This is a genomic window from Paenibacillus sp. FJAT-26967 (assembly GCF_001541095.1).
Taxonomy (GTDB): Bacteria; Bacillota; Bacilli; order Paenibacillales; family NBRC-103111; genus Paenibacillus_F.
Genome location: NZ_LMXH01000008.1, coordinates 57,672 through 115,342, shown reverse-complemented (window position 1 = coordinate 115,342; position 57,671 = coordinate 57,672). Strand labels below are relative to the sequence as shown.

Sequence of the window (57,671 nt, the reverse complement as noted above, 5' to 3'; positions counted from 1 at the left end):
CCTTCAAGGGGAGACGCTGGATAGTGACGGCATCGTAGTAACGGCCATTGCCAAATGCCACCGTTTTGAATCGAAGAACCACAGTGACTTTGGCCGTCTGCTCGATTTCTCCATGCGGGAAATTATTTTCGTAGGCAAGCCGGATTTCGTTAAAGAAAACCGTCTGAAATCGATTGAATATCTAAAAGAACTCGCCGTTGAATGGGAAGTCGACAGCTTGCTTGAGATCGCTAACGATCCGTTCTTCACGAATGACTTCCAAGTTAAAGCTTCGTTCCAGCGCAACCAGGAGATGAAGTACGAACTGCGCCTGACGATTCCTTACCTGGATAAGTCCATTGCGTGCAGCTCCGTTAACTTCCACAGCAACACATTCGGCAACGCCTTCGACATTAAAGTCGGCAAGCGTGCGGCCGTTACAGGGTGTGTGGGCTTCGGCATTGAACGGTGGGCCTTTGCGTTCCTCGCCCAGTACGGAATGGATCAGGCTAACTGGCCGGCATCGTTCCGTGAGCAGTATACAGCTTGGCAAGAAAAATCCATATAAAGAGTGATAGCGCGTGAACATACCCGCTTTTCTTAAGAAGAACAGCTTCGTCCTGGGGCTGCTTCTTATTTTTGTACTCGCCGAGATCGGACTGATGTTCTGGAATCCGATGGAGACGAGCCGCCGTTTTGCCAAAGACGATTTTACCAAAACGCTGTACCACCACAACTGGTCGCGTACAGGGGCTGTTTTCTATGGAAACTCCGCTGTAACGGGTGCTTACATGGAAGACAAATCTTCTGTTAAGCTCGTCGAAATGGGAATGTCCCTCGGGAAATTAACCGATCTGAAGGAAATTCTTCAGCGGGAACTTTATAATGTGCAGGGCGAGCTTGTCATAGGGATCGATGTGCATACGATGCTGGACAAGATGGATACCGACTACCGGTTTCCGTGGCACAAGCCCTGGTACAAGCCTTATGTATATGCGTACCGGGCAGATTTTTTAGATACAGGCACGGAATTCGTACGTAATCTTGCTTTGAAGGGGAGCCTCGATTATCAGCCGCGCTGGATCGACAAAGAGCTTTACTACGGCCGGGAAAGCTCCGAGCAGCTTGTGAAGGACTGGGCTCGCTATAACGAGAAGTATAACTGGATGACGCTCGCAGATATGAAAGACAATGTGGAGGCCCTCCAGTGGGTCATTACCTACAGCAAACAGCGGAACCTGCCCCTGCGCGTGGTCTGGATGCCTTTCATTCAAGGACATGAGAAGCCCCCTTATACCGAAGCTATGAAACAGGAAGTGAACAGCCGTCTGCAAGCATCCGATGTGCCTGTACTCGACCTTATGGACCGGTACGAACCCGGACTGTTCCATGACCTGGTCCACCTTAACCGTGAAGAAGGCGCTCCGGTGTTTACGAAGGAGGTTGACGCATGGCTGCTTTCTTTAAGAAAACCGCAGAAATCTTAATCTATCTCCTCATGCTCTACCTGGTACTGGTTTATTTCACCGGACAGGGATTGTTTATTTATGAAGGGTTCTAAGAAGGCTGTGACAAGACCTCAATCAAGTTAGGACGCTGCCGGCCAAGTTCCGTGTCTGCTTATACGCTGACTTGTTTGTCTGCTTGCCTGCCTGTCTGTAGACCCTACCGATTCTCCGTTTATTAAGGAGTCCTGCTATGTTTTATTTGAACATGAATGCGCTGCTAGCCATGTGCGGCATGGTGTTCGTGCTGATGGCAACAAGAAAATGGCCCCAGAACAAGCGCATTCTGATGCTGCTGTTCAATGTCGGCTTCCTGTTTCTGTGGAGCGGCAAGCTGTTCACCTTTTATCTCATCTACTCCGCTGTCAATTATGTAATGTTCGTCTACTTATGCCGGACACCCGTCTGGCGGAAGTTCTCGTTCGCCTTATTCATTCTTGCTAATATTGGCGCGGTCGTCTTGTTTCACATGCTTGGCAAAAACACCGAAGGATCCTTCCTGGCGGACGGCTTGATGACGCTCGGACTGCTCTTTAATGTGCTGAAAATTATCGATGCGCTGTATTTCGCTTATTTTTTCGGTAAAGAAGGGCAGGTCAAACTGCTCGATTATGTGAATTACATCTTATTCGTACCGACATTCACTTCGGGTCCGATCCTGAAATTCCGCGACTTTATGGCTGATCTGAAAAAACCTTACCGCGTCGATTCCGCTGAATTTCAATTTGGAGTCAAACGGATCATTCTGGGTTTGTTTAAGAAAGTCGTGGTTGTCGTCTGGATGACCGATATTTTCAACATCGTGATGAAGCAGGAGCTACATACCCACCAGAGTATATTCTTAATGATTTGGTTCTACCTGCTCATTTACGTGGATTTCTCAGGTTACTCGGACATTGCGGTCGGCTTCGGACGGCTCATGGGCTTTACGATTCCGGAGAATTTCAAGAAGCCGTTCACGTCCCCTACACTCACACAGTTCTGGCGTAATTGGCATGCAACCCTCGGAGACTGGTTCCGGGACCACATTTTCATCTTCTTTTCACGCAAAACACCATCCAAGCTGATGACCGCCGGACTTTCGATCCTGATTATGACGCTGATGGGACTGTGGCATGGATTCTCGTGGCTCTTCCTGATCTACGGGGTGTATCATGGTGTGATTATTGCGATTGAGAACCTGCTTGGCAAAACGACGGTGATCCGCCGGAAGGTATCCAAACCTTATTTCTACTTCCGCTGCCTGCTTACCCAGGTGCTCGTTGTAGCCGCGATTATTATCAACATGAACGATTACGATAGAGTGATGCGTATTTACAAAGGGCTTTTCCATTTGCCGTTCTAAGAACGGTCGAGTGGAAAGCTTTTTTATTAGGGGCCGCCTTTAAAGTCCTTACCTGCCGTTACTTGCAAGCGCTAGACGATATTTCATTCCAATCTGGTCTGAAGATGACTAGTTCCTTAGGAATGATTTGTCCGCTGCTGTGAAATACTTGGTCTATCTGTCATTTTTTATTGACCATTGTTTAATTAATGTTTGTATCTCTTAGCCACATCTGATATTCAACAGGAACTGACGCTTCATTTCCTTGGAAAGCGGTGCTATAATAACAAGTGTACGCGCGTTCTTTTTAAAATTCGTGGAGGTGTAACCATATGAAGTTAGGCGTATTTGCTGTCCTGTTCGGACAAAAGCCTCTAGAAGAAACACTCGATTATATCGCAGAAAAAGGCGTTGAAGCCGTTGAAATCGGTACCGGCGGTTATCCAGGTAATGCCCACTGCAAGCCTGAAGAACTACTCGCTGACGAAAGCAAGCTGAAAGCATTCAAACAAGCATTTGATTCCCGCGGACTTACCATCTCGGCGCTGAGCTGCCACGGCAATCCGCTTCACCCTCAAAAAGCTATCGCCAAGCAATATCACGATGAATTCTACCGGACGGTGGAATTGGCTGAGAAGCTTGAGGTTCCTGTCGTTGTCGGATTCTCCGGCTGCCCGGGAGACCATGAAGATGCCAAATATCCGAATTGGCCGGTAGCACCATGGCCGAACGATTTTCAAGAGATTCTAGACTGGCAGTGGTCTGAGAAAGTGATTCCGTATTGGACGGAAACCGGTAAATTCGCATCGGACCGCGGCATCAAGCTCGCGCTGGAGCTGCATGGCGGATTCTCCGTCCACACACCGGCTACCTTGCTGCGTCTGCGCGAAGCGGCTGGCGATGTCATTGGCGCTAACCTGGATCCCAGCCACATGTGGTGGCAGGGCATCGATCCGGTGCAGGCGGTTCAAATCCTTGGCCGTGCTAATGCAATCCATCACTTCCATGCCAAAGATACATCGATTGATCCGATCAATGTGAACAAACACGGCGTCACCGACATGCAGTCCTACGCCCTTATGCTGGACCGCGCTTGGCAGTTCCGTACAGTCGGCTACGGTCACGACATGAAGACATGGGCGGACATTATCAGCGCGCTGCGTCTGGTCGGTTACGACTATGTCGTCAGCATTGAGCACGAGGACGGCCTCATGTCCATTGACGAGGGCTTTACCAAAGCTGTTCAGAATCTCCAGCAGATTCTTATAAAAGAACCTCTCGGCGATATGTGGTGGGTCTAGGTCGTCATACTGTCCGGAGGTGCTGATGAATAGAGCCGATGCGAATTGCTCTATCGTCTTGCTGTAGTCCACCGCTCCCATTGCCATATGCCGTTTCACAAAAACCCAAAAGCCCCTTGTCCATTTACTAAGGACAAGGGGCTTCTTTGATTACGCATATTTGTAGTCGGCTGCTTGCTTACCAGCCCTTGATCATAATGACATCTATGAACAAGAATACGGCTAGGCTTACAATGGCAAAGCCGATCGCGAATACATTCTTCTGGGGTGCTTTAAACAAGCGGAACAGACCGATTGCAATCAGAATGGTAAAGATGATCACAAACGGATCAAAACCGGAAAATGTAGATGCCTGTTCTGCCTCTTCTGCAATATACAACATTGAGAGACCTCCTTCATTTATCTCCAACCAAATTAAACCAAACGATTTAGCCTTTTACTTTCTATGTTATCCGTATCAACCGCAAGATGCAAGGCCTTAGCTATCATGTTAACAAGTTTGTCACCTTTTTAGCCAAATAACGCCTTTCTTTTTAGTTTATAAGCAATCTATGTCCTTTCTATAATAATTGTTTATATACGCTTTTGCCACCTTTCGATTTACGCCCTTTACGAAATATGGTAGGATCAGACTATGATATTCACACTAATCAACTCGGAATTATAATATAAGGGGGTTCACGCATGGCTTCTTCACCTATTTGGGCACAAGATACATCGAAGTTGAACAAAATGGAGCTGGTTAAGCTTCAAAAAGACGGACTTGATGTCATTCGGACCATTATAGAAAAGTATGCTCTAGAAGGCTATGATTCCATTCCTGAAGATGATATGAATTTATTCAAATGGGCGGGCGTCTATCAGCAGAAACCTAAAGACGGGCATTTTATGATGCGGGTCCGTATCAATTCCGGCGTTCTGACAAGTGACCAGGCACGGGCTATGGCCGGTATTGCGGAAGACTACGGGAAGAACCTAGTCGATGTTACGACTCGTCAGGCTATCCAGTTCCACTGGCTTCGTGTTGAGAATTTGCCTGACATCTTCCAGCGCTTAGAACAAGTCGGACTCTATTCCTATGAAGCTTGCGGCGACTGCCCTCGTACAATTGTAGGCAATCCGCTGGCCGGTATCGACCCAGATGAACTATTTGACACGACTGAACTGGTCAATCAAGTCAATGATTTCTTCCTGATGAACAGAGACTTCTCCAATCTCCCTCGTAAATACAAAATGTCGATTTCAACCAATATATATAATTCCGCACACGCGGAAATTAACTGCCTGGGATTCACACCAGCTACTAAAATCATCGACGGCAAAGAAGTGCTCGGCTTCCATGCTTGGGTAGGCGGCGGCCTATCGGCTAAGCCTCACCTTGCTCAGCAGTTGGATCTATTCGTCCGCCCCGAGGAAGTATTAAAAGTCGCTACAGGAGTTACTGTAATTTTCCGTGATTACGGATACCGCCAGAAACGTACACATGCACGTCTGAAATTCCTTGTAGCGGACTGGGGTCCGGAGAAGTTCCTCGACAAACTTATCGAGCTGATCGGACCTATGCCTACCGGTGGTGAAGACAAGGTAGTAGGATGGACTGCCGCTTACTTCGACGGCGTACATCCTCAGAAACAGGACGGCTATAGCTACGTCGGCCTGAACGTTCCGGTTGGTCGTCTTAACTCGGAGGAGCTGCGTGAACTTGCCCGGATTGCAGATCAATACGGCAAGGGTACCATCCGTACCACGATGTCCCAGAATATCATTCTGTCGGATATTCCTAATGATCAAGTAGAGAACGTTCTACAAGAGTCCGTCCTGCAGCGTCTGACGCCGTTCCCCAAACGTTTCATGAGCCGTACTGTCTCTTGCACAGGCAATGAGTTCTGCAACCTGGCTCTGGTTGAAACCAAGGAATTTGCACGCCGTGTAGCCGAGTATTTGGATGAGCATGTTGAACTGGATGAGGAAGTACGCATTCACTTCATTGGATGCCCTAATGCTTGCGGACAGAAGCAAATTGCCGATATCGGTCTGCAGGGTACCCTTGTCAGAACGCCTGAAGGGATGACCAGCGCGTATGATATCGCAGTCGGCGGTATTCTCGGACCCGGCGCACAGTTCAACCAAGCGCTTAAAGGCCGCGTGAAGAGCGATGACGTAGGCCACGTTCTTGCCGAGCTGATCCGTTTCTATAAGGATACCCGCAATGACGGTGAGAGCTTCCATCAATTTTATTTACGGGTAGGGACGGCCCCTTTCCAGGAAAAACTCACTCAGCTTCTTACGGTAGCTTCTTAATAAAATCACTAATAGCAGGTTGGAGATTCATTCTTCTGCCTGCTATTGTTCGTTACGGGGCCCTTAGATCAGCAGGTACGTAAGGCTAGGAGCAATCTTTGTGGTCTCGAAAAGCAGGATTGCTTAACACTCTCGGTACTGATATTCCGACAATCAGGAATCATAATTCCATGATCACGCTGTATAGAAGAAAAGGGCATGCGCGTCAACGACGCACATGCCCTTTTTTATTGCTCCGCCGTTAGCCCGCGGCATCCTGCAGTCTTTCTTTGGCACGCTCAGAATGATTATCTGAACGTTTGCGGTCGCGTTCGAGAACAGGCTTCAAGTACTGTCCCGTGTACGAACCTTCAACCTTAACGACCGCCTCTGGCGTACCGCTTGCCACAATCTCGCCGCCCCTGCTTCCACCCTCAGGACCTAAATCTATCAGGTGATCGGCCGTCTTGATTACATCCAGATTATGCTCGATTACCAGAACAGAATCTCCGTTTTCTACAAGACGGTGAAGTACCTTCAGCAGACGGTCTATATCATGGATGTGCAGCCCCGTAGTAGGCTCATCCAGAATATAGATGGTCTTGCCCGTACTCCGGCGGTACAGTTCAGCCGCCAGCTTAACGCGCTGGGCTTCACCGCCTGACAAAGTAGTACCGGATTGTCCAAGCTTCATGTAGCCTAAACCGACATCAAGTAAGGTATAGAGCTTCCGATGAATACGCGGGATATTCTCAAAAAACTCACAAGAATCTTCAATTGTCATATCCAAAATATCCGATATCGTTTTGTTCTTATAACGAACCTCGAGCGTTTCACGGTTGTAACGTTTGCCTTTGCATATCTCACAAGGCACATAGACATCCGGAAGGAAATGCATCTCGATTTTGATAATGCCGTCCCCTCTGCAAGCTTCACAGCGGCCGCCTTTCACATTGAAGCTGAATCGACCCTTCTTATATCCCCGAACCTTGGCTTCGTTCGTAGATGCAAACAAGTCCCGGATATCATCGAAAACACCCGTATAAGTAGCCGGGTTGGAACGCGGCGTACGCCCGATTGGAGACTGGTCAATATCGATAACTTTATCTACATGCTCCAAGCCCTTTATTTCCCGAAAATTACCCGGTCGGACTTTCGCCTTGTTAAGGTCACGAGCCAGCGTTTTATATAAAATTTCGTTAATTAACGTGCTTTTACCCGAGCCGGATACTCCGGTTACGCAGGTAAATACGCCGAGCGGCACCTTCACGTTAACATTGCGGAGATTATTTTCTTTGGCTCCTTTAATTTCGAGCCATTTGCCGTTGGGCTTGCGGCGTTCGGCGGGTACCGGGATAAATTTCTTACCGCTCAGGTACTGGCCTGTCAGCGACTTCTCGTTCTTCATAACTTCTTCAGGCGTTCCCTGAGCGATAATTTGACCGCCGTGAATACCGGCACCCGGACCTATATCAATGATATAGTCGGAAGCCATCATAGTATCTTCGTCATGCTCCACTACAATCAGTGTATTTCCCAGATTCCGCATATGCTCCAGAGTCTGGATAAGGCGTGTATTGTCGCGCTGGTGCAGACCGATACTAGGCTCATCCAAGATATATAGAACGCCCATAAGGGAAGAACCGATCTGAGTTGCCAAACGGATCCGCTGAGCCTCGCCGCCCGAGAGCGTTCCGGCTGCACGGTGCAACGTGAGATAGTCCAAGCCCACGTTAACCAGGAAACCGAGGCGCGCTTTGATCTCTTTGAGAATCAAATGAGCAATCGTCCGTTCCTTTTCGCTGAGTCCCGGCTCCAGTTCTTCAAACCAGCTCTGAGCGTCGCCGATCGACAGCTCCGTAGCATAGGCGATGTTATTGCCACCGACAGTGACAGCCAGTGTCTCGGGTTTTAGGCGGTGTCCTTTACATTTCGGGCACGGCTTAGAGCTCATATATCCCTCGATATGCTCACGAATTCCGTCCGAGAAAGTATCGCGGTAGCGGCGCTCCAGATTGCGTACAATTCCTTCAAATGGGACGTACGCATCCTTAACGGTTCCAAACTCATTCTTGTAGTGGAAACGTACACGCTGATTCTCTGTGCCGTATAGAATAATCTTCATTTGCTCTGCACTAAGCTCAGAAACGGGAACATCCCTCGGGATTTTAAAGTGTGTGCATACAGCCGCCAGAAACTGCGGGTAGTAAGTGGAAGTGCTTCCCGCCCAAGCTTCAAACGCCCCTTGCTCGATCGTTTTGTCCGGGTTGCTCACAAGAAGGTCCGGATCGACAATCATCTGGCTCCCCAGCCCGTCGCATTCGCTGCAGGCCCCGAAGGGGCTGTTGAATGAGAACATACGCGGAGACAATTCATCGATGCTGAAGCCGCATTCCGGACAAGCCAGGTTCTGGCTGAACAGCAGTTCTTCCTGTCCGATAATATCCACGATGATGCGTCCCTCAGACAGCTTAAGTGCAGTCTCAAGTGAATCGGCCAGGCGAGTTTGAACGTCTTCTTTAATTACAATGCGGTCTACGACGACCTCAATGCTGTGCTTTTTATTCTTCTCCAGTGTAATCTTATCGGAGAGGTCCATCGTTTCGCCGTTTACACGCACCCGAACGAAACCCTGCTTCTGAATATCTGCGAGAAGCTTGGTGTGCTCCCCTTTTCTCCCTGAAACCAGAGGGGCGAGGATTTGCAGCTTCGTGCGCTCGGGGTATTCCATTACACGGTCTACCATTTGCTCTACGGTCTGCGAGGTAATCTCAATGCCGTGAACCGGGCAGTGCGGCTTGCCGATACGCGCAAATAAAAGCCTCAAATAATCGTAAATCTCCGTGACTGTCCCGACTGTTGAGCGCGGATTGCGGCTTGTGGTCTTCTGATCGATAGAGATTGCCGGAGATAATCCTTCAATCGAATCCAGATCGGGTTTATCCATCTGCCCTAGAAATTGCCGGGCATACGCGGAAAGTGACTCGACATAGCGCCGCTGCCCCTCAGCATAAATCGTATCAAAGGCCAAAGATGACTTGCCTGATCCGCTTAATCCCGTTAGAACGACGAATTTATCCCGCGGGATAGTCACATCAATATTTTTCAGATTGTGGGCACGTGCCCCTTTAATGATGATATTTTCTTTGGCCACAGTAATGTACCACCCTCTCTATCATTGACCGGCTTGTCCCCAAAGACATCGAATCCGATACTATCCTTTACATGCCGATCATTGTCCTTGCCCTTATCCTAGCTTATATGTCTTGAATCTATTGTTTATATTTTCATGCTTATATTCTATATGAAGCCCATAGAGCAGCCTATATTTCTATTAAAGTCACCAGACATCCATACTCGGATAGCACAATTAAATATATACGAAAGTATATACTCACTGCAACTACTAAGTCTATCAAATTACAGTCAATCTTTCAAACCCTGCTTCTACCAGTTATGTCCTTACTCGAGTCATTCTAAGCATACAGACAGGCAGGAAAACCATATTCCGTGTCCTCCGTCTGCCGCCGCTCTAACCGAGGATAGACCGAAAAAAGCAAACCCAGTCTCAAACTGCCTATCGTTTGCTTTCCTCAGTCTAATCACCTGTCTTCAGCCTTCCGCCTTCAGTTCCAGAAGTGCATCACGTAGCTCGGCCGCTCTTTCAAACTGCAGATTCTTCGCGGCGTCCTTCATCTCGGCTTCAAGACGCTGGATCAGGGAAGTGCGGTCTTTCTTGGACATTTTGCCGGTCTTAACGCCCGCCAGGTACTCCGTCTTCTCTTCCGCCACTTTAGTGGCCTCGATAACTTCGCGAATCTTCTTCGCAATGGTCTGCGGAGTAATGCCGTGCTTCGCATTATAAGCCTCTTGAATGGAACGGCGACGCTCTGTCTCCTGGATCGCTTTGGCCATCGAATCCGTTACTTTATCACCGTACATGATAACACGGCCTTCCGAGTTCCGGGCGGCACGGCCCATAGTCTGGATCAGAGAACGTTCGGATCTAAGGAACCCTTCTTTATCTGCATCCAGAATAGCTACCAGCGACACTTCCGGTAAATCCAATCCTTCCCGGAGGAGATTGATTCCGACTAATACATGGAACGTCCCCAGGCGGAGATCTCTAAGAATCTGCATCCGCTCCAGTGTCTTAATATCGGAATGCAAATAACGGACCTTGATCCCGATTTCTTTGAAATAGTCGGTTAAGTCCTCTGACATCTTCTTCGTCAATGTCGTAACGAGCACCCGTTCATCCCGAGCTATACGCTCCTGGATTTCTCCGATAAGATCATCAATTTGACCTTTGGTCGGTCTAACCTCAATCAAAGGATCAAGCAAACCTGTAGGACGGATGATCTGCTGGACCATCTCCGGACAATGCTCAAGCTCATAAGGCCCCGGCGTCGCCGAAATATAGACAATCTGATTAACCTTCTGCTCGAATTCTTCGAATTTAAGCGGACGGTTATCAAGTGCGGACGGAAGGCGGAAACCGTGATCCACCAGAACTTCCTTCCGTGCGCGGTCTCCGTTATACATGGCGCGGATCTGCGGCAGCGTCACGTGAGACTCATCCACCATGACCAGCATGTCGTCCGGGAAGTAATCCATCAGCGTGTACGGCGTTGCTCCCGGCTCACGGAAGGTCAGCGGGCCTGAATAGTTCTCAATGCCCGAACAGAAACCCATCTCCGCCATCATCTCGATGTCGTAGCGGGTTCTCTGCTCCAGGCGCTGCGCTTCCAGCAGCTTCCCTTGACCCTTGAGCACTTCAAGGCGTTCTTCAAGTTCTCGCTCAATGTTTACCAGCGCACGCTTCATCGTATCTTCATGGGTAACGAAGTGAGACGCCGGGAAAATCGCGATATGGTCGCGTTCGCCGAGGATCTCGCCCGTCAAAACGTCGATCTCTGTGATCCGCTCGATCTCGTCCCCAAAAAGCTCGACGCGGACTGCCTGTTCACTGCGTGAAGCAGGGAAGATCTCGATCACGTCGCCGCGGACCCGGAACGTGCCCCGGACGAAATTCATATCGTTCCGCTGATACTGAATGTCGACGAGGCGGTGGAGGATTTCGCTCCGCGACCTCTCCATCCCTGTCCTCAGCGAGAGCAGCAAAGAGCCGTATTCGGACGGCGATCCCAAGCCATAAATACAGGAGACACTCGCTACGATGATGACATCTCTGCGTTCAAACAGCGAGCTGGTCGCGGAATGCCGCAGTTTATCAATCTCTTCATTAATGCTGGAGTCTTTCTCTATATAGGTGTCCGAAGACGCAATATACGCCTCTGGCTGATAGTAATCATAGTAACTGACGAAGTAAGACACCGCATTGTTCGGGAAAAATTCCTGGAACTCACTGCAGAGCTGTGCAGCAAGTGTTTTGTTATGCGCGATGATAAGCGTGGGGCGGTTCAATTGCGCAATAACCTGGGCAGCCGTAAAGGTTTTACCCGTACCGGTTGCTCCCAGCAGAGTCTGGTGCCTGCTCCCTGCCTGTATCCCTTTCACAAGTTCCTGTATCGCACGAGGCTGATCTCCTTGCGGAGAAAAATCCGAGACAAGTTCGAATTTATTTTGACTTTTGACTATTTGATCCAAAATTCATCACCCACCGTCAGGTAGTCTTATTGATCGATCTATGCAAATCCGTCCAATTTAATCACTATAAACTTTTATCCCGGTAAATCCGATATAGAACTTATACAAAACGCCACATCGGATAAACGCAAGCAACCGGAAATAAGAATATGTGTTCCCTTTCCAGTATACTCTTTTTAGATCCCGGTTGCAAATATTTAGACGTTTCGGCAGTCTTCCGGACGCATCGGGCAGCATCATGAACTTATTTAAATTTAGAGGTGGTCAATCGTGGATTTAGCAACACTGTTAGGACTCATTATCGGCTTGGGTTCACTTATCGGTGGGTACATGTGGGACGGCGGGCACTTACTAGCCCTATTCATACCTAGTGCCATACTAATCGTTGTCGGCGGGACAATCGGCGCAGTAGTCGTCAGTTTCCCTACCAGTACACTGAAGAAAGCCCCGAAAGCACTTGCTGTCGCTTTTAAACAAACAGAGCGTGACTCCTCTGCAACTATCGACGAGATTGTCGACATGGCTTCTATCGCACGTCGTGAAGGTGTTCTGGCACTTGAGCAGAGAGCACTCGAGCATCCTAATCCTTTTCTGAGAGACGGCCTGATGATGGTTGTCGACGGAACGGATCCGGAGCTGACCCGGCAAATTCTTGAGTTAGAGATGGATTCCATCGAGCACAAGAACGACAGCATGTCCAAAATGTTCGAATCCGCGGGCGGCTATTCCCCCACCATGGGGATTATCGGTACCGTTCTCGGACTGATTCACGTACTCGGCAACCTGACCGATCCGGAAGCTCTGGCACCGGCCATTGCAGTAGCTTTTGCCGCAACGCTGTACGGGGTTATGCTTGCCAACGTTGTTTACCTTCCGATCGCCAATAAAATTAAACTGCGCGGCAAAGAACAAATTTCCGAAATGGAGCTCATGCTGGAAGGCATTCTTGCTCTGCAGGCGGGTGAAAATCCTCAATTGATCCGTAAAAAGCTCGCTTCTTTCATTCACGAGAAGAAAGCCGACAGTAAAAACAGCGGAGAGGTGGGTGCTGTTCTTGCGGAAGAGGGGTAGAAGAGGCGGTCATGAGGAAGGGCATGGAGCTGGTGAACGTTGGCTGATTACTTATTCCGACCTCATTACACTGCTGCTTGCTTTTTTTATCATCATGTACGCTATGAGCAAAGTTGATACAAGCAAGTATGATGCGATGGCAAGAGCCCTTAATTCAGAGTTTATGAAGTCCGAATCGATCCTGCCTCACGGCAGCGGTATATCGGGTACGAATATGCCGACAGGCACCGATGGAACCAAGCCTAAGAAGAACGCAGCTGCTGAAGAGGCCGAGAAGAAAGAACAGCAGCTCAAGGATATGCTCAAAGCCATTCAAGCGTACATCGTCGAGAACAACCTTGAAGCCAAAGTTTCTGCGGCAGATACACCTAGAGGTATCGCTATCACGCTTAACGACTTGTTCCTGTTCGATCTGGGTAAAGCCGAGCTTAAGCCGGCTGCCTATCCTGTTCTGGAGAAGCTGGCCTCACTCGTTCCGACCATAAACAATAAAGTCAGCATCGAGGGTCACACGGATAACCTTCCGATGTCCGCAGGTTCTTTCTACAAAGACAACTGGGGATTATCTACCGCGAGATCTCTTTCCGTCCTTCGGTACTTCACCAATACAGCTAAGCTAGGCGACAGCAATTTAATGGCTACCGCTTATGCGGATACGATGCCGAGACTGCCCAATACAAGCGAAGAAAACCGGGCCAAGAACCGGCGCGTTGAAATTGTTGTTCTACGTGAGCTGCAAACCGATCCGGCCACAACCCCGAAGACTCAACCAACCGAACAAACACAGCCGGTGCAAGCAGCCCAGTAAATTCAACAGCTCAACAGACGGTTTTCAGCAAACGGGATTTATCCGGCATTTCATATGACTCCTCTCTGCGGAAGCACAAAGAAACCTCGGTCCTCACCAGTCGGTGAAGCCGAGGTTTTCGTCTGTATAGGGTGAGGAACCGGTTAGAAGGTTTCCTCTGAATCCTTTTTGAGCAGCCCGGTAAGCTTGCGTGTCAAATACGTCAATAAAGGCAACTGCCGCGTTTCTACGTAGAAGACCGCCTCCTGATCCGGACATATAATGATGCCCAGCTGGTAGTGGTCTCCGGCGAACACGGCACGCTTGTGAAACCGCAGCTCCCCTGCGTGATCGGCAATCTCCAGCTTGCAGTAAGCAGAGCTAAGCTGTATCGCTTGATGAAGCTCGGACTTGCTGTGAACGCGCAGGCCGTTCACCTTGTGGACCAGCTCGCCGGGCTTCAAGCCCAGCTCCTCTGCCGGGCTGCCCGGCACAACGGCCAGAATCTTCAGCCCGCGGGGCTGGTTAATGTAGTACGGGCTGCGCTGGGCTTCTTCCCAGCGTCCGTACCACATGACCGCTTCGTGCAGCGCGATGCCCAGCACGGCCGCTACGATCGTGAACGGGCTCCACAGCTGCGCGAGGAGCGCCGCCAGGAAGAGCACGAGCGCGTAGATGAGCAGCAGCCCGGAGCTGCGGTTCACCTTCTCGCGGGGCAGCCGCGTCATCGTCAGCTCGCTGAAGCCGATCATCGCCGGAAAGGCGAGGAACGTCCAGCCGGCCATGAGGCTGTCTCCGGCAAACAGCGGCGTCCAGGGCAGGGCTGCCGCCCCCGCTTGTACCGGCACCGCGAGGAACAGCGGCGCGAGCCAGAAGCCCTGCAGCTGGTAACCGCCCACAATCTTGCCGCGCTTGCCCTCGTAGAACATCGGGCTGGCCATCCGTGATCCCTGCGCCCGGATCAGGACCGCTTCAGCGGCATGCAGAATGGCTACCAGTGCAAGCAGCGACGGAACATCGGCGCCGCGTACCGCGGCCAGCACGCCGTTCCAGAAGCCTCCCTCTCCTTGCTGCGGCACCAGGCTCAGCAAGGGCTGCAGAATACCGAGCAGGCCAACCGAGTAAGCCAGACAGAGGAACCGGATCCGGATAAGGATCATCAGGATCGACAGGACCCACAGCAGCAGCACTGTTTCAAGCTGAATGCTCACGCCGATAAACAGCATCGCGACCGAGACTGCCAGTCCGGCCGCCCAGCCCCACAAATACGTCCGCCACGTTTCCCCTACCAGTGAATGAAGACTCGTGGCGAACAATTTGCGTTCAAACTGAATTTGTTTCCGGTATTGAAGAATAACAAGCAGAAGTCCGATATAAGTAAAAGGGTTCAGCCATAGGCGGCCGAACGCCATCAAGAATCGACCAGCAATATCCGCAATAATGTCCATAACACTCTCCTTGCAGGCTCGAATCTTACATGTCTATATGGGATAAAAACTCATTCTGACACTCCCTATACTATTCGACCCGCCTGTTCTTTTTCCTTCCGCACCTCTGCATTTGTCAAAAAGAAGAAGACGGTAAGGGCTGCGCTTATCCGTGCGCGATTCCCCTTACCGTCTTTTTGTTTACTTGGAAAGCTGGGTCTGCAGCTCTTTCACAGCCGCTTTCAACTGGTTATCATTCTTAGGCAGCTTGATGGCTTCAAGTACCGCAGTCTCCAGCTTCTTGGCTGTCGCAATGTCCACTTCCCCTGTTGCCGGAAGGCCCTTGCTCGTCTGAAAGGCTTTAACCGCCTGAGCGGTTTTGGCGCTGTAGTAGCCGTCCGTCCGATCAGGCGCATGCCCAATCCCGGTCAGCATCAGCTGAAGGTTCTTGACATCTTCATTGTTGCTGTCCGGCTTCAAAGTGTCCTTCTTAGATAGAATGGAAGCTTTGAAGAATGCGGGCTGCTCTACCTTAATATCCGGCTCGATTCCTTTTTTGTGAATCCAGTTGCCATCCGGTGTGAGCCACTTGTAGACGGTCATTTTGATGTTGCTGCCGTCTCCCATTTCTTTGACATACGTTTCCTGGACGGTACCTTTACCGAAGGTGGTCTCTCCGATCGTTTTGCTGCCGACCGCTTCTTTAAAAGCACCCGCCAAAATCTCGGAAGCACTTGCGCTTCCTTTATTCGTCAAGACGACAACCGGATAGTTCTTCGTACCGCCCTTGGAGGTGGTCGCTTCCTTCTTGCCGTCGCGGTTCTCGATCTGCACAATCGGTTTGCCTTTAGGCACGAACGGCTCCACCATATCAATCACGACATTTAGCAGACCGCCGGGATCATTGCGGACATCAATAATGAGACCTTTCATGCCCTGGGATTCAAGCTTCTCCAGTTCTTTCTTGAAATGATCTCCCGTATTGGCGGAGAACTGGCGGACTTCGATTTTGCCTATTCCGTCTTCCAGCATTTCGGCAAATACGGTTTCAATGTCGATTTCCGCACGGACGATGGTAACTTGAGTCGGGTCTGAAGAGCCCGGCCGCAAAATTTCCAGCTTCGCCTGCGTTCCTTTTTCACCGCGGATTTTGAGCACAGCCTGGTTAACTGTCAGCCCGTCCAGCTTTTCTCCGTTCACAGACACGACAATATCATTAGCCATAATGCCTGCTTTCTCAGCCGGAGATCCTTTGATGGGCGATACAACCTTGATTCTGCCGTCCTCTGCCGTCACCTCGGCTCCGATTCCCTGGAACGACGAGTTAATGTTCTCGGTAAATTGTTTGGCTTCTTCCTTGTCCATATAGACTGTATAAGGATCTTCCAGCGCTTCAAGCATCCCGTTGATAGCGCCATTCATGATTTTATCGTGATCCACATCACTCAAATACTTGTTCTCGATAAGCTCATAAGTCTTCGCAATTTTATTGACATCCTGACTGCTGAGGCTGGACGAAGCGGCAGGAGCGGCAACTCCTAAGGATTTGCTCACTCCTGGAAACAGATTCGATCTGACTGCCGTCAGTGTCAAAATGCTGCTTACGAACATACCTAGCAAGACGAATGCTATAACTGAACGTCCTTTAAATCGCACTGCCGTTTCACCACCCTTGTACTTGCACCCTTGTGAGCTGCTCTTACTAGTATATGACAAGCTCTACCAATTTATGAGTGCCAGTCCCTAAAACGTTGAAGCTTCTAGAAAAGATATCCGGACGGATTAACCGGTTTGGAATTAATACGGACTTCAAAGTGCAGATGGTTGCCTGTTGAGCGACCGGTCGATCCTACTTCAGCAATCTTCTGGCCTTTTTGCACCGATTGGCCCTTTTGTACTTTAATCCCGCCGTTGCGGATATGTCCGTAGAGCGTCCATACGCCGCCGCCGTGATCGACAATTACACAGTTGCCATAACCGCTCCATTCCGAAGCAACCAGCACGGTTCCTGACTCAGCCGCATAAATATCGGTACCCAGCGGAGCCGGGAAATCAATGCCGCTGTGATTGGCGCTAGATCCGTTAATCGGGTCATTACGTCCGCCATAGCCGGAAGATATATTCACTTTGAACGGCAGTGGATACCCCATTTTGCCGGCGCTTGAAGCCGGTCCTTTACTGCCACTGCCACCGCCGCCGCCAGAAGTTATAGCAGAATTAGAAGACTGGCTTGCTGCCTTCTTGGCCGCTGCAGCGGCAGCCGCAGCTGCGGCTGCTGCCGCTTCTGATTTCTTCCTTGCCTGAAGCTGAGACTCCTTCTGGGCATAAGCGATGATTGCTTGTTCCTGCTCGCTGTTAATTTCTTCGAGATTCTTCTGCTCTTCGCTCAGAGAAGCAACCTTCACCTCTTTGGCTTTTTCCTTAATGAGCAGATCCTGCTTAATATCCTCCGTCTGCGCAAACAATGTTTTGACATAAGCAAGCTGTTTCTCAATTTGCTGTTTCTTCTCTATAACTAGAGCCTGGTCTTTTTTATTCTCCTCCAGAATTTCCTTGTCCTGATCTACAATCGATTTCAGAGCAGACATCCGGTCAATGAAATCAGAGAAATTAGTCGAATTAAGTAGAACCTCTAAGTAGGAGACCGAGCCGTTCTCATACATGGTACGTACGCGGGATTTCAGCTGCTTGTCCCTTTTTTCCACACGCTGCTCAGCCGCATCCAGCTGGACCGCATTTTCTTCCAAATCAGTGGTTGTGTTCTCGATTTGTTCGTTCAACCCGGCCAGTTTAGCGGTTGTAGCATCCAATTGATCCATTAATGTCTTAATATCTTTAGCAGTTTCCTGCTTTTCTTTCTCTACCTGTGTAAGCTGATTTTGTACATCCTTCGCTTTCTGTTCGGCGGCGGATTTCATTTTCTTCATATTCGAAATTTCTTGATCGATCTTGGCCGTGTTGGAAGCCCCGATGGCTACCGAATACGGGAGCAATGTTGTCGAGATTCCGAGTGCAATCACTAAAGGCATAATTCTTTTCTTCAAGTGTTGATCCTCCTCTTACACATTGTGCACGCGTTTGATCCTGCTCACGTTTACACTTTGAGAAACTTACGCACGGAAATGATACTGCCCCAGATTCCAATCAGAAAACCGAGACTAAGCAGCAAACCGGCAATGACAAAACTGATTTCACCAAAAGGCTTCAATTGAATAAATACCATACTTAAATCACTCTTGCTTACATCTACCAATTTGGAATATCCATACAACAGGACTATTACCGGAACAGCAGATCCACCTATACCAAGCAAGGCACCTTCGATAAAGAAAGGCCAGCGGATAAATGAATTGGTAGCACCGACCAGCTTCATGATGGAAATCTCTCTGCGACGGGCAACAATAGTCAGCTTAATCGTGTTAGCAATCAAGAATATCGAGGTGAAGGCAAGCAGAGCAACCAGCACGAGTCCGACATTCCGGACAATTTCCGTGATTTTGAACATGTTCTCTACGGTTCCCTGGCCGTACTTGACACTATCGATCAGCTTGGTTTCTTTACCTTCGTTCATCTGGTTGATCTTGCCCGCAACTGTTGCCACCTGACGGGGATCTTTAACCTCTACTTTAAAAGCCGGCGGCAGAGGGTTCTCGTCTCCATCGAATCCGTCCAGGAATCCTTTGCCTTCCTCGCCAAGCCTTTCACGCAAATCAATCAGGCCCTGCTCCTTCGAAACGAAGGTGACATTCTTTACCTCAGACATAGCCATAAGCTCTTGCTTAAGCCGGTTGGTCTGATCATCTGGGATATTTATATCCATGTAAACGCGTATTTCGACTTGCTTTTCTATTTGATCTGCTACGTAATTCACATTCAGTGACAGCAGCAGGAACACGCCAAGGATAAAGAGCGATATGGTAATCGAGGAGATCGACGCGAACGTCATCCACCCGTTACGGATAATATTGCGAAAGCCTTCCCGCAAGTGACGGGTCAGTGTCCTACTCTTCATAGCCGTACTCACCTCGCAGCTCGTCACGGGCAATGAGACCGTTCTCGATAGCAATTACGCGTTTGCGCATTGTGTTTACAATTTCTTTGTTGTGTGTGGCCATCATGATCGTTGTACCCCGGAAATTAATTTCTTCCAAGAGCTTCATTATCCCCCACGAAGTATCCGGGTCTAGATTCCCTGTCGGTTCGTCTGCGACGATAACCGCAGGGTTATTTACTATTGCCCGAGCAATAGCTATACGTTGTTGTTCACCACCGGACAGCTGTCCTGGCAGGTTATTTGCTTTGTCCTTGAGGTGCACCAGATCGAGGACTTCCATCGTCCGCTTCTTGATGAGCTTCTTCGGAGCCTCAATGACCTCCATCGCGAAAGCAATATTCTCAAAAACGGTCAGTTTCGGCAGCAAACGATAGTCTTGGAAAATAACGCCGATATTACGGCGGACATACGGAATTTTGCGCTGCTTCACCTTCTCGATATTAAACCCATTAACAAAAATTTGTCCTTTTGTAGGCCTTTCTTCCCGATAAATCAGCTTCATAAAGGTCGATTTACCAGCTCCCGAGGGACCGACAATATAAACAAATTCGTTGCGGTCGACTTTAACGTCGATTCCACGCAGCGCGTGAGTCCCGTTCGGATAGGTCTTCCAAACATCCTGCATCTCGATCAAAATCATCACTTCCTGTTAATGGCGGATTGATCCTAGCTCCCTATGAAGTTCGACAACCATCTCAAAAATCCTTTAAAAAAAGGGGAATATTCAACATGTTTTCACACTTACCGCGGAAAATGTTGCGTTTTCGCCTGTTTTCGCCCAAAGGCATATTTGTCCGATTATCTCGATACACATATAGAACAGACATCCGCCCTGAATTAGCTGTTTCTTTAAATCCGATAGTCAACACTCTACAAAGAAAACCAAAGGAGCTTCTTATGAGGCCAGTCAAACGCATGATGGTAGTAACCTTGATCGCTGTGCCTCTTGCGGCTGCATTATGGCTCGGCTCTATGTTTTATTACGGCACTCGCCCCGCCTTCCCGGAAGCCTTCTCCATATCGGGCTGGACTGCCGGCGGTACTGGTTACGCTGAATTTGAAACTAATTGGAACAAGCAGCTTGATCGGCTCAAACAAAGGAAGATCGAACTTATCTCTAATAAACCAGAGATCCCTTCCCAATCACTCACGCTGGAGCAGCTGGGTCTACGTATAGATGACAGTGCGGTTCGCCAGAACTTCAACGATCTGACCGAAGGCAGCACGCTGACTCGCGCCCGCAACCGCTGGCGGCTTCGCAGCCATAAGACCGCCGTTCATCTATCTGTCGATCTTCGCCTGCTGGAAGCAAAGGTCCGGGCTGTTTGGCATACTCTTTATGCCGATCAACCTGTTCCGGCCAAGCGTATAATCACCCCTTGGGATGAGATTCGCTACGAGCCTGAACAAACCGTCTTGTCGATCAATGAAAGCCGTTTGAAGGCATCCATCGAACAGATCCTGCAACAGCCCGATGTTCTGGCGCAAGCGGAGCCTGCCGGGATCGAGCTTCCTTTTTATCAAAAGGCACCGGATGTGACCCTGCGCTTGTTACGCGATCAGCGTATCGATCGGCTCCTTACTCAGTTCACTACGGCTATAACCAGCTCCTCGGCTGGCCGCAAACATAACGTCCGTTCTACGGCTTCGACGCTCCATGATGTCATTCTGAAGCCAGGCGAAATCTTCGATTACGCACCTATTATTGAACAGACCGGCAAAAAGTTCGGCTTCCGGGAGGCTCCCGTTATTCTGAACGGAAAGCTGACCCCCGGAGTTGGCGGCGGAATCTGCCAAGTTTCCACGACTCTGTACAATGCCGTCTTAAGGGCCGGTCTGGAAATTGTCGAACGGAAAAACCACTCTCTGCCGATTAGTTATGCACCTATGGGGCAGGATGCAACTTTTTCGACAGGATACATCAATTTTCGCTTCCGGAACGACACAAATGCCCATCTCCTCATTCGCACTGAAATGACGGAAACAGCCTTAACAGTTAAACTGTTCGGAAGCATTCCACGGGATACGACGTATGAGATTGAGTCGACGACAGTCGAGACCCTCTCACCACCTGTTAAATACGTTCATAATCCGGCTCTCCAAACAGGACAGCAGATCGTCTTAAGCCCCGGTAAACAAGGATTTATCGTAGACACCTTCCGGATCAAAAAACAGAACGGGAATGTCGTTTCCCGGGAAAGAATTTCCAGAGACCGCTACTCCCCGCAGAACAAAGTTGTGGCAGCCAATACCGGCAAGCTTAAGGTACCCGCAAAGCAACCCCCGCCGCAAAACAACGTCATCGAGGACGGAGTAACCGGATCTTGGTCGCAGACATCTCCGTGACCGGATACAACGATAAGAATGAAACAGGAAAGGCTCTGAGCATCAAGCGGGGGCTGCGCCAGCCGCAAGAATTTCATGAGCCTTTCAGTTATTTATTCATTATTTACTTTTTGAAACCATGCTGTCAACCCAACTAACAGTTTCTCCCATACGGGACTCTGCCCGAGAGATTGCCCCCTCCACTTGCGGACCCGCAGTGCCGCCGTAGACATTACGCGCATTAACGACCTGCTCCGGCTGGAGAACCTGGTAAATATCTTCGCCGAATAAAGTTGAGAATTGTGTGAATTCCTCCATCGACAGATCGAGTAAGAATTTTCCCTGCTGGATGCAGTAAAGGACCGTTTTGCCGATGACTTCATGCGCCTGACGGAATGGCAGCCCTTTGTTAACCAGATAATCCGCAATGTCAGTTGCATTGGAGAAATCCTGGTTAACGGCTTGACGCATCCGGTCTTTGTTGACTTTCATCGTCGCGACCATGGGAGCGAACAGTTGCAGTGCTCCTTGAAGCGTACGGACGGTATCCAGCATTCCTTCCTTGTCTTCCTGCATGTCTTTGTTATAGGCCAGCGGAAGCGCCTTGAGGACGGTCATCAGACCGAAGAGGTTGCCGTACACACGGCCTGTTTTGCCGCGCACCAGCTCGGCTACGTCCGGATTCTTCTTCTGTGGCATAATGGAGCTGCCCGTACAGAAGGCATCGTCCAGTTCGACGAAGGCGAACTCGGTACTCGACCACAGGACAAGCTCTTCACAAAAACGGGACAAGTGCATCATAATGAAGGACGCATTCGCCAAGAACTCCAAGATGAAATCACGGTCGCTGACCGCATCCAGACTGTTCTCGTAGACCGCATCAAATCCAAGCTGCTCGGCTACGAAGTGACGGTCGATCGGGAACGTCGTTCCCGCAAGCGCACCCGCTCCGAGCGGAAGCACATTGATCCGCTTGTAGCTGTCCTGCAGCCGCTCGATATCGCGCTGGAACATAGACACGTACGCCATCAGATGATGGGCGAACAGGATCGGCTGCGCCCGCTGCAGATGCGTGTAACCCGGCACAATGGTGTCGAGGTTGGCTTTGGCCTGCGTCAGCAGTGCCTCCTGCAGCTTCTGCAGCAGGCCGACAAATTCAACTACACGGCTGCGCAGGTACAAGTGCATGTCCGTTGCCACTTGGTCGTTACGACTGCGGCCCGTATGCAGCTTGCCTCCAACAGGCCCCACTTCATCGATCAGCGTCTTCTCGATATTCATATGAATGTCTTCGTTCGCAACTGTATACTCCAGCTCACCGCGGCGGATCATGCCAAGAACGCGATTCAGTCCGTCCTTGATAGTCTCAACATCTTCCTGCGGAAGAATTCCGCATTTGCCCAGCATGGTAACATGAGCGAGACTTCCCTGAATATCTTCTTCCGCCAGTTCTTTATCGAACGTGATGGAAGCGGTGTATTCCTCTACTAATTGGTCGGTTTGTTTGGTGAACCGGCCGCCCCACAGTTTGGACACGACTTCTGCCTCCTTGGATTGGAACGGAACAACGGGCCGCTTCCGGCCCGTTCCGTTACTTTTTAATCGATCATGTATGTTGTACTTCTTTACATTCTAACGAAGTATTCTGCTGATATGGAATAACCCTTCCCGTAACAACGAAATGCCGCATTCCTGCACTTCAACGGCACATCGGGATCAGAAAATTATTTCCCGGACTGTTCCACCCCAGAGCTAACTTTGAGGCGCAGTGCATTCAGGCGGATAAATCCGGCTGCATCGCCTTGATCGTAAGCTTGGGTCGGATCTGCTTCCATCGTTGCGATATCCGGGTTGTACAAGCTAACCGGACTCTTCACGCCGGCAGCAATGACGTTGCCTTTGTAGAGCTTCGCACGAACTGTACCCGATACGTTCTTTTGGCTCTCCGTAACGAGTGCTTGAAGCGCAAGACGTTCCGGAGCAAACCAGAATCCGTTGTATACAAGCTCGCTGTATTTCGCAATCAGCGAGTCCCGAAGATGCATAACTTCGCGGTCCATCGTCAACGACTCCATCCGGCGGTGAGCTGCGAACAGGATCGTACCGCCCGGCGTCTCGTATACACCGCGGCTTTTCATGCCGACAAAACGATTCTCGACCATATCGATACGTCCGATCCCATGCTTGCCGCCCAGCTCGTTGAGCTTCTCCATCATTTGCAGAGGGTTCAGCTTCTCGCCGTTGAGCGCCACGCAGTCGCCCTTCTCAAATTCAAGCTCGATATATTCCGGCTGATCCGGCGCATCTTCCGGGGATACGCTCAGCACGTACATATCGCGGTTGGATTCCGCACTTGCGTCGAACCAAGGATCTTCGAGCATGCCGCTTTCAAATGAGATATGTAGCAGGTTGCGGTCCGTTGAATACGGCTTAGCCGCGGAAGCCTGTACAGAAATTCCCTGCTTCTCCGCATAAGCGATCATTTCCGCGCGTCCCGGGAACTGCTCCCGGAAAGATTCCAGACGCCAAGGAGCAATAACGCCCAGCTCCGGTGCCAACGCAGCAGCCGTCAACTCGAAACGGATCTGGTCGTTGCCCTTGCCGGTTGCGCCATGTGCGATTGCTGTTGCGCCTTCAGCGCGTGCAATCTCAACCATGCGCTTAGCGATCAGCGGACGCGCAATGCTCGTACCGAGCAGGTATTGGCCTTCGTACAGTGCACCGGACTGGAACATCGGGTAGATGAAGTCCTTTGCAAACTCTTCGCGGAGATCGTCAATATAGACTTTGCTTGCGCCAGTAGCGAGCGCTTTTTCTTCCAGACCGTCCAGCTCGTCTTTCTGGCCGATATCGGCTGTAAACGCGATGATTTCAGCGTCGTAAGTTTCTTTGAGCCATGCGAGAATAACGGATGTATCCAGACCACCCGAATAGGCCAGCACGATTTTTTCCTTTGCCATGTTTCCCATCACCTTTGCTGCAATAATTTAAATAAACTTTTATATAATCGAGTATAGACGAAAAAATATATTTATCCAACCACGCGACCCACGGTTTCTACATAATTGAAGCCATAATAGCTTTCTGTGCATGCAGGCGATTCTCCGCCTGATCGAATACGAACGAATTCGGCCCGTCGATGACGCCTTCGCTGACTTCTTCCCCGCGGTGTGCAGGCAGGCAGTGCAGGAAGAGGTAATCCTTCTTCGCATAGCTCATCAGCTCTTCGTTGACCTGGTAACCGCTAAATGCGCGTTCCCGCTCCTGCTGCTCGGCTTCAAAGCCCATGCTTGCCCATACATCCGTGTAGATCACGTCTGCATCTGCCGCCGCTTCCTTCGGATCGTTCGTTACAAGAACGGAGCCGCCTGTTTGAGACGCAAATTCCTTGCTCGTACGGACGAGCTCTTCCTGCGGCGTATAGCCTTCCGGTGATGCGACTGCAATATGCATGCCGAATTTGGCGGCCCCTACCATCAGAGAGTGAACCATATTGTTGCCATCGCCGATATAGGCGATTTTGAGGCCTTCCAGGCTTCCTTTGTGCTCCTGAATGGTCATGTAATCTGTCAAAGCCTGACAAGGATGCGAGAAATCCGTCAGCCCGTTGATGACGGGAATCGTAGCGGCACGGGCCAGGTCAACCACATTGCGGTGAGCGAACGTGCGGATCATAATACCGTCCAAGTAACGGGACATCGTCTGTGCCGTATCCGAAACCGTTTCCCCCCGGCCAAGCTGAATGTCGTTCTTACTTAAGAAAAGCGCATGTCCGCCAAGCTGAAACATGCCTACTTCAAAAGATACCCGCGTCCGAGTGGAGGATTTCTCAAAAATCATGCCAAGCGTTTTGCCTTTGAGAAGCTGATGGGCTTCTCCAGCCTTTTGTTTTGCCTTCAAATCCCGGGCAAGGCTGATCAAATAGTTCAACTCTGCTGGTGTGTAATCGACAAGCCCCAGGAAGTCTCTTCCTTTAAGCTGCGTCTGCATGTCTTCTTGTAATGTGCCGGACATAGGAGTCAGTCCTTTCTTCTCTCATAATGTCGGAGAATCCGCATGCGGACGCCCCTTATCTGCCCTACACCGATTAGTGAGGCTCTTCCGCTGTGAAAAATAGGAAGAGCCGTCATGTACGGATAGACCGATTGGTTTACTTCTCGAAAAAATGGGCGCTCCGTTCAGAACCGGAGTCTCTATATGGAAGCCTCTCTTATTGTACTAAAACAGCAGCCTTGCCAGCCAGTATATCGCATACTACATCAAGGCCTTGCTGCAAGTCTTCTTTGGAGATGGTCAGACTCGGAAGCAGACGGATAACTTGCGGACCCGCCGAGACAACCAGAACACCGGCAGCGTGAATTTCCGAAATGATTTCAGCCACCGGCTGCTTGCATACGATTCCGATCAGCAGGCCTTTGGAGCGAATCTGCTCAACCAGCGGATTATTCCCCAGCTTCTCATTCAATGTGCTCAAAGTCCACTCGCCGAGTTCAGCGGCACGGTCCGCGATCTTGTCGCTCAGCATATACTCGACTGTCGCGATAGCCGCCGCCATCGCAATCGGAGTACCGCCGAATGTGCTGCCGTGGGAGCCTGCCGAGAAGGCCGGGGCAAGCTTCGCCTTGCCCAGCATAGCGCCGATCGGAAATCCGCTGCCCAGACCTTTGGCCATGGTGAAGATATCCGGCTCAATCCCGTAATGCTCGTAGGCGAATAGCTTGCCCGTACGGCCCATGCCCGTTTGAATCTCATCGACAATCAGCAGCAGATTCTTCTCTTTGCACAGCTCCGCCAGTTGTTTGATGAAAGCCGGATCGGCTGTAATAACGCCGCCCTCGGCCTGCACCATTTCGATCATGACTGCACAAGTCCGGTCATTGATCAGACTCTTAACAGACTCAATGTCATTGAAGTTCGCATACGAGAAGCCTGCCGGCAGCGGATGGAACCCTTCCTGTACCTTCTCCTGTCCAGTCGCCGTTAATGTCGCCAGTGTACGGCCGTGGAAGGACTGGTGGAACGTAATGATTTCATGGCGGTCTTCGCCCAGCACTTTCTGTGCATAACGGCGCGCCAGCTTGATTGCCGCTTCGTTGGCTTCCGCTCCGGTGGAGCAAAAGAACACGGCATCGGCACAGCTGTTGTCAGTCAAAAGCTTCGCAAGCTTCTCCTGATTCGGAATGTGGAACAAATTCGATACGTGCCAAAGCTGGTCGAGCTGCGCAACCAGTTTCTCTTTTACAGGTGCGGGTACGTGCCCCAAATTGGCAACTGCGAGGCCGGACATCAGATCGATGTATTCCTTGCCTTGGTCATCCCACAATCGGCTACCTTCCCCTCTAACCAAAGTAATCGGAAAACGGGCATAGGTCGGAAATAAACGGCTTGCCTGCTGAACCATGTTCTTCACTCCCATCTTTAGATTGTCTCTTCTAGTGCTTCCAAACTTGCTCTAAATTCTGCTGTTATGTGAATCTCTGCTGCAATCTGCCTGCTGCAGAACGGATGCTACAAATTTATGATTCGCGTTCCTACATTGCCGCCAGCCAGTACCTGGCTAAGAATACCCGGAACGGATCCGTCCACGATCACCACTTCGCGTACAGCGCCCTGGATACACTGGATGGCGGCCCGTACCTTCGGGATCATGCCTCCGTAGATATCACCGCTTGCGATCATGGCTTCGATCTCCTCGACCGTCACAGTAGGAAGCACCCGCTTCTCTCCGTTCTCGATCTTCATAATACCGGGCACATCCGTCACGACAATCAGTCGTTCCGTCCCGATCCGCGAGGCCACAGCACCTGCTGCCGTATCCGCATTGATGTTGTAGCGCTGGCCTCCGTTGCTGCCGAGACCGATCGGAGCAATGACAGGCATGAAGCCCATGCCGACGATTCCATGCACAAGCTCCGCATTCACATCGCTCACGTCGCCTACAAGCCCTACTTCGGCAGCGTTAGCCACGGGCTCCGCCGTGATGAGACGGCCATCCACACCGGATAAACCGAGTGCTTTGGCACCTGAAAGCTGTATTCGCCGCACAATTTCCTTGTTAATGCGTCCGGCTAAAACCATTTCGACCACATCAAGTACCTGCTCGCTCGTTTTGCGAAGCCCGCCCACGAACTCGGTCTCAATCTGAAGCTGGCTTAGCGTCTCAGAAATAGCCGGACCACCGCCGTGTACGATAACAGGTACAATGCCCTGATCCTGCAGCTTCTTCAAATCTTCAAAGAAAGAGTCCGGTAATGCGGCAAGCGTACTGCCTCCGCACTTCATTACAAAACTGTTCATCTAACTTCCGCCCCCGATTCCATCACTGGCATGCCCGCTCCCATTACGTACGGTAAGCTGCGTTGATGCGGACATAATCGTATGTCAAGTCACAACCCCAAGCGGTCGCGCTGGAATTTCCCATATGCAGGTTCACATTAATTTGTACAAAATCGCCCTTCAAGTACTCCTCTGCCCGATCCTCGTCAAACTTCACAGGCCTCGACTGGCTGAGCACCATAATGTCGCCGAGCTGAACATCTACCGTGTCTGTCTGAACCGGCTGGCCGGCGCGCCCGACAGCCGCGATAATGCGGCCCCAGTTCGCATCGGCTCCGAAGCAGGCCGTTTTCACGAGTGAGGACCCGATGACGGTCTTTGCGATCGCCCGGGCGGCATCACGCGAAGCTGCGCCGAGCACGTTCACCTCAATCAGCTTCGTCGCCCCTTCACCGTCACGGGCGATCATCTTCGCCAAATGCTCCGATACATAGGCGAACGCAACCGCGAAGGCTTCCCAGTCCGGGTGATCCGGAGTCAGCGCCTCTTCTCCGGCAAGACCGCTCGCCATCACGACGACCATATCGTTCGTGCTGGTGTCGCCATCCACCGTAATCATATTGAAGGTGGAATCGGTTGCCGCACTCAGCAGCTGCTGCAGATGCTCGCTGCTGATGTTAGCATCGGTTGTGACGAAACCGAGCATCGTTGCCATGTTCGGGTGAATCATTCCCGAACCTTTGGCCGCTCCGGCGACGTGAACTTCACGGCCGCCGACATTCACGCGCACGCAGGCGACTTTCTTCACCAGGTCGGTCGTCAGGATCGCCTGGCAGAAATCGTCGCCGCCCTCGGCGTGCACCTTCTCCGGCAGCGCTTCGATGCCGGAGAGAACCTTCGGCATCGGCAGCAGTTCGCCGATGACGCCCGTCGAAGTGACGCCCACGAGGTTCTCGGCGAGGCCCAGCTGACGCGCCAATGCTGCACGCATCTCACGCGCATCCGCGAGTCCCTGCTCGCCAGTGCATGCGTTGGCGTTGCCGCTGTTAACGAGCATCGCCTGAAGCTTGCCTCCGGCAGCGACGCTCTCCTGAGTTACCAGGAGCGGTGCGGCCTGGAACGCATTCAGCGTGTATACAGCCGCAACCGCTGCGGGAACGTCGCATACGATCGCTCCGAGATCGTAGCGCTCGGTTTTTTTCAATCCGCAGTGAAGCCCGCCTGCGCGGAATCCTTTGGGCGTGGTCACCGTGCCATCGGGCACGACGGTAAAACGGCCTAGCAGCGTCATTGATGCTCACCTGTCCTTTTTCCATGAGGAATCGATAATATGAATAATCCGTTCTTACTCTTAAAAATCCTTGATCCTGCCTATATGATTTCGTCTTCGTTCTAGGCCGGTCCTTGTTAAACCAGCCCTTTCAATTGAGAGCAGGATGTATGTTATGAATAGCTCCTATGGATATACAGGCGTGAAATTCAGTCCCGCAGTCTCATCCCAGCCCATCATTAAATTCAGATTCTGGATCGCCTGGCCTGCCGCCCCTTTAACCACGTTGTCGATAACGGAAATTACCGTCACCCGGTTCGTACGCTCATCCACGGCAAATCCGATATCGCAGTAGTTCGAACCCCAGACTTCTTTGGTAGCCGGAAGTTTGCCCTGTTCACGGATCCGTACGAATTTGCGTCCCTCATAGTACTGGCGGTACAAGTCAATAAAAGCCTGCGCATCATGTTCCCCTCTGAGCTGCGCATAACAGGTTGCCATTATACCGCGTGTCATCGGCACCAGATGAGTCGAGAACGTCATTGTAACGGGTTGGCCGGCTGCATCACTAAGCACCTGCTCAATTTCCGGAATATGCTGATGACGGTTCAGTTTATAAGCAGAGAAATTCTCGTTAGCTTCCGCATAGTGCGCTCCCAGACTTAGGCCCCGGCCTCCACCGGACACACCTGATTTGGCATCGACGATTATCGTCGAGGGGTCGATCCATCCTGCCTTAACAGCAGGCACCAGCCCCAGAAGAGTAGCCGTCGGATAGCATCCCGGATTCGAGACGAAATTTACACCTTGCACCTGATCTCCATACACTTCGCATAAGCCGAAAACCGCCTTGTCCAGATCCTCCTGCGGAGCTCCATCGCGCTTGTACCACTGGGTGTATAGCTCCGGAGTTTTCAAGCGGAAATCACCGGACAAGTCGATGACCTTCAAACCCGCTTCCAGCATATCCGGAGCCAGCTTTGCCGCTACACCTGCCGGGGTGGCCAGGAAAACAACGTCAGCCTTGGAGGCGATCAACGGGATGTCTACCGCATCAAGCGACTCCTGCATTATGGCATTCAGATGAGGAAATCCCTCCGAAATCGGCGCCCCTGCACTCGAAGAGGAGATAACCGATGTAATCATGACCTGGGGATGATTTAACAGAAGCCGGATTAACTCGACTCCCCCATATCCCGTTGAACCTACAATCGCCGCACGAACCTGTGTAGTCATAAGCTTTTCCCTCCAAACGTTCCAAAAAGATATGTATTATTATACATTCAGGGGTATATTAATTCAACGAGTTTTTTAGCCTGTTTTCCAGTGTTCTGAGCCCTGAGATCCCCGCAATAGCCGAAATCCTGCCAAACCCTGCGAATTTAAACTATATTGGACTCTGTCTGAGGAAGACTGGGATTAATCGGTTCATTCTCATAATGCGAATGTGTTATTTGGATAGACAAAAAGGCAGCCTGCGCAGCTGCCGCATACCACCATGTTGTTAAAGATATTTGTGCATAAAAAGAAAGTACCCTTACTCATCCGTTCCCAGCTTCATTCTCACATCGGCCTCTTAAATCCTTCTCCCAGAACTTCGTTCGCATTGCTGAAAATGATAAAGGCCTGCGGGTCGATCGACTGCACGAGCGCCTTCAGCTTGCTAACCTCTCCTTGACTGACTACAACCATAAGCACCAAGCGGGGGTCGCCCGTATATCCGCCTGCCCCTGTTAATTGGGTGAGACCGCGGTCCAGGTCATTCAGAATCGCCTCACGCAGTTTCTCTGAATCGTTGGATATGATATACGCTACTTTAGATGTATTCAGACCTACCTGTACAATGTCGATCGTTTTGGTGGTCACATAGAGTCCGATTAATGCATACAGGGCCTTCTCTGCGCCGAATACCAGCCCTGCCAGTAGGATGACCATACCGTCGAATACGGCTACCGATACCCCCAGGCTCAGACCTGAATACTTATGTAGAATTTGTGAGGCAATGCTGAAGCCCCCTGTGGACCCGCGTCCGCGGAAAACAATCCCGATCCCGAGCCCCAGGCCCATTCCCCCGTAAATCGTTGCGAGCAAGATGTTAGTGGTCAGAACCGGAAATCCGCTTGTCAGCATCACGAAGAGGGGCAGGACAATGGAACCGACAACAGCTTTCATGCTGTACGATCTTTCGAGAAGCCGCAGCCCAAGCAGGAATAAAGGAATGTTCAAGCCCCACTGGGTTAGAGCGGGCTGCCATCCTAGCGTCTGCTGAATAATGGTCGACAATCCGGACACTCCACCCGATGCTACCTGATTGGGGTTCAAGAACATATTAAAACTGCTCGAAATAATAAAAGACCCCAGAATAAGCATTCCGTATTCGTATATTTTCTGCTGCGGACTGTTCAGTACAAGCCTCTGTTTTCTCCGTTTCCCTCTGGCCATAGGTGTGCCTCCATCCATCCGACTTCGTCGGTCTAATTGATCTCTATTGGTAAGCCCGGGAATGTACCCCACTTCACTTCTGCCTAATCAAAAAAACCGTGCGGAGTCCCGGTTTCGACTAAACCGTTTCTCCGCACGTCTTTATTCTTCTTTCTTCTGAATCTGCAGACGCAGATACGCATCAATAAACGGATCCAGTTCGCCATCCATTACAGCGCCCACGTTCCCCGTTTCTTCGGTTGTACGATGGTCCTTGACCATGCTGTACGGATGGAACACGTAAGAACGGATCTGGCTTCCCCAGGCAATATCCGATTGTTCGCCGCGGATTTCCGCCAGATGCTTCTCCTGCTCTTCGATCTTCTTCTCGTAGAGCTTCGATCTCAGATGCTTCATCGCTCGTTCGCGGTTCTTAATCTGCGATCGCTCGGTCTGGCACGTCACCACGACTCCGGTCGGCAAGTGCGTAATCCGCACCGCCGAATCAGTCGTGTTGATGTGCTGACCGCCCGCTCCGCTGGCGCGGTACGTGTCGATCTTGAGGTCCTCCGTGCGGATATCCACTTCCACGTCGTCCTCGATCTCCGGCACTACATCGCAGGAGACGAAAGAGGTGTGCCTGCGTCCAGACGCGTCAAAAGGCGATATGCGGACGAGACGGTGCACGCCTTTTTCCGCTTTGAGGTAGCCGTACGCGTTGTGGCCCTTGATGAGCAGCGTAACGCTCTTCACGCCGGCTTCGTCGCCGGGCAAGTAGTCGAGCACCTCGACTTTGAAGTCTCGCTTCTCTGCCCATCTCCGGTACATGCGAAGCAGCATCTCGGCCCAGTCCTGGGACTCGGTGCCGCCCGCTCCCGGATGCAGCTCCAAAATCGCGTTCAGCTTATCGTACGGCTGACTGAGCAGAAGCTGCAGCTGGAAGTTCTCCAGCTGACGGAGAATCCCTTTAAGGCCGTCTGCGAGCTCTGCGGCCATCTCCTGGTCGTCTTCTTCGTCGGCCAACTGCGCCATGACTTCCATATCTTCGTACTCACTGGCCAGAGCATGAAATTGGTCCGCCACACTTTTAATCGCGTTCATCTCCCCGATGACCTTCTGAGCTTTTTCGTTATCATCCCAGAAGTCCGGCGCAGCCATCTTGACTTCATAATCTGCGATCTCTTCGAGCTTATGATCTAAGTCAAAGAGACCCCCTTAATTCCGTTAATCTCTTAGCTATTTCCCGCATGTCTTGCTTAACTTCAGGTTCCAGCATATCGATACACCTCGGATATTGTAATGTAAAAGCCTTGTACTCAACCGCTCCCATGAAACGCGGCTCAAGTGAAACGGTGAACTCTTCTATATAAGAAGTATTCCATCTAACCCCGTTTCGAATCCCTCTCGAACCCTGAGTGGTAAAATAACCCTGCATGGCAAGATTGAATAAATTATGCATACAAATGAATAACTATGCATAACTATTCACTTTCACTGCCAAGCAGGATTATCTGTTTACCTCAACCATCAGGTCTGTATTTATGAATGAACCTTATTCTTGCGGTAAGTGCAGCGAGAAGATACTACGAGCCGTGGCACTGCTTAAACTTCTTGCCGCTGCCGCATGGGCAAGGATCGTTACGGCCGATCTGATCTTCTTTCACGATCGGCTTCTTCCCGGCTGCTTCCACTTTAGGATCGACTGCCTGGCCTTCCGCTACGGCTTGACGCTCCAGGTTGCTCTCTACATGAGCCTTCATGATGTAGGTCGCCACTTCTTCCTGGATGCTGTCTACCATCTCGTGGAACATTTCGAAGCCCTCGAACTGATACTCACGAAGCGGATCGGTACCGCCGTACGCACGAAGGTGGATACCTTGGCGAAGCTGATCCATCGCATCGATGTGATCCATCCATTTGGAATCAACCGCGCGCAGAACTACAACCTTCTCGAATTCCCGAATAAATTCAGATCCGATTTCTTCTTCACGCTGATCATACTTTTCTTTTACTTTAGCATCGATAAATTCAATGATTTCGTCTATTTCCTTGCCCCACAGGTCTTTATCGGTAATAGCGTCTTCTTGCAGGAAGTTGTTATTCACATAATCGGCAACCGCCTGAAGATCCCACTCCTCCGGAATTTGAGCCTCGGAGCAATGTGCATTTACAATACGTTCAATGCTGGAGCGGAGCATCGTCTCTACAATCTCACGAATGTTCTCCGATTCCAGGACCTCGCGGCGCTGCTTGTAGATAATCTCGCGCTGCTGATTCATAACGTCATCATATTGAAGGACGACTTTACGCATATCGAAGTTGTTGCCCTCAACCCGCTTCTGAGCGGATTCGATTGCACGCGTAATGAGTTTGCTCTCGATCGGCTGGTCTTCTTCCATGCCCAGCCGGTCCATCATCGACATGATGTTCTCTGCTCCGAAGCGCTTCATCAGTTCGTCGCCAAGCGACAAGTAGAATTGCGAGGAGCCCGGGTCGCCTTGACGTCCTGCACGACCACGCAGCTGGTTATCGATCCGGCGGCTCTCGTGACGCTCCGTACCGATGATATGCAAGCCTCCGAGGTCGTGAACTTCGCCGCCCAGCACGATATCCGTACCACGGCCGGCCATGTTAGTCGCGATCGTAACCGCTCCGGCTTGTCCGGCACGGGATACGATTTCCGCTTCTTCGGCATGATATTTCGCGTTAAGCACTTTGTGCTGGACGCCTTTTTTCTTCAGCATATCCGACAGCAGCTCCGAATTCTCAATCGAAATCGTACCGACCAGAACCGGCTGCTTGTTTTTATAACGTTGCACAATCTCTTCCACGACGGCCTTGAATTTGCCCATCTCCGTCTTGTAGACAACATCTGCCATATCTTGACGGATCATCGGACGGTTAGTCGGCACGACGACTACATCGAGGCCGTAGATTTTCTTAAACTCTTCTTCCTCCGTCTTAGCCGTACCTGTCATACCGGACAGCTTACGGTACATCCGGAAGTAGTTCTGGAAGGTAATGGTCGCAAGCGTCATGCTTTCATTCTGAACCTGAAGCTGCTCTTTCGCTTCGATAGCCTGATGAAGACCATCGCTATAGCGGCGGCCTGTCATCAGACGGCCCGTAAATTCATCGACGATGACGACTTCATCATCCTGCACTACATAATCCACATCGCGGCGCATGATAGCTTTGGCCTTGAGTGCTTGCGTCACATGGTGATTGAGCGTTACATTCTGGTGATCGAACAGGTTCTCGACACCGAATGCTTTCTCCGCCTTCTCTACACCTTGCTCCGTCAGTGCAACAGAACGCACCTTGATGTCGATCGAGTAGTCTTCTTCCTCTTTAAGCTTGCTCACAAAACGGTCAGCGGCATAATACATGTCCGTCGATTTAGCGGCTTGTCCCGAAATAATAAGCGGCGTTCTCGCCTCATCGACAAGAATGGAGTCTACTTCATCAATGACAGCAAAAGAAAGCGGACGCTGTACCATCTGCTCTTTGTACAACACCATATTGTCACGCAGATAGTCGAAGCCATACTCATTATTAGTTCCGTACGTAACGTCGCATGCGTATGCCTGCTGCTTTTCTTCGTGGGACAGGTCATTCAGGTTAACACCGACCGTCATGCCCATGAAAGAATAGATCTGACCCATCTCCGCGCTATCGCGCTGTGCCAGATAATCATTGACGGTAACGACATGAACGCCTTTACCCGCCAGTGCGTTCAAATATACAGGCAGCGTGCCGACGAGCGTCTTACCTTCCCCTGTTCTCATCTCGGCAATCTTGCCTTCGTGAAGCACCATGCCCCCGATCAGCTGAACATCGTAATGACGTTTGCCTAGAACACGCTTGGACGCTTCACGCACAACGGCAAAAGCTTCCGGCAGAAGATCGTCAAGATCCTCGCCCTTATCCAACCGCTCCCGGAATTCGACGGTCTTGCCTTTCAATTGTTCATCCGACAGCGCCGAAATCTCCGGCTCGAGTCCATTTATCACCTGAACTGTTTTCTGATATCGCTTAATTTCACGTTCATTGGAATCACCAAACATTTTTTTGACCAGTCCTAGCATCGGTGAACCCCTTTCCCTACACTCAGTATCCTTAAATTGTATCAGTTTGCACGTCATGCCGCAACAAAACTGGGCATTCTTAACGGGAACATTTCAGTGTATCAGATAGGCATATCTGGAGCAAACCCACTCTTCTACATACGCAAAACTCGCTGGGATGTTGCACTTGAACCGAACGGCAAGGAAGAGTTTCATTTCCAAAGCTGGTGAAATTTTACCGAAAGGGGGCAGAAAAATTTTATTTGGACTCCCGGACGATCATTATAGGTGTGTTAACCGTACCAAGAACCCTCCCGGGCTTGTATGTGTCGACTTGTGTCGGCTTGTCCCCCTAGAACATGAAAGAGCTTGATCCCTGGGGATCAAGCTCGCTTTTTTCTACGTAAGTATAAAATTATCATTGCCCTATATAGTGATGCTGGAATTAATGGGTTACTCTACATGAGCGCTCATTGAGCTCCATCAGATAGCCGGTTCGATTAAACCGTATTTTCCATCATCCCTTTTATACACTACATTCACTTTCTCGGTATCCATATTGGAAAAAACAAAGAAATTATGACCGACCATGTTCATCTGCAGGATTGCCTCTTCAATGTCCATCGGCTTCAGCGTAAAACGCTTCGTCCGGACCAGTTCGTAATCCTCCTCTTCCTCGTCCAACGTCATTACTTGGCTTTCGAGTTGCTTAGACAGGTCTCGCTTGTTGCCTTCCAGGCGGATTTTACGGTTCATTTTCGTTTTGTGTTTGCGGATTTGGCGTTCCAACTTGTCGACCACCAAATCAATGGCTGCATACATATCTTCATCTTTATTCTCGGCACGCAGCAGGACGCCTTGGAGCGGGATCGTCACTTCTACTGTATGGATGCCTTTAGTAACACTTAATGTTACGGCACCTTCCGAGTTGAGGGGGGCTTCAAAGTACTTCTCCAGCCTGCTCAGCTTCTTCTCCACATACTCTCTGAGGGCAGCTGTTATCTCGAGATGATCTCCTCGAACGGTGAATTTCATATAAAACTCCTCCCTTCATGTCTCTATTATACCTCAATTAATTTGAATATTCAAAATATGTTGTTTACAAATCCTTGACGATACTTAAGCATATTTGTGAACTCTGAATCATCATGCAAAAAAACACCCTGGAGTTCTCCAGGGTGTTGGTTCACACGTCATTGCCTTGTACTATGAACCGGCCAACGGCCGAATGATTGCAAAAGTTCCTTGCGTGATTAGAGCTTGTTCACGTTAGCAGCCTGTGGTCCGCGAGCGCCTTCTACAATGTCAAACTCGACCTCTTGACCTTCATCTAATGTCTTGAATCCATCTGTCTGAATCGCAGAGAAATGTACGAATACGTCTCCGCCGTCTTCACGCTCAATGAAACCATATCCTTTTTCTGCATTAAACCATTTCACTTTACCTTGCATCGAACACATTCCCTTCTATCTTCAAATAAATGTAAGCCTTTACTTACCTTTTGAATATATCACCCGCCAAATAAATGTGTCAATCTCATGACGGAATAATCCCAAATATTTTGAAAATTTAGGTATTCACAGATTTGACAGCATAGGCATTAAGTCCTAAAACCCTTGTCCAAAGCGAGGTTTTTCTACTTATTCACAGAGTTATCAACAGAGTTATGCACATTATCCACAGGTTAGATATGTGTATATTATTAGAATTCTAGAAGTACAAATGGATAAAATTCGAAATCCGATAGCTATTTCAAGGTCGTTTCTATCACGTCACCCTCTTTGTCAAGTAGAGATAGGTCTGCTCCCGAATAACCTATATAAGATCTTTGCGTCATTCAAACTCACCCTAAATCCAATCCACTGAATATCACCTTAATCTTTAACTAGTAATGAAATATGAGCAAGAGTATCATAATTATTTCGTTTTAATTCTACTAGAATGGAGTTAATATACGAATTGTTATGTTCAATTGTTTTGGCATACGCTTGAATTGTTCTAATAACAATTTCATCACTTAACCCCTTATGTTTACCTGATACTCCAACAAGATGTATCTTAAGCATCCCATAAATAACTGATAAGAGCGCATATTCATCGAACAATGAAATTTCTTTTTCTGACAAGTTGGGAAATAATGAACCAAATAAATTGTTAACTAAGTAGTTTTCTAAAATGTACTCTTTTTCATCCATATAAGATGAATAATAAACTTTAAAGTTTTCCTCATAATTAAGTCTGAACTTATCTAGATCAAATACCTCACTGTCTTGATTCAAACCTTCCATCATTTCCTTATAAGTAACCTGGTACCTATCCATAGATATTCCATAATCTAATCTTGATTTTATAAGTTCAAATAGCGCCTGTAGCTTCAAATCGAGGTTTACTCTTAATTCGGCAATCGAATCAGTATACTCAGGACTATGCAATTTAGATCGAAAAGAATCGATAATATCAGAAATGGATAATCCATAATTTCGTTCTATGTCATTCTGTAAGGCATCAATAAATAAACCGAGCAATACCATTCGATCTCCTAGCAACATGGTACGCCTCTGAATGATTTCAATGGCTAGCATTCTTATTGGCCAAAAATATTGCGTGTAATTGTTTTGCACTTGAATCCCACCGGTTTTTACTACGGGCCAATTGGATTCAAGTTCACACTCCGCTTCTTCAAATTCAATCCCTTGCGGTTGGAGCAATACTAAACGGGCAATCTCTGGACAAGATACCTTGCCCGACAATTCGTAATTTTGGTCATATTTATTCAGATTTCTTGGATACGTATTGCATGTATTAGACAGTGCCTTCTCCCCTAATTTCATCTGAATAGCACACCATTTATCTTCTGTAAGCATGGAACAACAGTTCTTTTCGGTTAAAATAAAACTTGCATAATAGCGATCACTACGGTTAGCGTTATTTTTATTCCTTCTAAGTCCGCTGCTTAGCTTATCACGCAATACCGGATCTTTTACCTTCTGATAATTCTTATATGTTTTTCTATCGATAGATACAGTCCAACCAGCACAACAGGTATCTTCGCACTCTCCTCCTATACACTTGAAGTTTTTCATATACTCCGGCATTAAAGTATTCTGCTTCATTTTGGGGTCCCTCATTTCCTATCAACAGATATTTTATTTAGCCGCTCAATAGCTGGGGTGAAACTGGCTTCCGAGCTAATTCTATACTCAATCAATGCTTTATCGACCTGACCCGTTAATTCATAGTACAATCCCAAATTATATCTTGCTTTGTAGCTACCTACGCCTAGCACAGACTCGTACTTTCGAGGATCCGGTTCCCCAAGCTCAATGCAAGTAAGGAATATATCAGGAATCAAATGAGCGAATTTTGCTGACCCTAGTTCCACAAGAGTGCAGCCATAAAGGAAATATAGATCTGTATAATCAGGGTATTGTTCGATTCCTACCTGTAAAACTTCAAATAATTCCGTAAATTTCTTGTTTTTTAAAAGAACCCAGCCATATGTTTGAACAAGTGTACTGTGAAATGCCTGTTCCCTATTCGAAAATGTATATGCTTTACTTAAATGAAACAGTGCCTTATCATTCACCCCCGCTACTGAATAAGTTCTGCCTATTTGAAAATGTATATAAGAATCTTTATTGTTTTTGTCCAATTCTTTAAACAACAAAGTCAAATTTCGATCATACTTTTTGTTAGCCATTATTTTATTTTTCAAATAGCCACTATGCCTCATGACAAGATCTGTCTGGAAGAAATTTAATTTCTTATGGGAACAATCTATTTGCTCATGGATTATACCTTTATAAAATATCCCACTATTTTTACTAAAAATCCTGGAAATATTCGCGCTTATAACCCCATTATCATCGGTTTCATTTAGAATGCCTATTTTTCCAACTAAACCATTATCCTCAAGTAATCGTTTGCAGGTGTTTTCGAAAGCCCTATCTTGGTTTGGAATAAGTACCTCATCTGCATCAATCATTATAATAATCGGCTGTGTAGCTAATTTTACTAATTCATTTCTGATCATTGAAAAATCATTGCGCCAAACCGTTTTGTTAACAACTGCCCCTTTAGCTAGAGCAATATCGACAGTATTATCATCTGAACCCGTGTCGAGAACCACAATTTCTTTCACATACGGCTTTATAGAATCAATGCATATCCCGATATTATCCTGTTCATTTCTAGTCATAATACAAGCAGATACAGGTTGTTTCATTAAATTACTCCTTGTCGAAAAATTATGAAAAAAGGTGCCTGTAACAGGCACCCGTTTTAATACTTACCGGTAAGTGAACCCACCAACAAGTGTAACCGTTTGTCCATCTGGATTGATAACTTTAATATCAACAGGTCCAGTTTTTGAAGATACAGGCAATCTGAACCGTAGTTGTGAACTACTTATAAATGAAGCCGTAATTAGCCCACCGCCATCTATTGAAACCTTTGCCCCTTCGACAAAATTAGAACCATTTATATAAATCAAATCTCCACCTGTATTTACTGCATTATTTGGAGAAATGGTAGAAATAGTTGGTGCGGGCTTCATAGGTATCGGGTCAAATATAAACCCATTTGCCACTATTGCAAATTGCCCGTCAGGGTTAATAACTCTGACTTCAACTGGGCCTAGCTTTGAAGAGGCCGGCAATCTGAACCGTAGTTGTGAGGTGCCAAAAAATGAGGCAGCAATAGGAGTCCCCCCATCAATCGATACTTTGGCTCCATCAATAAAATTAAAACCATTAATATAAATCAGATCTCCACCTGACTGAAGCGCATGATTAGGAGAGATTGTAGTGATGACTGGCGCTGGTTTCATAGGTATCGGATCGAATGTAAACCCGTTTGCCAAAGTAGTGACTTGTCCGTCTGGATTTACAGCTTTAATAGAAACTACTTCAGCCGTACTCCAGATAGGTGCCCTGACCCTGAGTTGTTTATCAGTAAGAAACGAAACGGTAGCCGCTTTATCCCCAAAATATATCTTGGTACCTGTCTCAAAGTTCTCTCCATTAATAATCACAAGTTCGCCAAGGTCCAACTGCATATGATTTGGGGTTAAATTCGTTATAACGGCTGCTGGAGCTGGAATGTATTCGAAGCCAGCACTGGATACTGCCGCTTGTCCATCCGCATTCAACACAGTAACATTAATTTTTTCAGCTTTTGGCCATGCCGGTACTCTTACACGTAGTTGCTTATCGGATAAAAATGAAGCGATAAGTACCTTGTCACCAAATTTCACACTAGATTGTGCAGTGAAGTTCTCTCCATTTATTAGGACTAGAATCCCTCCCGCTACTGATGCTTGAGCAGGACTAAAACTAGAAATTGTAGGGGCGGGTCCAAGAACAGGAGGAGTGTAGGTAAAATTGCTGCTTGCTACAAGCCCATCTGGATTTTTTACTTTCACTTCTACCGGGCCAGCTAAATTCCATTGTGGAGCTCGTACACGTAGTTGAGTATCGTTTAGATAGGAAGCCGACAATTCCTTTGATCCAAAATATACTTTTGCTCCACTTTTAAAGAATTTTCCATTTATCGTAACAAAATAATCACCTGTTATTTCACCTGAATCCGGTGTTAAAGAGATAATTTCTGGAGCTGGATCAGGAGCTGGGTCCTTAAATCTTAAACCATCTAATAGAACAATATATTGATTGTCTGGATTTATTACTTTAACAGCAACCAATTGCTCTTTGTCCCATACAGGAGCTCTAAAGCGTAATTGTTTAGAATTTATAAATGATACCGCTGTTATTTTAATATCATTTAGCCAAACAGTTGCCCCTTCCTGAAAACTATCTCCATTTACATAAATAAACTCTCCACCAATTCTGAGAGTCTCAGAAGGTGTTATATTCGATATCACTGGAACAGGGAGTGGCAGTGGCGCTATATACTCGTAACTTTCTGGCAGAATACTTTCCCGGTTATATGTGTCGACTAATTTGACATCAACTTTTCCTGCATTAGTCGTTACTGGTGCTTTAAATGTAACGAGCTCGCTTGAGACATAAACAAAAGGTACTTTCACGCCCGCTACGTATAAAGATGAGTTGCTGCTTATGTTAGCTCCTTTAACACTTACTTGATTACCACCTTCTAGAGGGCCACTATTGGGAGAAAGAGAGATTAATACAGCCCCTTGCGGTAGCTTATAGGAGAAGGCATTTGTAGCTACAGCAGATTGACCATCCTCATTCTTAACTACAATGTCCACTATTTCTTCTTGATTCCACTGTGGGGACCTAACTCTTAAATGCTTAGAATCAATAAAACTGCTTATCATTTCTTTATCCTTAAATAAAACCTTTGCGCCTGGCATAAAATCATTACCCACAATCGATACCAGATCTCCTCCAGATACTAAGCCTGTATTCGGGGTAATAGATTCTATCGTAGGGGCAGGGTTCAAATAACTATATGCGTTCTCTAATGAACCCTCTTGCTTGTCTGGGTTAACAACGGTAACTTTAACGGTTTCTGCTTTGAACCAAGGTGGTGTTGTTACATTAAGCTCCATTTCATTTATAAATTGGGTTGCTACGACGGTATTATTAAATTTAACAACCGCACCCTCTTTGAAATGAGTCCCTTTAATAGAAACAAGTTCACCGCCTTTGGTCGATCCTTGGTTTGGTGTTACTGTTTCTAGATGCGGACCTTCTACATATTCATATATATTATTAGCTTTAACATTAGTGTTATCAGTGTTTATAATCTCAATATCTATAAATCCTGCTGTATCGCCGGGAGGTACTGTCACAACTATCTGTGTATTTGTAGAGCTTTTGATGGTTGCTTCATTTTGCCCAAATTTAACTTGAGGATTAGGCAAGAAGTACTTCCCTGCAATTACAACCTCATTTCCCCCTGTTAAGCCACCTTGACTTGGGGTAACAGATAGAAACTCCGGATTAGCAAAATAACGATAAGGAGCAGTTGCATATTGTCCATCCTCATTGGTCACTTTAACATCTACTGTTCCTTGGGTACCTGGGGGAGCAACCACAACCAACTTACTAGAATCAATAAATTGTACCGGACTTACTTCGGTATTCCCGAAACTCACCTTTGGGTTCGCCCTAAAATTTGTTCCATGTATGGTTATTGTTTCTCCACCTTGAACCAGGCCTTTATCCTCCACAAGAGATGTGATCTGTGGTGTTGGATATGCTACATCTAAAAATGGATTAGGCACTTTCAATTGATGTGGAGCACCTAAATAATCCTTAAAATTGACATCAATATCTTCGTTACCTACCGATAGATGTCCCACTCTCTCTCCGGTCTTATGTCTGATCTTGTAATTAAAAGTAAGCGTTTCCTTTTTTAATTCATTAAAAGTCCATGTTAATGTATTTCCAACCACAGTTGGCTGTGGAATATTATCTTTATAGGATCCGGGAACAATTTCAAATTCTGGGGCAACTGTATCCTTAACGGTAACATCGTAGGCGCTCGCCATCCCTATTTCTTCCACAATAGCCCGGTAAATCTCAGCTAATCCTACTGAGCCGAGTACGAAGTGATGATGTTGAGCCGTAGTCGCCATATCTTTCATTAACAAATTCGGTGCACTGGTATTGGGATTCTCGTTCTGTTTTAACAAAGCAATTGTATAAAAAACAATTCCTTCACTTTTGGCCCCATTTGCTTGTTCTAGAGCTGCTCTCCGTGCATTATCAACTGGGGCTGGTTCAGTAGCTTCTCCGTCTGTAAGTAATAAAATAACCGGTTGTGCCTCGGGTCTATGACCTCTTAATAACTCACGAGCCATTTCAATTGCCAGTTTTGTATTCGTACCGCCAGATGCCTTTATTCCATTAATATAGTTTTTAACATCTGCCGGATTAGAGGATAGATCTCTAAATCCCACATTACTCGCAAAGTCTACAACACCCACGCGATGCTTAGTAAAATCAAGTAAGTCTATAAATCCAGTAGCAGAATTTTTGGCGTTTGTCATTTTATCTTCGCCATTATTATTCTTAGGATCCATACTACCGGATCTATCAATAATCAATATGATATCATTAGGCTTAACAACGTTAACACTATCTGATCCTTGTATATTAAGGGTAACATTCGATTCTCCCCCCTCCAAAATTTGAGTCGGGTTGAGAGTTTTCGTTACTCTAACAATCTCATCAGCACTTGCCATTGAACTATAACTAGGCAAAATTGTAAACACTAAAAGTAAAGACAAAAACAAATTGATGGTTCTTACCATCCTTTTTTTCATAGGGCAACCCCCTCGGATTTAGTTTTTAATATCCACAAAAAAAGCATCATTGATGTAAGATGCTTGTTTGTTATAGACGTTTGAAGCGTTTTTCTTTTTTTCTATCGCTACAATTTGTTTCTCGAGAGTTTTCTTTTCTGATTCTAAGGCCTGCATAATTTCATCATGCATATTTTTAATTTCTTTCAACTTCAACTTATCTTCGTCCGTGATACTTCTTTGTTCAAGTAAAGAATACAATTTATTAATTACTTCAGAGTATTCTTCATAAACTTCAAAACACGGGGACTTGAGTATGCATGTATAGTTTATTGAAATTTCATTAAGTATCTGTCGATTACTAAGCATTAATTTGGCTCCCGTTGGTTTTCAGTGAAAGCATAGCCTGCTTCCATGTGTCAACCATTCCTCTAGCGAAATCAAGAACCTCATTAAGCATGCTTTCATCTTTTCGGATGATAAATTCAGCAATATAATTGTTGTAAAACATGTACAAATTACTTAAATCTTGAGATATATCGTATTTCATGTCAAGTGTTACAATCAATTCACCAAGTATGCTTTTTACCTTGTAAAGCGGCTGATTCATGTCTTCATACTGACTCTGAGAATACAACTGCTTCGCTTGAAGCAATAATTTGACCATTTCCTGATATAACAGCAATGTCAATTCTCCAGGGCTTGCCGTCTCTACACGAACCTTCAAATATTGCTGCTGTTTAGCGTTTTGCATTTGTTAAACCTCTCTCATCAGTTGTAGTTTGTATAAACAATTATTAACCGCCTAGCTGCGATGAAATCCAAGATCCCTGACTGTTTAATTTCTGAAGTGCTTTCTCCATGGCTGTGAATTTCTTATAATAACGATTTTCGATGTCTACTAGTTTACGCTCCAGATCTGTTTCTCTTGTATTATAATCCTTCAGTTGCTTCCCAAGCACACTTTCATCTAAAGCTTCTATTGATCCTGAGCCAATCTTTTTAGTGAATTTAGTCAACTGTGCGCTAATCGTTTCATACAAACGATCTGCAAAGCCCAATTCACTTTTTCGTTTTTTCATATTTTCAGGAGTATCATTAGGTGTATCTGAGGACTTAGTGAATAACAATTTGACTTCATCGAATCTAGTATTAATAGCCTCTTCGAGCTTCTTTTCATCAATCTCAAGCTTACCATTCTCACGGAAATCATTCATTACATTAACCCCAATTTGCGAAAGCATTCTTAATTGGCTTTTTGGATCCGGGGGGTTGGTTATTCCCTCTAATGGCATGTTTAGAGCAGACCGCATAGAAGATAAGGTATCTTTAAGTAAATTATCGTTATAAAGATCACCTTGGCGAGCCTTCTTCTCCCACAACGTTATCTGGGATTCTGTCATGGCTTCTTTTTCCTCGGTAGTCAACGGCTGATATCCCCGATTTTTTTTAGTAGTAGTTGCTTCGGAAAATTTATCAACCAATTCGTTGTATTGCTTTACAAAATCTTTGATCTTGTCAACTGCAGCTGAACGATCCACTACAGCCCCGATTGAAGCTTCTCCTAGACTACGAAGTGTTACTTGAACCCCATTAATATTTACACTGTTTGAGGTTGCAGTAATATTCGTGCCGTTGACACTGTATGCTGCATCTTTACCTTCTGAAGTCAGTGTCGTATTTGCCCCAAATATATTTGCAAATGTACCATTTGCATCTGTAACTTTAACTTTTGATCCAGCGCCCGTTGTTATGGAATTTAGATATAAAACACCACTAGCCCTGTCGAAATTAGCCTTTACTCCCGTTTTGGCTGATGCACCATTAATATCCTTAAGAACAGAATCAATAGTGGAATCTGCAGTAATTGTTATTTCCACAGACTTAGCCGGATCAGCACCTTCAATAGTAAATGATCCATTGATGTTTAATTTTTCTGTTGGTAACTTATTTACTTTCTCGCTTATTACAGAAGCAGAGTTAGCTAATTGGGTTATTTTTACACTACTTACACCAGGATTTACGCCGCTGGATACAACGTCCAGTACAGCTGTATTTGATGATGTCGATTTAACAGTTTCAAACTTATTCTCAAATCTGAGCTCATTCATTGCTTTACGTAGAGTCAGTAGAGATGTGTTCATTGAACGATAATCTTCCCTCTGCCATAATGTTAGTTGTTTCTTCTTTTGCAAGGTATTTAATGGGACCCTTTCGGTATCCATTAACTTCTTGACTAAACTATCCGTATCCAACTGTCCACTAAATCCCGTTAACCTCGTTGGCCCACTTATGCCTGCCATTGTATCCCTCCTTTTAGATTTTTCTATCTAAGAAAACACCCACATTTACACACATGTTGTACATTAAATCCAAGATTTTCTCTGAAGGAATTTCCCGAATAACTTCTTCGGTATCATCATTAACAACGACTACCATAATCGTGTTTGTTTTATCATGAATCTTCACTTGAATATGTGTGTCCGATTCAGAAAGGGCTGTATTCAACTTTTCAACAAGCTGAGGTAGAGTATAAGACTCTTCTATACTGGTAATTGTAGATAAATCGGTTTCTATTGTGTCCGGGATAGATGAAGAAGAAATAATGTTTAACAGCGGTGTCAGGGAAGTAGGCGTAGGTCCTTGATTTACTTTCATTTAATACTCTCCTAACCTAAGTATTAAAAAAAACCGGCCGGAATCCCGGCCGGCTCTATGCTAATCTTAACGAAGCAATTGAAGAACACCTTGTGGCTGTTGGTTAGCTTGAGCAAGCATTGCAGTTGCAGCTTGTTGCAGAATTCCATTCTTCGTGAATTCGCTCATTTCTTTCGCCATGTCTACATCACGGATACGGGACTCAGCAGCTTGCAGGTTTTCAGCAGTTGTGCCCAGGTTGTTGATTGTGTGTTCCAGACGGTTTTGAACAGCACCCAGGTTCGAACGAGTTGTGGATACAGTGTCAATAGCTGTCTGTACTAATTTCATATTGTCAGATGCATCTTTATTCATAGTAGCAGCAGTAGAGGCACCAAGGTCAACCAAAGTACCAGCGTCTACGCCGAGGGCAGCAGCCTTCATGCTTACCAAGCTCAGACTGATAGTTTCGTTCTCGTTAGCTCCGACTTGGAACTTCAGAGATGTAGTATCTCCATTAAGCAATTTTTTAGTGTTGAATTGTGTTTGGTTTGCAATAGCATCAATTTGATCGCTAAGAGCAGTTACTTCTGTTTTAATCTTTGCAGTGTCGGATGTAGTTAATACTTCGTTCGCAGCTTGTGTGAACAGTTCGCCCATACGTTGCAGCATAGCATGAGTTTCGTTCAAAGCACCCTCTGCTGTTTGGATCAAGGAAATACCATCAAGAGAGTTCTTCGACGCTTGCTCCAGACCACGGATTTGATTACGCATTTTCTCAGAGATTGCAAGACCTGCAGCATCATCAGCAGCACGGTTGATGCGATAGCCGGAAGATAGTTTCTCCAGAGATTTGCTTTGTGCATTGTTGTTAGTCGACAGTTGACGTTGTGCATTGTAAGAAGAGATATTGTGATTAATACGCATAATAAATTCCTCCCTGAATTAGGTCGTGATCGCATCCTTGCGTTCACCTATTAGTGGATCGAGAAAGCTCTGTCGGCCGCCAGATGCCCTCTTTTCTCCCATGATATATATATCGGATTATCTTGAGATTAGTTTAGAGGTTTTTGAATAGTTTCGAAAAAAATTTTAGATGTTTGGTCCTAGATCGTCTTGGCTAGATAAAATCTTTTGTAACAATGACTTAGCATCTCCATCCAAACGAACAGCTGCTTTGTTTTCAGTTTGAATGGCTTTATATATTTCCTCACGGTAGATCGAGATATCTTTGGGTGCATCTATACCAATTCTCACTTGATCGCCTGCTACATCCAATATAGTCAGCACTATATCTTGCCCAATCATAATCTTTTCACCTTTAAGTCGGGACAGAATCAGCATGCTAAGAGCCTCCTTTTGTAAGAGGATGACGGATAGAATAGACCACACTTTCCAGAACAATTTGTGCTGCTTTGTTCAGAGCTTTATTATAAATAATAGGAGCTTTTAAGTTAATCGTAATATCATTTTGCGATCGTATAGTTATGATAGAAAATACCTGGGTGTCTTCTTCACGTTCAATACCAAGCTGATTTCTTACAGCCACGGGCAGTTCAAATTCATAATCCCGCTTAAACAAAAAGGGTTCTGTGATTACAAAAGCCAAATCTTCGTCATCAACGGATTGAAGTGCCTGAAAAGTAGAATCTTTCTCATCAAGTTGCAGCAGTACATACTTATGGTGATTTTCAAAACCGAATATGCCCGGCTCAAACGTGATAAGTTGATCTTCCGACGAAGTAATATCGCCAAATCTTGTTGACCGTATAATCATATATTAACCTCCAATAAAAAAAGAATAGCTATAAATTATAGCTATTGTCTCATAAGGACTAAATGGATGCATTAAATTTCCCGCCAACTACAGAGAAAGTAATGGCGTTCTTTTGAATAATATAAGCTTCTAATTTACCTGCATCATATTGTATAACAGGCTTATGGTATTCCGGATCAAATGTTACTGATCCTTTACTAACCTCCGTGCTAATAGTACCAGGTGTGTACAGCACATCTACATTGTCATAAGAGGGTTCTCCCGTAAGCTCTATGTGTCGGTCTTTAAAAGCGTTCTGACGGGCAATATCAACAAATGCACTGGACTTATTGGTAATGTCCATCATGCGATCGCCATTTTGGGCAATCTCTGCGATATAGTTCATGGATACGTCAACCGAGCTCTGAGCTATACGGTCTCTCATTTCAATCAACTTAGAGCTGCCCAAAGCAGACCAAGCCTTAGTGGAGTCAATCTCAAGGCTAGATTTTCCCGTACTTATATTTACTTGAGGATTTTCCTGATGAAGGTTTAACTCTACCTTGGGCTGCTCTATAGATAATTCGCTACGACCCTTAGATAATCCAACCTTCGTATATTGCTGGTTAATTTGAATACGAGGAAGCTCCATAGCGCCCCCTATCTTAGAAAATCCATGAGGCTTGGACGAATGATTCTTGCCATTGTATCCAGAGAAAGCTGGTAGATACCTTCAGCTGTTTTGAGTTCTGTGATGGTTGTTGGAACATTAATATCCTCAACCTTGGACTGTAAATCAACATAATTGAGATTTAGATCCTCTAAACGACTGGCTGTAAACGCCAATCGATTCTGCCGCGCTCCCACATCTGCTTGCGCATAGATTATGCGATCCATACTCGTTTGTATTTCGGTGATACCCTTTTCAATATCTGCAGTGGAATCATTATTTAGTGCTTTTTTGAGATTATCCAGTGCTTTGAAAACATTGGTGGTCTTTGTCGGATCGGCAGGGTCCTGATATGCACCAAAAACATCTTTACCAAGTGAATTTACTTCGGCATAAATACCCGCTCCAATTTGATAACGCATCTTACCATCATCTAGCGTGAAAGCCGTATTGGCAGGATCGTCAGAAAAAGGTTTCTGATCGGTCATTTGTCCATTAAAAATGTATTTCCCTTTAAACTGAGAGTTTCCGATGGCTACCAATTGTTTGTACAACTCGTCGATTTCCTTACTCAAAATCTTCCTAGCTTCCGGATTTATAGACTCAGTTGTACCTTGTACCGCTTTCTCAGAGACCGTATGGAGAATTTTTACTGCTTCACTCATCATCGTATCATTAAACTTCATCCAAGAGTCAGCATCTTCGACATTCTGCTCAAACTGTTCCGTCATACCTAGCTCACCCCGATAACGCAGTGCGCTTGCAATACCAACGGCATCGTCAGAAGGTCTATTGATCCTCCGCTCTGTAAGAGCCTGTTCCTGATATTTATTCATCCGGCTATAGTTCGCCTGGAGGCCTCTCATCATCGAAGAGCTCATCATGCTCTGGGTGATCCTCATCTTTTATTTACCCCCTATCTACCGACTACGCCGGTGCCGTTAATGAGTTTTTCTAATAGTTCATCCATAACTGTGATTACACGGGCTGAGGCCGTATAAGCATGCTGGAATTTAATTAAATTAGCCGTTTCTTCATCCGGCGAGACACCACTTATAGATTGACGCAGGCTATCTGCGTGATTGGTAAGCAGTTCACCATTCTCTGTCATTTTCTTGGAATGATCGGTTTGAATCCCAAGCTGGCTCATAACCGCTTCATAGTACCCGCCATAACTCGCCGAAGCAGTCAAGGCATCTGCACCAAAATTGAATGCTTTCTCAGACAATCCACCGATAATAAGAGCCATATCGCCATTACTCTGAATAACCTTGTCCATGGATGGTGCAGGAGGATTATTCACAGTCTGTACTCTTAGAGAAGCTGCTAACAGCTTCAAATCTTGGGCGATAGCCGGGTTCACACGGATATTAGCCGCCGTGAAAGGACTGCTACCGTCTGAAGTAACAAAGAAGTCTCTTCCATTCGCTGCCGGTTCCTCCAATGTATAACCCAGCTTATGCAAGCCGTTTAATCCATCAACGGTTACTTTAGCTTCAGCCGCCAGTTTACGAGGGTTTGTAGGATCTATCTGCGCTCCCGCAGGAACCGTCATTCCTTTAGGCAGGATGGTACCTGCCGGCAAAGTAACTTCGATTTTACCGGTCGCAAGTGTATTGGCCATAAGATCCAGTTGTTTGGTATATTCAGCAACAAAAGTATCGCGGGACTGCACGTAGCCAAAAATCTGTCCGCTTGTCACGCCAGCTACCGCAGCTTGGGTAACCGGATTCGAAGTCATGTTGTCGATAACTAGTGTAGTCCCAAACGTAATCTGATAAGTTTGGGAGGTCTCTGTAACCTTGACATTACCGAGCTGTGATAATTGATCAACCAGATAATCCCGCTTATCACGAAGGTCATTCGCGTCATCCCCGCCGGATTCAATATGCTTGATCTGCTTGGTCAATTCAGATATCTCGGTCACGTAACTGTTCGCTTCCGACACCTTGACATCGATTCTCGCTGTAATATTACTGCTCATCGTGTCGAGCTGTGATGCCATATGGTTAAAAGAATCCGTCATGGCCAGAGCCTGCTGAACGACTGCTGAACGGGCAGCGAGATCCTCGCTGCTAGGATTCTTGCTCAGCACCTGCCAAGCTTTCCAGAACTCGGTTACATTCTTGGCTAGTCCATTGTCAGAAGGCTCATTGACGATTCCCTCAATATTGCTCAAAGATTCATTAATCACTTTAGATTCGTTCATAGCCGAGTTCTGGTTCCGGAACTCGATATCAAAATAAATGTCGCGAATACGTTGTATCGCATTCACCTCTACACCCATCCCTAATTGGCCCGCTGCAGTTGTATTAGTGACAGAAGGATATTCCAAGGGACGCGATGCAACCATGTGCGCTACCTGACGGGAATAACCTGGTGTATTTACATTCGATATGTTATGTCCGGTAGTATTGAGGGCAACTTGCTGGGCAATAACGCCGCGCTTGCCAAGCTCCAGACCGTGGAATGTTGAACGCATGTACTCACTTCCTTTGCTGTTCGCCGCTGCTAACGGCAAGTATGTTTATAGAGTTAAGCTCTTGTGTCAAAATAAGCGTTCTTCCGCTTGGATTGTCCTTGCTGAGCCGGATGTGCATACACCGCGTCTTGCTCAGGCGTAGCCGTCAATAGATCAAGGGAAAGATCTATATATCCAAGAGACTGTTCAACCAGTTGACGGTTCGTCTCGTTAAGCTCTTTGAGCTGCAGCAGCTCACGAAGCAGCTTCTCTTGACGATCCATTAGAAGCTGCTTCTCCTCTGCCTTAAAAACAAGCTTAACGAGCTCACTCACGGTAATATTGGGATTCATTTTATAACATCTTGAAACGAGGTATTCGTTAATCTTGAGAATCCGCTGCTGGTCGAGTTCCTGTATTTCACGAACACACTTCGATTCCTTGTGAACAAGAGCCGAGAGCTCTTGAATAGAATTCTGCAGAATCGCTTCTCTCTTGCGAACACCGATTACTTGAAGCTGCTGGTGGCATTCGATCATCCGGTCCAGTACAGACGCAATTTCCGTTACAGGCATGGTAGTCACCTATTTCTGTCAGTCTTATTTAAGATAAGGGAGGAGCTTCTCTGCGATTTTGCCGGCTTCAACATGATACGTACCTGATTTCACCTGCTGCTTCAGTTCCTCTACTTTACGGGTCCGGATGTCATCTCCAGCGGCTCCGAGAAGTTCCTTGGCTTCCGTTGAAATTTGAACCTCGTCCTTCGGGCGGTTTCTTTTATCTGCTGCTGATACCTGCATTTGATCTTTATGTTTGGCATACGGATTTACGTTCCCAATCCGGTGGCTCTCGTTGATTTTCATCTCATCACCTCTTCATATCATTTGGAGGATTCTATGTAGCAACGACCGGAAACCGGCCGGTTTTTACAAAAAAACCGATAATCGTTATTACTATTATCGGCAGGAGAGTATAATCTTTTTAGTTAAAAAACGGGTTTCTGTTAATGACGCTCTTTCAAACGGTCTGTAATCCGGTAATGAAGAGACTCCTTCTCAGCAGCTGCGCTGCTTTTGCCTTCTTCCAAAACCTGGTTAACATCCTTAACTAATCTCTGGCGGCAGGAGTCACACATCGTGTGTTCCCGAATCGGCGAACCGCAAACTTCACATGGATATGTGACATTAGGGGAATCCGCAATGGAAATTCTGCCTTCCCGGATAAACCGGATAATCTGCCGCATTGGGACTTCGGTTCCCTCATGGAGTTCCTGAAGGTCGGATTTGCGATTGTTGCGGAGAAATTCTACACACGCCGTGTATTGCGCCTCTGTTTCTTTTACACACGCCGGGCAGGACTCTGCGAAGCTCTTTACAAATAACTTGCCGCATCTCGGACAGTTCTGTACGTTCATACTCATTGTAATCACCTTTGTTAATAGGGTATGTACCTAGTGTAACGTATCCATCTGACCTTGAGAAGAGCTGCCCGGAAGTATGTGGAAATTTTGAAGAATTCGCCTTTTATAGGACAAAGCGTACAACGGGTATACCCATAAAATAAAAGAAACATATGGAGTTCCACCTTATTTAATTAACCAACCAGAATCCTTATGCTAAAAAGCTGCCTGAAGAATAAATTACACCAAAATTCTAACCGATAATCAACTACCGCTGGTCTCTAAGCAAAAAATTATCGGGCCCACATCAACCCGTATACCTCTAAAGGAAATTCCCTTGTCAGAGTCTTCGCACATTGATTAAGGGTGCTCCCCGTCGTGTACACATCATCGAGAATGAGCACACGTAAGGTGGTTCGGCCGAATGTCTGAGAATAACCCCGCAGCCATTCTCTGCCTTCCCTTCTTACTTGAAAAGCTCCTTCCAGATCCCGAAGTCGATCTGATCTGCTTTTGAAGCTCTGCTTGGCCGTATGACGAGTCCTTTCCAAAAGAGGGACAACGGGAAGCCGGAGCAGAACTCCCAGATCAGATGCCATTGCTTCCGCCTGGTTGAATCCTCTTTCTTCTAACCGGCTTGGGTTCATCGGAACATAGCTCACACAGTCAAAACTTCCACCCTGGGCCAAGATTTCTTTATGCAGCTGATGATAAGCGTGTACAAGCATGCCGGTCAAGACGGAAACCATCCGCTCGTTCCCCCTATACTTGTAAGCGGCCAGCCACTCCTTCATCAAGGCATCATATTTTACAGCGCTTCTGCTATAGCAATAATAGGTATCCGGACGCCGTCTACAGTCTGGGCAATCTTCGGGACGGCCGCATATGAGGCAGCAGATTTCAGTAATCCATGGGATCCTATCAAAGCAACCCCTGCAAAGAGCCAGTGAGTTCTCCTGCCCATTTCTGCTTCCTCCGCAGCTAAGACAAGCCGAACGGCCAGATCCGTGACTGCCGGCACCAACAACAAGTTGAAACATCTGCTTTATTTTACTCCACCATCTCGTGCTTTTTTCCGGTTCAGACAGGCCTATCATCTTCAGCCTCCAATTGTTTTTTTACTCTTTAAGCAGATAACCTCTTCTTCGGGCTATGGAGTTCATTCTTTGTATTTGCTTTACAGCACGTGCTTGTGACGATGTTTTTTCGGGTGCTGCCAAATAAACGCGCCCTTTGGGATCGTCTTTAGAACGGCCCGCGCGGCCGGCCATCTGAACAAGAGCCGCTTCGTTGAACAGCGAGGAGTCTGCGTCGAGAATAAAAACATCGGTCTTGGGAACAGTCACTCCCCTCTCCAATATCGTCGTAGTCACAAGAATATCGGTATTCTTCCCCCGAAAGTCGGTTACTTTACCCGATCGTTCGCTGTCCTTAGACGAAGTGCCGGCAATCCGCTTGTCCGGCCAAAAAGTCTCAAGCAGCTGCACCAGCGGGTCCACCAGCTTGATCTGCGGCACGAACACGAACAGCTGCGCGCCGCGTTCGAGCGAACCCCTCAGGCGTGTGTGCAGCGCCTGAGGCAGGACCCCGCTGCGGAGGATCTTCCGCAGCGGAGGTACCGACAGGCGCTGCGGAACGGGCAGCGGCTGTCGGTGATAGCGCACGGGCACGGTGACATGAGGCAGGCGGCCCGCCGCTGCCTCGCGCTGCAGTGCCCGTGGAGGCGTCGCCGAGAGGAGGACATAGCGTCCTCCCGGCGCCAGAGCCTTGCGCGCGGCGAATTCTAGCGCCGCGCTGTTCAGGTACGGGAAAGCGTCGATCTCATCGATAATTACGCAATCAAACGCATGCGCGAAGCGCATAAGCTGATGCGTGGTAGCTATCGTAATATCGCCGCTTTCCCAGGTCTGGCTGCCGCCGCCGTAGAGCGTGACGATCCTGCAGCCTTCGAATGCGCGCATAAGACGCGGCTGCAATTCGAGCACGACGTCCCTGCGCGGCGTGGCGATGGCAAGCTTGCGTCTGTGCGCAAGCTCGTACTGGAGGAGCGGGAAAATCATTTCGGTTTTTCCCGCTCCTGTTACGGCCCAGATTAGAAAACTGGGCGCCGGCTCTTGGCGCGGCTGTTGAATCGCCGCCGCGCCGGGAGCTGTGGTGCAGAGAAAAGACAGCGCTTCAAGCGAAGCAGCCATCTGTGCCGAACTTAGACCCCACGGCTTTAGAAAGCGTTCAAATTCTTCTTTAGTGCTTTCACCCTCAAGCAGATCTCTTCGATCGAAATCATTAGCCAGGACTGCTGCAGTTGGATTCCGGCTCCCCTGGACTAATAAAGTACAAAATCTCATGCGCCCCATAGTGAGACACTCTTCACAATAAGGGCAGTCCGTTCCGCAGTGATAGCAAAGAGTTGTGTGGAATCTTGAACTTCCGCAGCGCTTGCATGAATAATGCAGCACTTTACGCCACCACGCAGGAAAGGTGCCCCGTCGATGCCACTCCAAGCCATTCGTCACCTTTATATCCTCGTTTAGATAAGCTAACTGCAGATAATCTTTCCATTCCCCTTTTTCTGTGATTAAATGCTGCAGACCTATAGAATCCAGTAATCTCAGCACCTCATCTTTCTGCAAATTCCTGCCCTCAAGGGCCCGCACGATATTTATATAAAGGTCAACATCAATTAACTTCTTCAGCTTGTTGCTGGATATCCAACTATCAAAAGTAATTATGTGAAAGTGTAAATCCGAAAATATCTCGAAAAAATTTTTTGGGAGAAATTTATAAATTTCTTTTGGGATAGGTTTATGTAGATGAATAGAATTTCTAAGCTCTGCTGCGGGGTGAGTCTTTATACCTAGATGGAATTGTTTAGAAGGATCAGGGGGAACGTTTGAAATAAGCGGCATTGAATTCGACTGGGGTGGAGTTACATGGGCTGAACAGGATCGGAGATTATTCTGAGATGGATCGGGTGAAGGTTGTTGTCGTGCTGGGCCTTTAGAACCGGGGAACATACTAGTTGATACAAGAGAGTGCTTTTCATCCAAAGAGGGGTATCGTTCTTTCGGGCAGAGAGCCGGGAATAATGCAGCCGCTTCTAACGTGTTATCTGCCAATTGACAGGTTTCTCTATAATAAGGGGTATCTGGGGGAATTTTATTATATTCATTTGAATTTATGGTATATGCGGCAGTTAAGCTTGATATTGCAAGCGGATTTGTATCTTTCGAAACAAAATACTCAATTATACTAAGAGCTTGTCCCATAGAGACAGGGGGCTCCAGCAGCACAATCCGTACTGTAGGCCCGAACCTTTCGAACCAATACTCGCAATCAACAGAAATCGATAAAGAGATATGCCATTGCCAATTTGTATCGTTGACAGCGGCGTAGACATGAACCTTCATAGCTCACCCGCTTTATGGATTGTTTTCATGTAAACGATTACGCAAAATTAGTCCCGTTTACCCGGAATTGATCTGCAATCGCTTATTCAAACAAAGGTAGTTTGACCAACTGTTTTTGATTGCTTACATGCATAATAACGATTTCATCGCGCTGAGACGATTCCGCCCATTGTTGCCAGGAATGATCCGGTCTGTTTGCCATAATCTCCAGTTCATACAACTTCGATAACCGCTCGGCGATTCCAAGCGTATCATCCGTTGATCCTTCGTCAATTAAGGTGACAGATATGGATTTTCCGCTGAGACGGGTTATAAAAAATAAAGAGCGGATGTACCATTCAATATGCAGCTGATTATCTTTGGTAACAAGCAGCAGGCGATACGTGCGATCGGCCTTCCTGGAACGATTAAACACGTGGAGCATACATACACTCAGGATGTAGCTCCCTACCACACACAATAATCCAATCCACATGACGGCTCCCTCCCTTAGCATACTATATGCCTTGGCGGGAGGGTTGGTTCCTATAAGGTAACCCAGCCGTTCTTGATGGCTATAATAACGGCCTGCGTACGGTCGTCGACTTCCATTTTCTGAAGAATGCTGCTCACGTGGTTCTTAACGGTTTTCTCACTGATGTAGAGGAACTCTCCGATCAGTTTGTTGCTTTTGCCCTCAGCCATTAGACGCAGTACTTCCGCCTCACGCTTAGTAAGCGGGCTTGTTGGCACGTGAATATACTTCAAGCCTGATTCTTGCACACCATTGCCTGAACCCATAACTCCGTTATCGTCCAGGTAAGTCATACGACGCAGCTGATTGATCAGTTTGCCTGTAACTTTCGGGTGGATGTAAGCATGTCCCGCAACTACGGAACGGATCGCATTAATCAGTGCCTCTGCTTCCATATCTTTAAGCAGGTATCCGGATGCCCCTTTACGAAGTGTCTCGAATACGTAACTTTCATCATCATGGATAGATAGAATAATGACTTTGATATCCGGAAAAATAAGTTTCAAACGCTCTGTAGCGACTACACCATTCTCCAGCGGCATGTTAATGTCCATCAAAACCACATCTGGCTGCAGGTCATTGCAAAGCTCGATTACCTGAATGCCGTCTCCGCATTCTCCGATAACTTCCATATCATCTTCCATGTTGATAATTCGTTTGAGGCCTTCCCGAAACAGCTGATGATCGTCCGCAAGAATGAGTTTTACATTACGCTTGGGACTCCCCTGGTTGTCCATTACCAATTTCCTCCTTGTTCTCTGCGCGAATGGGAATCAACATCGTAATTTTCGTTCCCACGTCCTTTTCTGAGTAGATGGCCATGTCCCCTTCGAGTAGCTTCAACCGTTCCCGCATCCCCAGTATTCCGAAATTATTACCTTTGGCGATCTTGTG

The 57,671-nt window shown here is 47.5% G+C and carries 50 protein-coding genes (2 of these 50 cut by a window edge); 8 read left to right on the top strand and 42 right to left on the bottom strand.

The window, feature by feature from the left end; translation table 11 throughout:
* From AR333_RS21805 to AR333_RS21790, 4 genes are all read left to right on the top strand, one after another.
* Positions 1-547, top strand: the 3' end of a protein-coding gene (locus AR333_RS21805) for a hypothetical protein (protein ID WP_068777486.1). The gene continues 653 nt to the left of window position 1, outside the view; 547 of the gene's 1,200 nt are visible here — the last part of the coding sequence; the start codon falls outside the window, past its left edge; it ends in the stop codon at positions 545-547.
* Positions 548-560: 13 nt separating this feature from the next.
* Positions 561-1,466 (top strand): hypothetical protein, encoded by a 906-nt coding sequence (locus AR333_RS21800; protein WP_068777485.1) that lies wholly within the window; start codon positions 561-563, stop codon positions 1,464-1,466.
* 211 nt (positions 1,467-1,677) lie between these two features.
* Positions 1,678-2,829: an MBOAT family O-acyltransferase gene (locus AR333_RS21795; RefSeq protein WP_068777484.1), complete on the top strand. Its 1,152-nt coding sequence runs from the start codon at positions 1,678-1,680 to the stop codon at positions 2,827-2,829.
* A 311-nt stretch (positions 2,830-3,140) separates the two neighbouring features.
* Positions 3,141-4,109: a sugar phosphate isomerase/epimerase gene (locus AR333_RS21790; protein ID WP_068777483.1), complete on the top strand. Its 969-nt coding sequence runs from the start codon at positions 3,141-3,143 to the stop codon at positions 4,107-4,109.
* A 178-nt stretch (positions 4,110-4,287) separates the two neighbouring features.
* On the opposite strand, the gene AR333_RS21785 is transcribed toward AR333_RS21790, so the two are convergent.
* Positions 4,288-4,488 carry a DUF2759 family protein gene (locus tag AR333_RS21785; RefSeq protein WP_156430986.1) on the bottom strand — a complete coding sequence of 67 codons (201 nt, stop codon included), beginning with the start codon at positions 4,486-4,488 and terminating at the stop codon, positions 4,288-4,290.
* 305 nt (positions 4,489-4,793) lie between these two features.
* On the opposite strand from AR333_RS21785, the gene AR333_RS21780 reads away from it, so the two are divergent.
* Positions 4,794-6,410, top strand: a complete 1,617-nt coding sequence (locus AR333_RS21780) for a nitrite/sulfite reductase (RefSeq protein ID WP_068777481.1) — start codon at positions 4,794-4,796, stop codon at positions 6,408-6,410.
* 241 nt (positions 6,411-6,651) lie between these two features.
* Here AR333_RS21780 and uvrA read toward each other — a convergent pair whose 3' ends face one another.
* Positions 6,652-9,543: an excinuclease ABC subunit UvrA gene (uvrA, locus tag AR333_RS21775; protein ID WP_068777480.1), complete on the bottom strand. Its 2,892-nt coding sequence runs from the start codon at positions 9,541-9,543 to the stop codon at positions 6,652-6,654.
* Between the two features lie 458 nt (positions 9,544-10,001).
* Positions 10,002-11,999, bottom strand: coding sequence for an excinuclease ABC subunit UvrB (uvrB, locus tag AR333_RS21770; protein ID WP_084783960.1), 1,998 nt, complete (start codon positions 11,997-11,999; stop codon positions 10,002-10,004).
* A gap of 270 nt (positions 12,000-12,269) precedes the next feature.
* Here uvrB and AR333_RS21765 point away from each other — a divergent pair, with 270 nt between their 5' ends.
* On the top strand, positions 12,270-13,070 hold the full coding sequence (locus AR333_RS21765; RefSeq protein WP_068777478.1) for a flagellar motor protein: 801 nt from the start codon (positions 12,270-12,272) through the stop codon (positions 13,068-13,070).
* A complete protein-coding gene (locus AR333_RS21760) occupies positions 13,054-13,878 on the top strand; it encodes a flagellar motor protein MotB (protein ID WP_068777477.1) in 825 nt (274 codons plus the stop codon). Before AR333_RS21765 ends, AR333_RS21760 begins: the two co-directional genes overlap by 17 nt.
* A gap of 143 nt (positions 13,879-14,021) precedes the next feature.
* Here the strand turns inward: AR333_RS21760 and AR333_RS21755 are convergent, their stop codons facing one another.
* From AR333_RS21755 to ftsE, 5 genes are all read right to left on the bottom strand, one after another.
* Positions 14,022-15,305, bottom strand: a complete 1,284-nt coding sequence (locus AR333_RS21755) for a PDZ domain-containing protein (protein WP_068777476.1) — start codon at positions 15,303-15,305, stop codon at positions 14,022-14,024.
* A gap of 180 nt (positions 15,306-15,485) precedes the next feature.
* Positions 15,486-16,940: a S41 family peptidase gene (locus tag AR333_RS21750; protein WP_068777475.1), complete on the bottom strand. Its 1,455-nt coding sequence runs from the start codon at positions 16,938-16,940 to the stop codon at positions 15,486-15,488.
* 104 nt (positions 16,941-17,044) lie between these two features.
* Positions 17,045-18,328: a murein hydrolase activator EnvC gene (locus AR333_RS21745; RefSeq protein ID WP_068777474.1), complete on the bottom strand. Its 1,284-nt coding sequence runs from the start codon at positions 18,326-18,328 to the stop codon at positions 17,045-17,047.
* Between the two features lie 50 nt (positions 18,329-18,378).
* On the bottom strand, positions 18,379-19,296 hold the full coding sequence (ftsX, locus tag AR333_RS21740) for a permease-like cell division protein FtsX (RefSeq protein ID WP_068777473.1): 918 nt from the start codon (positions 19,294-19,296) through the stop codon (positions 18,379-18,381).
* Positions 19,286-19,972, bottom strand: coding sequence for a cell division ATP-binding protein FtsE (ftsE, locus tag AR333_RS21735; RefSeq protein ID WP_068777472.1), 687 nt, complete (start codon positions 19,970-19,972; stop codon positions 19,286-19,288). The genes ftsX and ftsE overlap by 11 nt, the downstream gene beginning before the upstream one ends.
* A gap of 263 nt (positions 19,973-20,235) precedes the next feature.
* Between ftsE and AR333_RS21730 the strand changes: the two genes are divergently transcribed.
* Entirely contained in the window at positions 20,236-21,684 is a 1,449-nt protein-coding gene (locus tag AR333_RS21730; protein ID WP_068777471.1) for a VanW family protein, read from the top strand.
* Between the two features lie 99 nt (positions 21,685-21,783).
* On the opposite strand, the gene argH is transcribed toward AR333_RS21730, so the two are convergent.
* The 34 genes from argH to AR333_RS21565 form a co-directional block, all read right to left on the bottom strand.
* Positions 21,784-23,199: an argininosuccinate lyase gene (gene argH / locus AR333_RS21725; RefSeq protein ID WP_068777470.1), complete on the bottom strand. Its 1,416-nt coding sequence runs from the start codon at positions 23,197-23,199 to the stop codon at positions 21,784-21,786.
* Between the two features lie 188 nt (positions 23,200-23,387).
* On the bottom strand, positions 23,388-24,623 hold the full coding sequence (locus AR333_RS21720) for an argininosuccinate synthase (RefSeq protein WP_068777469.1): 1,236 nt from the start codon (positions 24,621-24,623) through the stop codon (positions 23,388-23,390).
* A gap of 97 nt (positions 24,624-24,720) precedes the next feature.
* Positions 24,721-25,677, bottom strand: coding sequence for an ornithine carbamoyltransferase (argF, locus tag AR333_RS21715; protein WP_068777468.1), 957 nt, complete (start codon positions 25,675-25,677; stop codon positions 24,721-24,723).
* Positions 25,678-25,873: 196 nt separating this feature from the next.
* Positions 25,874-27,064: an acetylornithine transaminase gene (locus AR333_RS21710; protein WP_068777517.1), complete on the bottom strand. Its 1,191-nt coding sequence runs from the start codon at positions 27,062-27,064 to the stop codon at positions 25,874-25,876.
* Positions 27,065-27,171: 107 nt separating this feature from the next.
* Positions 27,172-27,960, bottom strand: coding sequence for an acetylglutamate kinase (gene argB, locus AR333_RS21705; RefSeq protein WP_068777467.1), 789 nt, complete (start codon positions 27,958-27,960; stop codon positions 27,172-27,174).
* Between the two features lie 43 nt (positions 27,961-28,003).
* On the bottom strand, positions 28,004-29,230 hold the full coding sequence (gene argJ, locus AR333_RS21700) for a bifunctional glutamate N-acetyltransferase/amino-acid acetyltransferase ArgJ (protein WP_068777466.1): 1,227 nt from the start codon (positions 29,228-29,230) through the stop codon (positions 28,004-28,006).
* 165 nt (positions 29,231-29,395) lie between these two features.
* Positions 29,396-30,445 (bottom strand): N-acetyl-gamma-glutamyl-phosphate reductase, encoded by a 1,050-nt coding sequence (gene argC / locus AR333_RS21695; protein ID WP_068777465.1) that lies wholly within the window; start codon positions 30,443-30,445, stop codon positions 29,396-29,398.
* Between the two features lie 327 nt (positions 30,446-30,772).
* A complete protein-coding gene (locus AR333_RS21690) occupies positions 30,773-31,651 on the bottom strand; it encodes a YitT family protein (protein WP_068777464.1) in 879 nt (292 codons plus the stop codon).
* Positions 31,652-31,792: 141 nt separating this feature from the next.
* A protein-coding gene (prfB, locus tag AR333_RS21685; RefSeq protein ID WP_156430985.1) for a peptide chain release factor 2 occupies positions 31,793-32,906 on the bottom strand; the annotation gives its coding sequence in 2 pieces (ribosomal slippage) (positions 31,793-32,833 and positions 32,835-32,906; 1,113 coding nt in all).
* Between the two features lie 307 nt (positions 32,907-33,213).
* Positions 33,214-35,718 carry a preprotein translocase subunit SecA gene (gene secA, locus AR333_RS21680; protein WP_068777462.1) on the bottom strand — a complete coding sequence of 835 codons (2,505 nt, stop codon included), beginning with the start codon at positions 35,716-35,718 and terminating at the stop codon, positions 33,214-33,216.
* 462 nt (positions 35,719-36,180) lie between these two features.
* Positions 36,181-36,732, bottom strand: a complete 552-nt coding sequence (raiA, locus tag AR333_RS21675) for a ribosome-associated translation inhibitor RaiA (RefSeq protein WP_068777461.1) — start codon at positions 36,730-36,732, stop codon at positions 36,181-36,183.
* Between the two features lie 218 nt (positions 36,733-36,950).
* Positions 36,951-37,148: a cold shock domain-containing protein gene (locus AR333_RS21670; protein ID WP_068777460.1), complete on the bottom strand. Its 198-nt coding sequence runs from the start codon at positions 37,146-37,148 to the stop codon at positions 36,951-36,953.
* A 423-nt stretch (positions 37,149-37,571) separates the two neighbouring features.
* Positions 37,572-38,810, bottom strand: coding sequence for a flagellin lysine-N-methylase (fliB, locus tag AR333_RS21665; protein WP_068777459.1), 1,239 nt, complete (start codon positions 38,808-38,810; stop codon positions 37,572-37,574).
* An 11-nt stretch (positions 38,811-38,821) separates the two neighbouring features.
* Entirely contained in the window at positions 38,822-39,922 is a 1,101-nt protein-coding gene (locus AR333_RS21660) for a glycosyltransferase (protein ID WP_068777458.1), read from the bottom strand.
* A 63-nt stretch (positions 39,923-39,985) separates the two neighbouring features.
* Positions 39,986-43,954: an IPT/TIG domain-containing protein gene (locus tag AR333_RS21655; protein WP_084783956.1), complete on the bottom strand. Its 3,969-nt coding sequence runs from the start codon at positions 43,952-43,954 to the stop codon at positions 39,986-39,988.
* A gap of 18 nt (positions 43,955-43,972) precedes the next feature.
* Entirely contained in the window at positions 43,973-44,302 is a 330-nt protein-coding gene (locus AR333_RS21650; RefSeq protein ID WP_068777457.1) for a hypothetical protein, read from the bottom strand.
* A complete protein-coding gene (fliS, locus tag AR333_RS21645) occupies positions 44,295-44,687 on the bottom strand; it encodes a flagellar export chaperone FliS (protein ID WP_068777456.1) in 393 nt (130 codons plus the stop codon). The genes AR333_RS21650 and fliS overlap by 8 nt, the downstream gene beginning before the upstream one ends.
* Positions 44,688-44,730: 43 nt before the next feature.
* The gene (fliD, locus tag AR333_RS21640; protein WP_068777455.1) at positions 44,731-46,236 is read right to left on the bottom strand and encodes a flagellar filament capping protein FliD; all 1,506 of its coding nucleotides are present in this window, start codon (positions 46,234-46,236) and stop codon (positions 44,731-44,733) included.
* A gap of 13 nt (positions 46,237-46,249) precedes the next feature.
* Positions 46,250-46,591, bottom strand: coding sequence for a flagellar protein FlaG (locus AR333_RS21635; RefSeq protein ID WP_068777454.1), 342 nt, complete (start codon positions 46,589-46,591; stop codon positions 46,250-46,252).
* Positions 46,592-46,657: 66 nt separating this feature from the next.
* Complete coding sequence (locus tag AR333_RS21630; protein WP_068777453.1) at positions 46,658-47,497, bottom strand: flagellin; 840 nt, start codon at positions 47,495-47,497, stop codon at positions 46,658-46,660.
* 165 nt (positions 47,498-47,662) lie between these two features.
* Positions 47,663-47,914, bottom strand: a complete 252-nt coding sequence (gene csrA / locus AR333_RS21625) for a carbon storage regulator CsrA (RefSeq protein WP_068777452.1) — start codon at positions 47,912-47,914, stop codon at positions 47,663-47,665.
* Between the two features lies 1 nt (position 47,915).
* Positions 47,916-48,347: a flagellar assembly protein FliW gene (gene fliW / locus AR333_RS21620; protein ID WP_068777451.1), complete on the bottom strand. Its 432-nt coding sequence runs from the start codon at positions 48,345-48,347 to the stop codon at positions 47,916-47,918.
* Between the two features lie 58 nt (positions 48,348-48,405).
* Positions 48,406-48,978, bottom strand: a complete 573-nt coding sequence (locus AR333_RS21615; RefSeq protein WP_068777450.1) for a DUF6470 family protein — start codon at positions 48,976-48,978, stop codon at positions 48,406-48,408.
* Positions 48,979-48,986: 8 nt separating this feature from the next.
* Positions 48,987-49,898 carry a flagellar hook-associated protein FlgL gene (flgL, locus tag AR333_RS21610; RefSeq protein WP_068777449.1) on the bottom strand — a complete coding sequence of 304 codons (912 nt, stop codon included), beginning with the start codon at positions 49,896-49,898 and terminating at the stop codon, positions 48,987-48,989.
* A gap of 14 nt (positions 49,899-49,912) precedes the next feature.
* Positions 49,913-51,478 (bottom strand): flagellar hook-associated protein FlgK, encoded by a 1,566-nt coding sequence (flgK, locus tag AR333_RS21605; protein ID WP_068777448.1) that lies wholly within the window; start codon positions 51,476-51,478, stop codon positions 49,913-49,915.
* Between the two features lie 53 nt (positions 51,479-51,531).
* Positions 51,532-52,032: a flagellar protein FlgN gene (locus tag AR333_RS21600; protein WP_068777447.1), complete on the bottom strand. Its 501-nt coding sequence runs from the start codon at positions 52,030-52,032 to the stop codon at positions 51,532-51,534.
* Between the two features lie 24 nt (positions 52,033-52,056).
* Positions 52,057-52,320, bottom strand: a complete 264-nt coding sequence (gene flgM / locus AR333_RS21595) for a flagellar biosynthesis anti-sigma factor FlgM (protein WP_068777446.1) — start codon at positions 52,318-52,320, stop codon at positions 52,057-52,059.
* Positions 52,321-52,460: 140 nt separating this feature from the next.
* Positions 52,461-52,877: a flagellar protein gene (locus AR333_RS21590; protein WP_068777445.1), complete on the bottom strand. Its 417-nt coding sequence runs from the start codon at positions 52,875-52,877 to the stop codon at positions 52,461-52,463.
* A 272-nt stretch (positions 52,878-53,149) separates the two neighbouring features.
* On the bottom strand, positions 53,150-53,605 hold the full coding sequence (locus AR333_RS25525; protein ID WP_253735945.1) for a ComF family protein: 456 nt from the start codon (positions 53,603-53,605) through the stop codon (positions 53,150-53,152).
* A 59-nt stretch (positions 53,606-53,664) separates the two neighbouring features.
* Positions 53,665-53,820, bottom strand: a complete 156-nt coding sequence (locus tag AR333_RS25520; protein ID WP_253735944.1) for a hypothetical protein — start codon at positions 53,818-53,820, stop codon at positions 53,665-53,667.
* Between the two features lie 154 nt (positions 53,821-53,974).
* Complete coding sequence (locus tag AR333_RS21580) at positions 53,975-55,210, bottom strand: helicase-related protein (RefSeq protein ID WP_253735943.1); 1,236 nt, start codon at positions 55,208-55,210, stop codon at positions 53,975-53,977.
* Positions 55,211-56,345: 1,135 nt separating this feature from the next.
* Complete coding sequence (locus AR333_RS21575) at positions 56,346-56,738, bottom strand: hypothetical protein (protein ID WP_068777443.1); 393 nt, start codon at positions 56,736-56,738, stop codon at positions 56,346-56,348.
* A 50-nt stretch (positions 56,739-56,788) separates the two neighbouring features.
* Positions 56,789-57,514, bottom strand: coding sequence for a response regulator transcription factor (locus AR333_RS21570; RefSeq protein ID WP_068777442.1), 726 nt, complete (start codon positions 57,512-57,514; stop codon positions 56,789-56,791).
* Positions 57,486-57,671, bottom strand: partial view of a sensor histidine kinase gene (locus AR333_RS21565; protein ID WP_068777441.1) — the 3' end only. Its footprint extends 1,002 nt past the window's final position; 186 of the gene's 1,188 nt are visible here — the last part of the coding sequence; its start codon lies off the right edge, out of view — the gene reads right to left on this strand; it ends in the stop codon at positions 57,486-57,488. The genes AR333_RS21570 and AR333_RS21565 overlap by 29 nt, the downstream gene beginning before the upstream one ends.

Excerpts from the sequence above, each read along its gene's own strand:
- AR333_RS21795 (WP_068777484.1), top strand. The coding sequence starts at position 1,678 with ATGTTTTATTTGAACATGAATGCGCTGCTAGCCATGTGCGGCATGGTG.
- AR333_RS21790 (WP_068777483.1), top strand. The coding sequence starts at position 3,141 with ATGAAGTTAGGCGTATTTGCTGTCCTGTTCGGACAAAAGCCTCTAGAA.
- AR333_RS21780 (WP_068777481.1), top strand. The coding sequence starts at position 4,794 with ATGGCTTCTTCACCTATTTGGGCACAAGATACATCGAAGTTGAACAAA.
- AR333_RS21755 (WP_068777476.1), bottom strand. The coding sequence starts at position 15,305 with ATGGACATTATTGCGGATATTGCTGGTCGATTCTTGATGGCGTTCGGC.
- ftsX (WP_068777473.1), bottom strand. The coding sequence starts at position 19,296 with ATGAAGAGTAGGACACTGACCCGTCACTTGCGGGAAGGCTTTCGCAAT.
- AR333_RS21730 (WP_068777471.1), top strand. The coding sequence starts at position 20,236 with ATGAGGCCAGTCAAACGCATGATGGTAGTAACCTTGATCGCTGTGCCT.
- AR333_RS21720 (WP_068777469.1), bottom strand. The coding sequence starts at position 24,623 with ATGGCAAAGGAAAAAATCGTGCTGGCCTATTCGGGTGGTCTGGATACA.
- argF (WP_068777468.1), bottom strand. The coding sequence starts at position 25,677 with ATGTCCGGCACATTACAAGAAGACATGCAGACGCAGCTTAAAGGAAGA.
- AR333_RS21710 (WP_068777517.1), bottom strand. The coding sequence starts at position 27,064 with ATGGTTCAGCAGGCAAGCCGTTTATTTCCGACCTATGCCCGTTTTCCG.
- argB (WP_068777467.1), bottom strand. The coding sequence starts at position 27,960 with ATGAACAGTTTTGTAATGAAGTGCGGAGGCAGTACGCTTGCCGCATTA.
- argJ (WP_068777466.1), bottom strand. The coding sequence starts at position 29,230 with ATGACGCTGCTAGGCCGTTTTACCGTCGTGCCCGATGGCACGGTGACC.
- argC (WP_068777465.1), bottom strand. The coding sequence starts at position 30,445 with ATGACTACACAGGTTCGTGCGGCGATTGTAGGTTCAACGGGATATGGG.
- AR333_RS21690 (WP_068777464.1), bottom strand. The coding sequence starts at position 31,651 with ATGGCCAGAGGGAAACGGAGAAAACAGAGGCTTGTACTGAACAGTCCG.
- secA (WP_068777462.1), bottom strand. The coding sequence starts at position 35,718 with ATGCTAGGACTGGTCAAAAAAATGTTTGGTGATTCCAATGAACGTGAA.
- raiA (WP_068777461.1), bottom strand. The coding sequence starts at position 36,732 with ATGAAATTCACCGTTCGAGGAGATCATCTCGAGATAACAGCTGCCCTC.
- AR333_RS21670 (WP_068777460.1), bottom strand. The coding sequence starts at position 37,148 with ATGCAAGGTAAAGTGAAATGGTTTAATGCAGAAAAAGGATATGGTTTC.
- fliB (WP_068777459.1), bottom strand. The coding sequence starts at position 38,810 with ATGAAGCAGAATACTTTAATGCCGGAGTATATGAAAAACTTCAAGTGT.
- AR333_RS21660 (WP_068777458.1), bottom strand. The coding sequence starts at position 39,922 with ATGAAACAACCTGTATCTGCTTGTATTATGACTAGAAATGAACAGGAT.
- AR333_RS21655 (WP_084783956.1), bottom strand. The coding sequence starts at position 43,954 with ATGAAAAAAAGGATGGTAAGAACCATCAATTTGTTTTTGTCTTTACTT.
- AR333_RS21650 (WP_068777457.1), bottom strand. The coding sequence starts at position 44,302 with ATGCTTAGTAATCGACAGATACTTAATGAAATTTCAATAAACTATACA.
- fliS (WP_068777456.1), bottom strand. The coding sequence starts at position 44,687 with ATGCAAAACGCTAAACAGCAGCAATATTTGAAGGTTCGTGTAGAGACG.
- fliD (WP_068777455.1), bottom strand. The coding sequence starts at position 46,236 with ATGGCAGGCATAAGTGGGCCAACGAGGTTAACGGGATTTAGTGGACAG.
- AR333_RS21635 (WP_068777454.1), bottom strand. The coding sequence starts at position 46,591 with ATGAAAGTAAATCAAGGACCTACGCCTACTTCCCTGACACCGCTGTTA.
- AR333_RS21630 (WP_068777453.1), bottom strand. The coding sequence starts at position 47,497 with ATGCGTATTAATCACAATATCTCTTCTTACAATGCACAACGTCAACTG.
- csrA (WP_068777452.1), bottom strand. The coding sequence starts at position 47,914 with ATGCTGATTCTGTCCCGACTTAAAGGTGAAAAGATTATGATTGGGCAA.
- fliW (WP_068777451.1), bottom strand. The coding sequence starts at position 48,347 with ATGATTATACGGTCAACAAGATTTGGCGATATTACTTCGTCGGAAGAT.
- AR333_RS21615 (WP_068777450.1), bottom strand. The coding sequence starts at position 48,978 with ATGGAGCTTCCTCGTATTCAAATTAACCAGCAATATACGAAGGTTGGA.
- flgL (WP_068777449.1), bottom strand. The coding sequence starts at position 49,898 with ATGAGGATCACCCAGAGCATGATGAGCTCTTCGATGATGAGAGGCCTC.
- flgK (WP_068777448.1), bottom strand. The coding sequence starts at position 51,478 with ATGCGTTCAACATTCCACGGTCTGGAGCTTGGCAAGCGCGGCGTTATT.
- AR333_RS21600 (WP_068777447.1), bottom strand. The coding sequence starts at position 52,032 with ATGCCTGTAACGGAAATTGCGTCTGTACTGGACCGGATGATCGAATGC.
- flgM (WP_068777446.1), bottom strand. The coding sequence starts at position 52,320 with ATGAAAATCAACGAGAGCCACCGGATTGGGAACGTAAATCCGTATGCC.
- AR333_RS21590 (WP_068777445.1), bottom strand. The coding sequence starts at position 52,877 with ATGAGTATGAACGTACAGAACTGTCCGAGATGCGGCAAGTTATTTGTA.
- AR333_RS25525 (WP_253735945.1), bottom strand. The coding sequence starts at position 53,605 with ATGGTTTCCGTCTTGACCGGCATGCTTGTACACGCTTATCATCAGCTG.
- AR333_RS25520 (WP_253735944.1), bottom strand. The coding sequence starts at position 53,820 with ATGGGCAGGAGAACTCACTGGCTCTTTGCAGGGGTTGCTTTGATAGGA.
- AR333_RS21580 (WP_253735943.1), bottom strand. The coding sequence starts at position 55,210 with ATGGGGCGCATGAGATTTTGTACTTTATTAGTCCAGGGGAGCCGGAAT.
- AR333_RS21575 (WP_068777443.1), bottom strand. The coding sequence starts at position 56,738 with ATGTGGATTGGATTATTGTGTGTGGTAGGGAGCTACATCCTGAGTGTA.
- AR333_RS21570 (WP_068777442.1), bottom strand. The coding sequence starts at position 57,514 with ATGGACAACCAGGGGAGTCCCAAGCGTAATGTAAAACTCATTCTTGCG.